The sequence below is a fragment of the Nonomuraea sp. NPDC049480 genome (assembly GCF_044465905.1).
GTDB lineage: Bacteria > Actinomycetota > Actinomycetes > Streptosporangiales > Streptosporangiaceae > Nonomuraea.
In genome coordinates this window covers 106437-151776 of the sequence record NZ_JBITMD010000028.1, presented here as the reverse complement: position 1 = coordinate 151776, position 45340 = coordinate 106437, and the positions used below count along the sequence as shown (strand labels likewise).

The 45340-nt window shown below is 70.2% G+C and carries 39 protein-coding genes and 2 tRNA genes; 15 read left to right on the top strand and 26 right to left on the bottom strand.

Annotation, left to right across the window (positions count from 1 at the left end):
- Nucleotides 1–411: 411 nt before the first annotated feature.
- Nucleotides 412–813 carry a hypothetical protein gene (locus ACIBX3_RS49785; protein ID WP_397127743.1) on the top strand — a complete coding sequence of 134 codons (402 nt, stop codon included), beginning with the start codon at nucleotides 412–414 and terminating at the stop codon, nucleotides 811–813.
- Nucleotides 814–1421: 608 nt separating this feature from the next.
- On the opposite strand, the gene ACIBX3_RS49780 is transcribed toward ACIBX3_RS49785, so the two are convergent.
- The 7 genes from ACIBX3_RS49780 to ACIBX3_RS49750 all read right to left on the bottom strand — a co-directional run bounded on the left by ACIBX3_RS49780 (nucleotide 1422) and on the right by ACIBX3_RS49750 (nucleotide 8284).
- Complete coding sequence (locus ACIBX3_RS49780) at nucleotides 1422–1889, bottom strand: group II truncated hemoglobin (protein ID WP_397127742.1); 468 nt, start codon at nucleotides 1887–1889, stop codon at nucleotides 1422–1424.
- A gap of 427 nt (nucleotides 1890–2316) precedes the next feature.
- Nucleotides 2317–2393 (bottom strand) — tRNA-Met (locus ACIBX3_RS49775).
- A 110-nt stretch (nucleotides 2394–2503) separates the two neighbouring features.
- Nucleotides 2504–2580, bottom strand: a tRNA-Met gene (locus ACIBX3_RS49770).
- 54 nt (nucleotides 2581–2634) lie between these two features.
- Nucleotides 2635–5568: a UPF0182 family protein gene (locus tag ACIBX3_RS49765; protein WP_397127741.1), complete on the bottom strand. Its 2934-nt coding sequence runs from the start codon at nucleotides 5566–5568 to the stop codon at nucleotides 2635–2637.
- A gap of 144 nt (nucleotides 5569–5712) precedes the next feature.
- Nucleotides 5713–6759: a PDZ domain-containing protein gene (locus ACIBX3_RS49760; protein WP_397127740.1), complete on the bottom strand. Its 1047-nt coding sequence runs from the start codon at nucleotides 6757–6759 to the stop codon at nucleotides 5713–5715.
- A 10-nt stretch (nucleotides 6760–6769) separates the two neighbouring features.
- Complete coding sequence (locus ACIBX3_RS49755) at nucleotides 6770–7195, bottom strand: molybdenum cofactor biosynthesis protein MoaE (RefSeq protein ID WP_397127739.1); 426 nt, start codon at nucleotides 7193–7195, stop codon at nucleotides 6770–6772.
- Between the two features lie 15 nt (nucleotides 7196–7210).
- Entirely contained in the window at nucleotides 7211–8284 is a 1074-nt protein-coding gene (locus tag ACIBX3_RS49750) for an NAD-dependent epimerase/dehydratase family protein (RefSeq protein ID WP_397127751.1), read from the bottom strand.
- A 130-nt stretch (nucleotides 8285–8414) separates the two neighbouring features.
- Here ACIBX3_RS49750 and ACIBX3_RS49745 point away from each other — a divergent pair, with 130 nt between their 5' ends.
- Genes ACIBX3_RS49745 through ACIBX3_RS49735 form a run of 3 tightly spaced genes read left to right on the top strand, consistent with a single transcriptional unit; the run spans nucleotide 8415 to nucleotide 11200 of the window.
- Nucleotides 8415–9617 (top strand): zinc-dependent metalloprotease, encoded by a 1203-nt coding sequence (locus tag ACIBX3_RS49745; RefSeq protein ID WP_397127750.1) that lies wholly within the window; start codon nucleotides 8415–8417, stop codon nucleotides 9615–9617.
- A complete protein-coding gene (locus tag ACIBX3_RS49740; protein ID WP_397127738.1) occupies nucleotides 9614–10174 on the top strand; it encodes an NUDIX hydrolase in 561 nt (186 codons plus the stop codon). The genes ACIBX3_RS49745 and ACIBX3_RS49740 overlap by 4 nt, the downstream gene beginning before the upstream one ends.
- 30 nt (nucleotides 10175–10204) lie before the next feature.
- Nucleotides 10205–11200, top strand: coding sequence for an endonuclease/exonuclease/phosphatase family protein (locus ACIBX3_RS49735; protein WP_397127737.1), 996 nt, complete (start codon nucleotides 10205–10207; stop codon nucleotides 11198–11200).
- Here the strand turns inward: ACIBX3_RS49735 and ACIBX3_RS49730 are convergent.
- The 4 genes from ACIBX3_RS49730 to ACIBX3_RS49715 form a co-directional block, all read right to left on the bottom strand.
- Nucleotides 11187–11771: a hypothetical protein gene (locus ACIBX3_RS49730; protein ID WP_397127736.1), complete on the bottom strand. Its 585-nt coding sequence runs from the start codon at nucleotides 11769–11771 to the stop codon at nucleotides 11187–11189. The two genes, ACIBX3_RS49735 and ACIBX3_RS49730, sit on opposite strands and share 14 nt — an antisense overlap.
- Nucleotides 11768–12283 (bottom strand): M48 family metallopeptidase, encoded by a 516-nt coding sequence (locus tag ACIBX3_RS49725; RefSeq protein ID WP_397127734.1) that lies wholly within the window; start codon nucleotides 12281–12283, stop codon nucleotides 11768–11770. The genes ACIBX3_RS49730 and ACIBX3_RS49725 overlap by 4 nt, the downstream gene beginning before the upstream one ends.
- A 67-nt stretch (nucleotides 12284–12350) precedes the next feature.
- Nucleotides 12351–13133: an enoyl-CoA hydratase/isomerase family protein gene (locus ACIBX3_RS49720; protein ID WP_397127733.1), complete on the bottom strand. Its 783-nt coding sequence runs from the start codon at nucleotides 13131–13133 to the stop codon at nucleotides 12351–12353.
- 387 nt (nucleotides 13134–13520) lie between these two features.
- Nucleotides 13521–14249: a phytanoyl-CoA dioxygenase family protein gene (locus tag ACIBX3_RS49715; protein WP_397127732.1), complete on the bottom strand. Its 729-nt coding sequence runs from the start codon at nucleotides 14247–14249 to the stop codon at nucleotides 13521–13523.
- A gap of 226 nt (nucleotides 14250–14475) precedes the next feature.
- Between ACIBX3_RS49715 and ACIBX3_RS49710 the strand changes: the two genes are divergently transcribed.
- On the top strand, nucleotides 14476–16206 hold the full coding sequence (locus ACIBX3_RS49710; RefSeq protein WP_397127731.1) for a ThiF family adenylyltransferase: 1731 nt from the start codon (nucleotides 14476–14478) through the stop codon (nucleotides 16204–16206).
- 63 nt (nucleotides 16207–16269) lie between these two features.
- Nucleotides 16270–17604 (top strand): ABC1 kinase family protein, encoded by a 1335-nt coding sequence (locus ACIBX3_RS49705; protein ID WP_397127730.1) that lies wholly within the window; start codon nucleotides 16270–16272, stop codon nucleotides 17602–17604.
- A 376-nt stretch (nucleotides 17605–17980) separates the two neighbouring features.
- Here ACIBX3_RS49705 and ACIBX3_RS49700 read toward each other — a convergent pair whose 3' ends face one another.
- Nucleotides 17981–18610, bottom strand: coding sequence for a TetR/AcrR family transcriptional regulator (locus ACIBX3_RS49700; protein WP_397127729.1), 630 nt, complete (start codon nucleotides 18608–18610; stop codon nucleotides 17981–17983).
- 68 nt (nucleotides 18611–18678) lie between these two features.
- Between ACIBX3_RS49700 and ACIBX3_RS49695 the strand changes: the two genes are divergently transcribed.
- A complete protein-coding gene (locus ACIBX3_RS49695; protein ID WP_397127728.1) occupies nucleotides 18679–19275 on the top strand; it encodes a hypothetical protein in 597 nt (198 codons plus the stop codon).
- Nucleotides 19276–19360: 85 nt separating this feature from the next.
- Here the strand turns inward: ACIBX3_RS49695 and ACIBX3_RS49690 are convergent, their stop codons facing one another.
- The 5 genes from ACIBX3_RS49690 to ACIBX3_RS49670 all read right to left on the bottom strand — a co-directional run bounded on the left by ACIBX3_RS49690 (nucleotide 19361) and on the right by ACIBX3_RS49670 (nucleotide 23394).
- Entirely contained in the window at nucleotides 19361–19525 is a 165-nt protein-coding gene (locus tag ACIBX3_RS49690) for a hypothetical protein (protein ID WP_397127727.1), read from the bottom strand.
- A 68-nt stretch (nucleotides 19526–19593) separates the two neighbouring features.
- Nucleotides 19594–19863, bottom strand: coding sequence for a WhiB family transcriptional regulator (locus ACIBX3_RS49685; RefSeq protein WP_043630546.1), 270 nt, complete (start codon nucleotides 19861–19863; stop codon nucleotides 19594–19596).
- Nucleotides 19864–19987: 124 nt separating this feature from the next.
- Entirely contained in the window at nucleotides 19988–20251 is a 264-nt protein-coding gene (locus tag ACIBX3_RS49680) for a hypothetical protein (protein ID WP_397127726.1), read from the bottom strand.
- Between the two features lie 126 nt (nucleotides 20252–20377).
- Entirely contained in the window at nucleotides 20378–21247 is an 870-nt protein-coding gene (tesB, locus tag ACIBX3_RS49675; RefSeq protein ID WP_397127725.1) for an acyl-CoA thioesterase II, read from the bottom strand.
- A 113-nt stretch (nucleotides 21248–21360) separates the two neighbouring features.
- Nucleotides 21361–23394 (bottom strand): ATP-dependent DNA helicase UvrD2, encoded by a 2034-nt coding sequence (locus ACIBX3_RS49670; protein ID WP_397127724.1) that lies wholly within the window; start codon nucleotides 23392–23394, stop codon nucleotides 21361–21363.
- 154 nt (nucleotides 23395–23548) lie between these two features.
- Between ACIBX3_RS49670 and ACIBX3_RS49665 the strand changes: the two genes are divergently transcribed.
- Both ACIBX3_RS49665 and ACIBX3_RS49660 read left to right on the top strand, forming a co-directional pair.
- Nucleotides 23549–24454, top strand: a complete 906-nt coding sequence (locus ACIBX3_RS49665) for an alpha/beta hydrolase (RefSeq protein WP_397127723.1) — start codon at nucleotides 23549–23551, stop codon at nucleotides 24452–24454.
- A gap of 82 nt (nucleotides 24455–24536) precedes the next feature.
- Nucleotides 24537–24788, top strand: a complete 252-nt coding sequence (locus tag ACIBX3_RS49660) for a mycoredoxin (protein ID WP_397127722.1) — start codon at nucleotides 24537–24539, stop codon at nucleotides 24786–24788.
- Between the two features lie 102 nt (nucleotides 24789–24890).
- Here the strand turns inward: ACIBX3_RS49660 and ACIBX3_RS49655 are convergent, their stop codons facing one another.
- Nucleotides 24891–25190 carry a hypothetical protein gene (locus ACIBX3_RS49655; RefSeq protein WP_397127721.1) on the bottom strand — a complete coding sequence of 100 codons (300 nt, stop codon included), beginning with the start codon at nucleotides 25188–25190 and terminating at the stop codon, nucleotides 24891–24893.
- Between the two features lie 63 nt (nucleotides 25191–25253).
- Entirely contained in the window at nucleotides 25254–26228 is a 975-nt protein-coding gene (gene nudC / locus ACIBX3_RS49650; protein ID WP_397127720.1) for an NAD(+) diphosphatase, read from the bottom strand.
- A gap of 144 nt (nucleotides 26229–26372) precedes the next feature.
- Between nudC and ACIBX3_RS49645 the strand changes: the two genes are divergently transcribed.
- From ACIBX3_RS49645 to ACIBX3_RS49630, 4 genes are read left to right on the top strand one after another with little or no spacing between them, the layout of a single operon-like run.
- Nucleotides 26373–27509: an acetyl-CoA carboxylase biotin carboxylase subunit family protein gene (locus ACIBX3_RS49645; RefSeq protein ID WP_397127718.1), complete on the top strand. Its 1137-nt coding sequence runs from the start codon at nucleotides 26373–26375 to the stop codon at nucleotides 27507–27509.
- A complete protein-coding gene (locus ACIBX3_RS49640) occupies nucleotides 27506–28975 on the top strand; it encodes an IucA/IucC family protein (protein ID WP_397127717.1) in 1470 nt (489 codons plus the stop codon). Before ACIBX3_RS49645 ends, ACIBX3_RS49640 begins: the two co-directional genes overlap by 4 nt.
- Nucleotides 28976–30508: an IucA/IucC family protein gene (locus ACIBX3_RS49635; RefSeq protein ID WP_397127716.1), complete on the top strand. Its 1533-nt coding sequence runs from the start codon at nucleotides 28976–28978 to the stop codon at nucleotides 30506–30508.
- Nucleotides 30505–31575: a type III PLP-dependent enzyme gene (locus ACIBX3_RS49630; protein WP_397127715.1), complete on the top strand. Its 1071-nt coding sequence runs from the start codon at nucleotides 30505–30507 to the stop codon at nucleotides 31573–31575. Before ACIBX3_RS49635 ends, ACIBX3_RS49630 begins: the two co-directional genes overlap by 4 nt.
- On the opposite strand, the gene ACIBX3_RS49625 is transcribed toward ACIBX3_RS49630, so the two are convergent.
- Together ACIBX3_RS49625 and ACIBX3_RS49620 are read right to left on the bottom strand one after the other, a co-directional pair.
- Entirely contained in the window at nucleotides 31535–34813 is a 3279-nt protein-coding gene (locus tag ACIBX3_RS49625) for an ATP-dependent helicase (RefSeq protein ID WP_397127714.1), read from the bottom strand. The genes ACIBX3_RS49630 and ACIBX3_RS49625 overlap by 41 nt on opposite strands.
- The gene (locus ACIBX3_RS49620) at nucleotides 34807–37977 is read right to left on the bottom strand and encodes an ATP-dependent helicase (RefSeq protein ID WP_397127713.1); all 3171 of its coding nucleotides are present in this window, start codon (nucleotides 37975–37977) and stop codon (nucleotides 34807–34809) included. Before ACIBX3_RS49620 ends, ACIBX3_RS49625 begins: the two co-directional genes overlap by 7 nt.
- 164 nt (nucleotides 37978–38141) lie before the next feature.
- Between ACIBX3_RS49620 and ACIBX3_RS49615 the strand changes: the two genes are divergently transcribed.
- Together ACIBX3_RS49615 and ACIBX3_RS49610 are read left to right on the top strand one after the other, a co-directional pair.
- Nucleotides 38142–38804, top strand: coding sequence for a class I SAM-dependent methyltransferase (locus ACIBX3_RS49615; RefSeq protein ID WP_397127712.1), 663 nt, complete (start codon nucleotides 38142–38144; stop codon nucleotides 38802–38804).
- Nucleotides 38805–38841: 37 nt separating this feature from the next.
- Nucleotides 38842–39456 carry an NUDIX hydrolase gene (locus tag ACIBX3_RS49610; RefSeq protein ID WP_397127711.1) on the top strand — a complete coding sequence of 205 codons (615 nt, stop codon included), beginning with the start codon at nucleotides 38842–38844 and terminating at the stop codon, nucleotides 39454–39456.
- Between the two features lie 129 nt (nucleotides 39457–39585).
- Here the strand turns inward: ACIBX3_RS49610 and ACIBX3_RS49605 are convergent, their stop codons facing one another.
- From ACIBX3_RS49605 to ACIBX3_RS49585, 5 genes are all read right to left on the bottom strand, one after another.
- On the bottom strand, nucleotides 39586–42333 hold the full coding sequence (locus tag ACIBX3_RS49605; protein ID WP_397127710.1) for a CDP-glycerol glycerophosphotransferase family protein: 2748 nt from the start codon (nucleotides 42331–42333) through the stop codon (nucleotides 39586–39588).
- Nucleotides 42334–42541: 208 nt separating this feature from the next.
- The gene (locus ACIBX3_RS49600) at nucleotides 42542–42877 is read right to left on the bottom strand and encodes an MGMT family protein (RefSeq protein WP_397127709.1); all 336 of its coding nucleotides are present in this window, start codon (nucleotides 42875–42877) and stop codon (nucleotides 42542–42544) included.
- A complete protein-coding gene (locus tag ACIBX3_RS49595) occupies nucleotides 42865–43224 on the bottom strand; it encodes a hypothetical protein (RefSeq protein WP_397127708.1) in 360 nt (119 codons plus the stop codon). The genes ACIBX3_RS49600 and ACIBX3_RS49595 overlap by 13 nt, the downstream gene beginning before the upstream one ends.
- 22 nt (nucleotides 43225–43246) lie before the next feature.
- Nucleotides 43247–44401 carry a S8 family peptidase gene (locus ACIBX3_RS49590; protein WP_397127707.1) on the bottom strand — a complete coding sequence of 385 codons (1155 nt, stop codon included), beginning with the start codon at nucleotides 44399–44401 and terminating at the stop codon, nucleotides 43247–43249.
- On the bottom strand, nucleotides 44395–45198 hold the full coding sequence (locus ACIBX3_RS49585; protein WP_397127706.1) for a hypothetical protein: 804 nt from the start codon (nucleotides 45196–45198) through the stop codon (nucleotides 44395–44397). Before ACIBX3_RS49585 ends, ACIBX3_RS49590 begins: the two co-directional genes overlap by 7 nt.
- Nucleotides 45199–45340: the final 142 nt, after the last annotated feature.

The window sequence follows — 45340 nt, the reverse complement described above, 5'->3', positions numbered from 1 at the left end:
TGTGTCTTAATTCTCGCCGCCGTTCGAGTTTCTGTCAAATTGACCGGACTCGCTCGATCTGCGGGAATCAATCCACGCCCCGTTTCCGGGACAACCCCTCTAACTTACCAGCCCATCCGAGTAGATGCGAAATCATCCCGGATGACCCAGAAGGAAGTGAGGTTTGCCGGGCACCTCCGGAGGTTCCGCGAACCTCCTCGACCGCCCTGCGCGAAGCAACTCTAGCAGTCCCCGGCACCCACTTCGCGCATCTCAGGTAATCATGTGGTCCTTCCCTCCCCACCAGACCCTCAAACCTCCCCAACGTCTCTCCCTGGCGGCGCCCCGGGTCAAGCCGACGGCAAGTCATCCGCAATCGCCTCCAGGTACGAAGGTACTCACGAGCAGACTGCGCTCTCGGAGGTATCCGCCATGACCCGCTCGGAGTTCGACGACATCCGCGCCTTCCTCGCCGACGAGGCGACCCACGCCGGAGACCTGCTGAGAATCGCCAGGACGCTGATCGACGATCTCGAGCACGCCCGCATGCGCGAGGCCGTCCTGCGTACCCACTATCTGCGCCTGCTCACGGCCGCGCGGGCGACGATGGCGGCAGAGGCCGTGAACGCGCCCGACCCCTTGGGGTTCATCAGGCACGAGCTGGCCGAGCGGGGCCAGCTGCCCGAGGACGGCGAGGCCGTGCAGCGCATCCTGTCCGACGCTCGTACGGCGGCCGCGCTGCTCGCCTCCGTGGAGGACGCCGCGCAGCAGCCGCGTCCGCGGGGCATGCGACTGCGCCGTTGCGTCGGCACGCACAGGACCCTGCCCAGATAGGTCGTGCCAGGCCTCGTTGCTCCCCGGTGACCGAGTGACGACTGTCGACATAGCCGCTCTTTCACCCTCGACTGGAAGACTTCGCATATGTGGCAGCGGAGGCTCAACTGGGCGGCAATTCTCCTAGTCGGGACATTCGGCCTGACATGGGTCGGCATCGTGATTTGCGCGGACGACACCTCAGGCCCCTGGATGCGGGCCGCGCAGGTCCTCTTCGGGCTCCTGCTGCTTGGCTGGGCCATCCAGAAGGCGGTTGTGATGATCATGGAGGATCAGGGCTCGAAGCGGTAACCCATGCCAGGCTCGGTGAGCAGATGGACCGGGTGGCCGGGGTTGCGCAGGAGATCTCCAGGAAGTGCCATTCCGTGGGCGTCAGTCGTCCCCTTCTGAGATCGTCCTGTCGGCCAGGTCGATCACGTGCTCGCCCAGCCGTATCGTGGCGGGCTCCTCCCCGTGCCGGCCGGTGCGCCGGGTCACCGCGCGAATGCGGGGCGAACGGCTCGTCGATGCGGCGAACGCCCGCCCCTCTGGGACAGAGGTCTTCCTCGGGTGCCGCGCCCGGGTGGACGCGCAGCCCGCCTCGGGTGCTTTCTCCCATTCCTCCAGGGCTACGGCTGGTACGGCGGCGCGACCCCCCAGCCCCAGTGCGGCACCGGCGCTTCCGGCGGAGGCTCCGCCCCCGGTTGGGAGTTGTGCTTGGCCAGCCGGGTGCCCCATTCGACGTAGCCCGCGAACGCGGCCCTGAACTCGGGGTCGTCCGGCAGCCCCACCTCATCGGCCGCGTCCATGAGCAGGTTCACCCACCTGCGGCGTTGCGGCTCGATGATCGCCTTGCCGAGGTGGTGGCGGAGCATGTTGGGGTAGCCGCCGCGCTCTTTCGTGTAGCGGTCGGGGCCGCCGAACACCTCGCCGAGCCACATCGCCACATATTTCTTGTGGTCCGGGTCCATGTGCGCGAACAGCGGCCCGATCAACTCGTCCTTGACGACACTGCGGTAGAAGGCCTCGGTCAGCCGCTCGAACGCCGCGGCGCCGCCTGCCCACTCGTAGAGCGTCGGCACTGCCTCATCTGTCACGTAATCATGTAATCATCCAGGCGACTCGCGGGGCAAGGACTCTCCGGTGTCCCGGGGTGCGAAGCCATACGGGGTCGCCAGTCCTTCCCGACATCTGCCGCCATTGGTGGCTTGTGCGGGCCCTCTCCCGCTCATCGAGATCGAGACGATGGCCGCGCGGCGCGACGACCGGCCTCCGAGCCCAGGAGTTCCGCACATCAGGCAACGCGTGGAGTCGATAGGGCCGGACTCGTAGGTGGGGCGCCGTGCGGCCATGCGGGGCAGGTATTCCCGGCTGGATCGCCCTGGCCTCCACCAGCTCGGCCACCGCGTGGTCCAGGCACTCCGGGTCGCGATGCAGGCGCTTCGGGATGTGGGCGCTGATCGGGAAGTGTAGAGCCGCCGGAAACGACGAAGTCCCCGGCCAATTGGCCGGGGACTTCGTCTTTGGTAGCGGGGACAGGATTTGAACCTGCGACCTCTGGGTTATGAGCCCAGCGAGCTACCGAACTGCTCCACCCCGCGTCGGTGTGTTGTTTACAACTATACAGGCCTGAAGTGAGTGCTTCGGCCAGTCAGCCGATCCGGCTGGTTTGCCGGAACGAGCAGAGGCCCGGTTTCCCGGGCCTCTGAACTGGTAGCGGGGGCAGGATTTGAACCTGCGACCTCTGGGTTATGAGCCCAGCGAGCTACCGAACTGCTCCACCCCGCGTCGCCTTGCGCCTTAAGACTAGACGGCGACACGGGGTGGACGCAAACTGAAGGGCTAAGACGTGCCTCCAGTGGGCGATGGCGACGCCGGCGGAGAGGCCGGCGGAGAGGCCGTGGGCGACGGCGAGGCCGTCGGGCTGGCCGTGGGTGCCGGCTGCGGCTGCTGCGCGTTGGCGCCCTCGAGCGCCTTCAGCGCGTCCTCCAGCCGCTTCTGCGCCTCCCCGTACGCGTCCCAGTCCGGCGGGCTGGCCTGCAGCGCCTTCTGGGCGTCCTCATAGGCCTTCTTGGCGTTGGCGATCGCCGAGTTGAGCGCCGTGTTGGCCTGGTTGGGCGTGTTCTGTTGGTTCTGTTGGTTCTGCTGGTTTTCCTGCTGTTGTTGTTCGGTGCCGAAGACCTTCTGCAGGGCCTCGTCCAGCGTGCGTCCCACGCCGATCGTGCTGCCGTACGACGCCAGCACCCGCTGCAGGATCGGGTACGGCTCCTGTCCGCCGCCCGCGGCCACCTGGATGTACACCGGCTCGATGTAAACCAGGCCGCCCGCGTACGGGAGCGTCAGGAGGTTGCCGTAACGGACCGACGAGGCTCCGACGCCGAGGAGGTTGAGCTCACCCGCGAAACGGCTCTGGAAGGAGTTTTGCGCCTGTCCTGGGCCGGGGATGGGCGTGCTCGACGGCATCCGGAGTATGCGGATCCGGCCGTAGCCGGACCCGGACGACGAGTCGACCGCCATGAACGCCGCCAGGTTGGGGCCCTGGCGCGGCACGAACGTGGTCGTCAGCGAGAACGTCGGCGTGCCGCCCGGCATCGTGGTGGTCAGGTAGTAGGGCGGCTGCTTGATGTTCTGCGCGCCCTGGGTGGGGTCGTTGGGGACATTCCAGAAGTCCTGGCCGCTGTAGAAGGCGGCCGGGTCGGTGATGTGGTAGCGCGACAGGGTGTAGCGCTGAATCTTGAACAGGTCCTCGGGGTAGCGCACGTGGCCGCGCAGGTCGGCGCTCATCTCCGAGGCCGGGCGGATGAGGCCGGGGAAGGCCGAGCTCCAGGTCTTCAGCACCGGGTCGTTGGTGTCCCAGCCGAAGAGCTTGACCGTGCCGTCGTAGGCGTCGACGGTGGCCTTGACCGAGTTGCGGATGTAGTTGATCTTGTCGCTCGGCTGCTGGGCGATCACGCGGCGGTCGGTGGACGTGTCGCGCGTCATGTCGTCGAGGCTCTCGCTCTGCGAGTACGGGTAGTCGTTGGACGTCGTGTAGCCGTCGACGATCCAGACGATGCGACCGTCCACGATCGCCGGGTAGGGGTTGCCGTCGAGCGTGAGGAACGGGGCGACCTTCTGGACCCGGTCACGCGGGTTGCGCTCGTACAGGATCTTGGAATTGGTGTTGACGTCGCCCGAGAGGACGATGTTCGCCTCGGTGTACTTGGCGGCGTACAGGAGCCGGTTGAAGAACGAGCCGAGGCCGACGCCGCCGCCGGTGTAGGTGGTGTTCTTCTGGCCCGTGCCGCCCGTCTGCGGGAAGTCGAGCTCCTGCGGGTTGTTCGGGTTGCCGCCGGCGATGACGTAGTCGGCGGACGCGTCGTCCTCGCCGTAGTAGATCCGCGGTTCCTTGAGGTTGGTGCTGGTCACCAGCGGGCCGACGACCGGCATGTCCTTGGCGTCGTAGTCGGGCAGTCCGCTGGAGTCGACCTTGTTGCCCGGCGCGGCGACGAAGCCGTAGCCGTGGGTGTAGACCAGGTGCCGGTTGATCCAGTTGTTCTGCTCCGGGGGCGGGCCGGTCAGCTCGCGGACGCCGACGACGTGGTCGATCAGCTTGCCCGCGCTGTCGGGGTAGCGGTCGACGTCGAGCGGCTCGGCGAAGTTGTAGAAGCCGCGGATGCGCTGCGTCTGCTCGTACGTCGAGGACACCAGCGCCGGATCGAGCAGGCGCACGCCGGAGACCGATGTGTCGCCGCCGGGCTGGACCTTGGTCGGGTCGGCCTGGGCGTTGTAGGTCTCGACCTCGGTCTTGTCGACGTTGTACGCCTGCCGTGTGGCCTCGATGTTGCGCTGGATGTAGGGCGCCTCTTTGCCCTGCTGGTTGGGCTTGACCTGGAACTGCTCGACCAGCGCCGGGTAGACGCCGCCGATCAGGATGGCCGAGAGCACCAGCAGGCCGAAGGACACCCCGGGCAGCATGCCGCCCGGCCTGACCACGCCGGCGAAGAACAGCACGGCGCAGATCAGCGCGATGATCGCGAGGATGGTCTTGGCCGGCAGGACCGCGTTGACGTCGGTGTAGGACGCGCCGTGCACGAAGCCGCGATCGGAGAAGACCAGGCCGTAGCGGTCGACCCAGTAGGCGACGGCCTTGAGCAGCACGAAGACGCCGAGCAGCACCGACAGGTGCACCCGCGCCGCCCGCGAGGCGTGAACCCCGGGCGACTGCAGGCGGAACCCGCCGTACAGGTAGTGCGTGATCGCCGCCAGGATGATCGAGATGATCACGGCGGTGAACAGGAAGTTCAGGACCATCCGGATGAACGGGTAGTCGAACATGTAGAACGAGATGTCAAACTGGTGCAACCTGTCCTGCTTGCCGAACGTCGCACCGTTGATGAACTGCAGCCACGTCTGCCACTGCCCCGAGAACGAGGAACCGGAGAACAGCGCGAGCAGGCCCATGCCGACAATGAAGATCAGCTTGCGGTGGGGGTCGAGCGCCATACGGTAGCGGTCGGCGCCGCTCGCGCCGCCGAACATCGCGGGCCCGAACATCGGCCGGGTCCGGAAGGCGAGCAGCATGTTGCCGCCGGCGATGGCGACCATCAGCAGCGCGCCGACGAAGAACAGCGCGATCTGGGTCAGCACCACTCCGGTGAACACCGATGTGTAGTCGACGGCATCGAACCACAAATAATCGGTATAAATGCCGGAAAACAGGAAGAACAACGCCACGATCGCCACGAGAGCGATCGCCACAGGTAGAAGCAGTCGCGGTCGGCGGGGCAAGCGCATCGCCCTGCCGGCTCCTGGGGTCCGGAAGCTCAAGGCCAACCCCTCTGTCGTCATGAAGAAGTCGTAATGAAGAAGCGGTCCGTGTCTGGCAACCTACACCGCTAGCCGTGCCATACGGCTAACGCATGGCGATGGCCGAAAGTTTCATCCGGCCTCGCACGCGGGCACATTTCCCTTTCCCGTACGTAGCGCGTCGAGCGCCACCACCGCGTCGTGCAGGGTGTCGGCCCGGACCAGCCGCAACCCGTCGGGCACCGCCTTCATGGCCTCGGCGCAGTTGTCGACCGGGGTGAGGAAGACGGTCGCGCCGGAGCCCTTGGCGCCCACCATCTTCTGCTGGATGCCGCCGATCGGGCCGACCTCGCCCGTCGGCTGGATGGTGCCGGTGCCGGCGATCTTCTTGCCGCCGGTGAGCTCGCCCGGCGTGAGCTTGTCGAGTATGCCGAGCGAGAACATCAGCCCGGCGCTGGGCCCGCCGACGTCGCCCACGTTGATGTCGACGTCGAACGGGAACTTGTACTTCGCCTGCATGAGCACACCCACCTGGGGCTGCCCCGTGGGCCCGGCCACCGTCCGCAGGGTGACGTCGAGCTTCTCCTTGCCCCTGGTGACGTTGAAGACCACGTCGTCGCCGGGCTTGTGCGCCTTCACCGTGTCACCGACGACGTCGACGTCCTTGGCCGCCTTGCCGTCAACGGAGTTGATCTCGTCGCCCTTCTGGAGCTTGCCGTCGGCCGGCTTGCCCTTCTCCGCGGACACGACGCTCACGACCATGCTGTAGGGGATCTTGAGCTCGTTGAGCGCGGCGGCGGTGGCGGAGTCCTGGGAGTTGGTCATCTCTACCGTGTTCTCCTCCTCGACCTCCTTGGGGTCGCGGTCGGGAGCGAAGATGGTCTCCTGGGGGACCACCGCCACGGTCGGGTCTATCCAGCCGCGCAACGCCGTCAGCAGGTCGATCTGGGCGGCCGGGCCGCCCTGGTAGGCCACCGTCACCAGGCTCAGCGCGCCACTGGTCGGATAGGTCTCCCGGCCCTTGATCGAGATCACGGGCTTCTTGTCGACCTCGCCGATGGTGTTCTCCGTCGGCCCGGGGCTGAGCACGACATACGGGACCGGCCGGAACGCTCCCACCACCCCGAGCGCGAGCACCAGGAATCCCGCCAGGAGCAGGGTGAGGGCGCGTCGTGACATGATGATGAGCTTATTCGCAGGCGCCGACCCACTCGGTCTCGCCGTCGGCGAACACCTGGTGCTTCCAGATCGGGACCTGCGCCTTCAGGTCGTCGATCAGTCTTCGGGAGGCCTTGAACGCCTCGTCCCTGTGCGGCGCGGCCACCGCGACGATGACGGCCGTGTCGCCCAGCTCCAGGTCGCCCACCCGGTGCACGGCGGCCAGCGCCGTGACGGGGAAGTCGGCGGCGACCTTTTCCGCCACCGCGCGCAGCTCGGCCTCCGCCGTGGGGTGCGCGGAGTAGGAGAGCCTGGTCACGGGCTTGCCGTGGTCCTGCTCCCGCACGGTGCCCACGAAGATCGTGGTGCCGCCGGCGGCGTGGTCGCCCACGGCGGACAGCACCTCGTCCGCGGAGAGCGGAGTGTCGCGAATGCCGAGCAAACGGATGACGTCCACGGAAAAAGACTACCTTTACCCGCGCCGCTTCTTGCGTACCTGGCGGACGATCGCGGCGGTGCCGATGACGGCGACGGTGGCGCCGGCCGCGGTGAGCGTGGCCTCCTTGACCGGGAGCCGCCTGCCGACCACGGTAGTCCTGTTCTCCCGCAGCTCGAGCAGCTGCTCGAGCGCCGCCTCGTTGGTCCACGTGGGCTTCCAGCCCGCCTCGCGCAGCCCCGCGCAGTCCACGACCCACGGGTAGACGACGTAGTGAAGGTCGGTCGCGGGCGCCGGCGTGATGCCGAGGCGGTGAAGCCGCTGCGCCGTGCCGAACGTCAGCCCCGCGGGCAGCTCGAACCTGCGGATGCCGGACAGCTCCTCGACCTGCTCCTGCCCCAGCCAGCCGTCGCAGCCGACCGCCACCACGCCGGTGACCACGCCGCGCGCGGCCAGCTCCAGCGCCGAGACCAGGTCGTCGACGTGGCAGAACTGCCAGTGCGGGCTGCAGCCCTTGACGGTCAGGAGCCTGGGCGACTCGAAGTGACGGGTGATCACCGTGTCGATGCCCGGTCCGACGACCGCGGCCGGGCGCAGCACGGTCACCTCCAGCCCGGGGTGGCTGCGCAACGACCGGCGCGCCAGGGACTCGATCTCCAGGTAGTCGCCCACGACGCCGGTGTCGGGCTCGGCCGCCACCGGGGAGTCTTCAGGCAGGGGCACCTCGTTGTCGGGCGCGGCGCCGTACACCATCGCGCTCGTGACCAGCACCACCCGCCGCACGCGCGCCGCCGCGCAGGCCGTCAGCACCGTCTGGGCGGCTCTCCGGTTGTACGCCCGCCGCTCCACGGGATGGGAGTCGAGCGCGTAGTCGCCGGCCAGATGGACCAGGACGTCGATGTCGGAGATCCGGTTCGCCAAGAGCGGATCTCGTACGTCGATCACTCTCCACGTGGCTTCCTGAACGTCGCCGCGCTGCTCGTCGATGGCCACCACCCTGCGGAAATCCGCGGTGGATACGAGCCTCGCGAGCAGCTCGCGGCCTAGGCCGGAGGCCGCGCCCGTGACGGCGACGACGGGTTGGCGCGGGCGTTTCGAGGTAGGCACCAGGTCCTCACTTTGCACTGATCCGCCGTAGGACGACTAACGTGGCGGATGTGGACTCCTCCATCCTGCACGAGGTAGAGCGGTGACTGACCTGCCAGGTCGCGAAAACGACCCTAACGAGAACCCGTTCGCCATGTTCGGCAACCCTGAGCAGATGGCTCAGGCGATGCGCCAGTTCGCCGACATGCTGTCGGCACCGCAGGGTTCGGGCCCTGTCAACTGGGACATGGCGAAGAACATCGCCCGGCATGCCGTGGTCGCCGAGGGCGACCCGAGCGTCATGGAAGGCGAGCGCCGCCAGATCGTGGAGGCGCTGAGCCTGGCCGACCTGTGGCTGAACGAGGCGACCGCGCTGCCGAGCGGCGTGGCCGGCCCGCAGGCCTGGAGCCGGTCCGAGTGGATCGAGAACACCATCCCGGTCTGGCGCAAACTCTGCGAGCCGATCGCCGAGCGCATGGTCGAGACCATGGGCGGCGCGCTGGGCGGCTCCGGACTGCCGCCCGAGGCCCAGCAGATGGCCGGACCGCTCATGGGCATGCTCAAACAGATGGGCGGCATGATGGTCGGCCAGCAGATCGGGCAGGCGATCGCCTCGCTCGCCCGTGAGGTGGTCGGCACCACCGACATCGGCCTGCCGCTGTCCGACACAGCCGCGCTGCTGCCCGGCGGCATCGCGTCCTTCAGCGAGGGCCTGGAGACCCCGGCCGAGGAGATCAGGATCTACCTGGCGCTGCGCGAGGCCGCGCACCACCGGCTGTTCCAGCACGTGCCGTGGCTGCGCTCGCACCTGCTCGGCGCGGTCGAGGAATACGCCAAGGGCATCACGCTCGACACCTCGGCGCTCGAAGAGCAGATCCGCGGGCTCGACATCAACAATCCCCAGGCGATCCAGGAGGCACTGAGCGGGGGCAACCTGCTCAAACCCGAGGAGACCGAGCGGCAGAAAGCCGCGCTGGCCCGCCTGGAGACGATGCTCGCCCTGGTCGAGGGCTGGGTCGACAGCGTGGTGAACCGGACCGCCGAGGGCAAGCTGCCCTCGGCCGTCGCCCTGGCCGAGACCGTACGCCGGCGCCGGGCCACCGGCGGTCCCGCCGAGCTGACGTTCGGGACGCTGGTGGGGCTGGAGCTGCGGCCCCGGCGGCTGCGCGAGGCGGCGGCGCTGTGGCGGGCGCTGGAGAGCGGGCGCGGGATCGACGGGCGCGACGCGTTGTGGGGTCACCCCGATCTCATGCCGACGGCCGACGATCTGGACGACCCTGAAGCGTTCGTCCGCGGCGAGGCGGCCTGGGACATCTCCGAGCTGGAGCGCAAGCCGGACGAGGGCGACGAGAGTTGAGCCTGCACCGCGACGCGGTGGCGGTGCTGGCCGCCTGGGCCGCGCCCACGCCCGAGGAGGAGGCGCTGCGCACGGAGTTCCTCGGCCACCTGCGGGCGCACGACGACGCGATGTTGCGCGAGTGCGTTCCCGGGCACCTGACGGCGACGACGGCGGTGCTGTCGCACGACGGCCTTCGAGTGCTGCTCACGCTGCACCCGAAGGCCGGGATGTGGCTGCCGATGGGCGGGCACTGCGAGGTCTCCGACGCCTCGCTGGCGGACGCGGCCCTGCGGGAGGCGTGGGAGGAGTCCGGCATCTCCGGGCTTGAGCTGCTGCCCGGCCCGCTGGCGCTCGACAAGCACGTCGTGTGGTGCCATCCGCCGACCAGCTGGCATCTCGACGTCGAGTACGCCGCCGTGGCCCCTCCCGGCGCCGAGGCGGTGATCAGCGAGGAGTCGCTGGACCTGCGCTGGTTCCCCGTCGACGAGATCCCCGACCTTTCCGACGACGCGACGCGGCGATTGGCCAAACGCGGCCAGGCCGCCCTCAGCTCCGGCTCACGCCCGGTTGGCTAGAGTCCTTCGCATCGTTCCAAGGGGGGATAGGTGAATGCTCCGGCTGAGTCGCCCGTCGGCGGCACGATCGTGACGCCCGTTCGCAACCGCCGGAGGTTGGCCGGGCCGGCACTGACGTGGTTGGCCGTGACCCCGTTCGCGGCGTGGGCCGTCGCCCGGATGGCGGGGCTGGAGCGGGGGTCGCTGCCCACGCAGATCATGACCGCGACCCCGTACGCGGCGGCGGGCTCGCTGGTTCCCCTCCTGATCGCCGCGATCGGCCGCAGGCGCGCCGCCACGGCCGTCGCGCTGCTCACCACGACCGCGCTCGGCTTCAGCGTGCTGCCCCGAGCACTGGGCACGGGAGAGGCGACGGCCGGCCGGTCGTTGAAAGTCATGACGATCAACATGCTCTTCGGCAGGGCCGACGCCGAGACGATCATGAGGCTGGTCCGGGAGTTCGACCCGGACGTGCTGAGCACTCAGGAGCTGACGCCCGGGGCGGTGTCGGACCTGGACGCGGCCGGGCTCAAGGAGCTCATGCCGCACCGCGTACTGGAGGCCGAGTGGAGCGCCGGCGGGAGCGGCCTCTATTCCAAGCACTCCATGCGGGAGCTGCCGGACGTTGCCCCGCCGACCGGGCACCAGATGCCGGTCGCGCTGGTGTCGCTGCCGGGCGGCGACCCGATCGAGTTCGTCGACGTGCACCCCTTCCCGCCGCTGGGCCCGAACGTCGTCCAGTGGAACGAAGCGCTGGCCGCACTGCCGTCGGCATCCCCCGACCGGGTGCGGATCCTGGCGGGCGACTTCAACGCCTCCCTCGACCACGCCGCCCTGCGCCGGCTGCTGGACCGGGGCTACAAGGACGCAGCCGACCAGGTGGGGGCCGGGCTGATCCCGACGTGGCCGGCGAACAAGCGGGTGCCGCCGATCATCACCATCGACCACGTGCTGGTGGACCGGCGGGTGGGCGTGCGCGAGGTCAGCGTGCGCGACGTGCCGGGCACCGACCACCGAGCCGTGCTGGCCGAGCTCACCGTTCCCTGATCAACGCCCTGGTGTTGTCCCAGCCCTCGAGACCGGGGTCCAGGCGCTGGACGTCCTCCGGCGTGCGGAGGCGGTGCCAACCGGGGGTGGTGGCGACCTTCCTCGGGCCTGGAGCCTGCGCCCGTAGCGTGGCCACGATGCCGGCGTCGTTCAGGTCCGGGTCGGCCCAGGCGGGCGCGGGGAGGGCGCAGGCCATGGCAACGGCGCCGCCGCCCTCCGCCGGGCAGATGGTGATCTCGGCCCTGCCGAGCTCCCTGAACAGCTTTCCCACGAGCAAGGGCGGCAGATCGGGCGCGTCGCCGCTGATCACAGCGACCTGGTCGGCTTTGAGCCGGCCGAGCACGGTCTTCAGCGGCTCGTCGTCCGCTATCGTGATCACCTCGGTGCCGGGCCAGACGATGTCCTCAAGGCCGGGGACGCTGGTGATCAGCACCGGGGTGACGAGCTCCAGCCCCGCGACCATCTCGTAGGTGTCCTCCGCCACCGCCTCGAGGAACTCCCCGCCGTCGACGCCCGGCGGCGCGGCCTGCGCCATGTGCTGACGTACGAGAACCGCGGCGATGCGCGTCAACACTCCTCCGGTGCCGTGTGGGCCGCGGCGGAGTAGCCCTCCAAGAACCCGCGTGCCCGCTCCGACTTCGGATATTGTTCTACCAGCGCCCAGAACCTGGTGCCATGGCTGGGCACCAGCAGGTGCACGAGCTCGTGGATGATCACGTAGTTGATGACCCATTCGGGCAGGCCCTTGAGCCGCGTGGAGATCCGGATCGTGCCGTTTTCCGGAGTGCAGGAGCCCCAGCGGTGCTGCTGGTTGTCCACCCATCGCACGCTCACGGGCTCGGCCTTGCCGCCGAGGTATTTCGCCGACAGCTCCTTGGCCCGCTCGAGCAGGGCCTCGTCGGTGGGCCGTCGGCGGTTTTCCTTGGCGGCCAGCCGATCCAGCATGCGGCTTACCCATTCATCCGCGTCTTCGCCGCTCAGCCAGGCGGGCAGGAGCACGATGGTCTTGTCGCCGTCGCGGTAGGCGGAAACCGTACGCCGGCGACGAGAACTGCGACGGACCTCGACTGTCTCGGGGGGCACATATGCACGTTAGCCGAGACTGACGAAATTCCACAGAGGGTGGACGTTGTTTCTGCTGGTCAGATGATTAAGAGCCGGTGAATTTGGGCAGGCGCCTTTCCCGATGCGCGGCCAGGCCCTCCAGCAGGTCGGACGAGGCCATGGTCACCGGCTGTGCCAAGGATTCCCAGCGCAGCGCGGCTTCCAGGTCTTGATGGTCTTGGTTCAGGGCCACTTTGGTGAGTCTTGTGGCAATGGGCGCGTTCTGTGCGATCTTCCCCGCGATCGCGCGCACTTCCGAGAGGAGATCATTGTTTGGGAAAGCTTGATTTACCAGACCTTTATCCGCTGCCTCCGCGCCCGAGAGGGTACGGCCCGTCAGGAGCATCTCGCGCGCCAGGCCGGCGCCTGCTCTCCTGGGGAGCAGGTACGTGGCCGCCATGCCCGGATGCAGGCCCAGCGACGTGAACGGGGCCAGCAGTCGCGCGTCGTCGGCGGCGTAGACCAGGTCGCAGGCCAGCGCCACGCACAGTCCCGCACCCACAGCCGGGCCGTTGACGGCGGCGATCGTGGGGATCTCGAGCTCGGTGATCATCAGCCAGGTGCGGTAGAAGGCGAGCATCCGGTCGCGCAGTCGCGGCACGGCCTCCGTGCCGCGCTCGCCGATCCACGACAGATCACCGCCCGACGAGAATGCCGTGCCCGCTCCCGTGACGACGAGGCAGCGGGCGTCCCGGTCGGCGGCCAGGTCGGACATGGTCTCGCGCCAGCGGGCGGTCATGGCATCGGTCATGGCGTTGCGGCGGTCGGGGACGTTGAGCGTGATGAACACGACTCCGTCGCCTTCGCGATCAACCAAGAGCTCGTTCATGCGGGCAGCGTACTCGGCGGTTTCGGGCCTCGAGGGCCTCGGGCCTGGTGACCGGGTATGCCGGTTTCCGGCCTCGACATGCGCACCCGGAGAGGCGTAACCGCCGGCGGCAACGGCCGGCCGCAGGCGTGTAGACGGACGACCACGGGCTCCTGGCCGCTGACCTGCTCAGGCGACACCTCAACTACCGGGGCCGCTCCTGGTTACGGGTCAACGGGCTGATGATGACCACACTCCGGCAGTCCCTTGACTGTGACGTTGATGGATAGATGGCGTGAGTTAAACCTCGACCTCCGCGCGTGCCCGCCGCGCCTGGCGCCCGGTGGTATTTGGCGTCTTGCTGGTAGGGCCGCTCAATGGGTGCGGCGGGTTCGGTATCCGCGGTCGTCAGCCCGCCAGTGCCAATCCCAGCAGATTGCCTGCCTCCGGCGAAACCGGCTGCCTCAGCAGCACCGGCCCCTGCGCCATGAACCGCGGCCGCGCCCCTCGGTGCTCGTCGGCGGCGTGCACGGTGAACGGGTGCACCAGGAACACATCGCCCGGCTCGCCCGTGGCGTGCGCCACCGGGAAGTCTCGCGTGGCCTCGTCGACCACCGGCCCGGCCTTCATCGGGTCCAGCACCTGCCCCGCGAGCGCCGCCCCCGCCGCCCGGTGAGAACCCACCCGGATCCGCGTCGGCGCGTCATCCGGGCCCACCCGCGACAGCAACGTCAGCACCAGCATCATCTCCGGCCGCCCGCTGACCGCGTACGTCCCGTCGGGCAGGGCCACATTCGCATCGATGTGCCACCCACGATCGTCGACCGCCGCCTTGCCGGGAAACCGTACCGGGATCATGCCCAGCGCGCCCCGCGGTGCCCAGCCGTCCGCCCCGCACACCTCATCCAGTGCCCGCGCCAGCCGAGCGCTGCGCGCCATCTCGCCCAGCGGCCCCTGACCGCTCAGGTCCGACGCCCACATCACCGGCTCGTCCCAGCCGGACGGATCGCCGGGAGAGCGGCCGCCCAGCTGCTCCCACGCCTGCGCCAGCGCCGCCTCGGCCAGCTCCGGCGCCACCGTCGCGGCCACCTTCACGAACCCGTCGCGGACGAAAGTCTCGCCGTCGATCTCTGCCATGACAACCACGTTAATCACAGGCGCAACCGATTAACGGATGGCGGTGTCGGCACGCGCTCTCCTGGGAGCGGAGGCCTCTCGGGTGTCGAGTCTCGCACCCCTTGACGCGCACCGATACCAAGCTCCTTTGGCAGCGGTCTCTACGGTCGAGGGCTCGGAGGCCGGTTATCCACAGGCCGGGCGGAACGCACTCGGGATCTTGCTCTCGCGTGCGAACCTTCCCGCCATGAGGCCACGTGTGAAGCCCGCCCTCCGGCGCATCCTCCGCGACGAGCAGACCCTCCAATACGGCGTCCATCCCCTGCGCGCCGTCATGCTGTCGGGCCTGGCCAGATCCGTCCGGCAGTGGATCGAGGGCCTCGACGGCACCCGCGACCTGGAGCGCGTCCTGGACGCCGCGAAAGCCGCAGGTCTCGATGAGATCCGCGCCCGTTCCCTGCTCGACCAGCTCGCCGCGCAGGGCGCCCTCCACGACGCCGCCACCAGCCCGGCGCCCCTCCGCGACCTCACCCTGGCCGAGCGGGACCGCCTGAGACCGGATCTCGACGCCCTCGACCTGTCGTCCACGGCTCCGGAGGGCGGGATCGGGCTGCTGGCGAGACGGCGGGCGGCCCGGGTCCGGGTCTATGGGGCTGGACGCGTGGGGGCGCAGATCGTCGTCCTGCTGGCGGCGGCCGGGGTGGGACACATCCGGGTGATCGACTCCAAAACCACACGTGCCTGCGACATCACGCCCGGTGGGCTGACGTGGTCGGAGGTGGGGTTGACGCGGGAGGAGGCCGCGGTGGCGGTGGCCCGCCGACTGACGTCCGGTGGCCGCGCCGGCAGCGATACCGCGGACGCCGAGGGCATCGACGCCGCCGCCGCTCCGGAGACAGTTGTCTCGCCCACCAGAGTGCCGTCGACCTCCGCTCGCGTTCCGCTGCCCGCGCCCGACACGTCACGCTCGCAACCCTCCCCGCGCCGCGACACGACGGGGAGAGGCGGCCGGCAGCCGGCGGCCCGGACGTCGCAGCGGACTACCGCCTCGGCCAGGCCGATCCGTGACGCCGAGGTTCAGGTGGCCGGCAGGCGGAGGAGCGCAGGAGCAGGCCCGGTTGCCGACCAGGGACATCCCGAGACACGGCAAGCCGCCGGCCCACGGCACCCTCAGACAGGACAGACCATCGACCCACGGAACCCTCAGTCAGAACGCACCACCGACCCGAGGCAGCCGCAGGCACGGCAGACCACCACCGGCGACGCGCGCCTCGGGACAGGACAGGCGACTGACCGGGGGCGCATGGACACGCGACAAGCGACCGACCAGCGCCACCCCGGCACACGGCAAGCAACCGACCGGGGGCGCCGGCCCGACGCTCAGGTGAGCGTCAATGGGGAGGACACCGGCGCTCGGCCGGCCAGGAGGAGGAGCCGGCGCATCGATGGGCAAGCGCTGGTCAAGCCGGCGATCGAGGTCGTGGCTGGAGGGACGTACCTCGGGGACAGGTCGGATCGTCCTGATCTCGTCATCCTCGCGCCGGTCGGTCCCCTGGACGGGGTGCTGGTCAATGAGCTGGTCTGCCTGGATATCCCCCACCTGCTGGCATCCGCCTTCGAAGGCCACGGTACGGTGGGCCCACTTGTCCTGCCGGGTGAAACGGCGTGCCTGCATTGTCTCGACCTGACCCGCCGCGACCACGACCCGGCCTGGCCGATCGTCACCGCCAGGCTGGGCGGCTATCCGCCGGGCGAGATCGCCTGTGACACGACCCTTGCGACGCTGGTCGCGGCGGAGACGACCGGGCATGCGCTCGCTCATCTCGACGGTACGGAGCCCGCTGTGACCAACAGCACAATGGAGGTAACCCCTGATTGGCGCTGGAAACGACGCTCATGGGACGTACATCCGCAATGTCGTTGTATGCGAAACAATCAATATTCGCTAAGAATGGTCATGTCGCCTCACCGCGACTGACGTGCTCAGGGGACGACCACGAAGGGGGGAAGCGGCATCTCTGCCGAGGTTCCGCGCATCAGTGTGAGCGATCTTCCGCGCCGTGCTGTCACGCGTTCTGCCAAACTGGCGACGCTTCCCCTCGGATTCGCCGGTCGAGCCGCCTTAGGCCTGGGCAAGCGCCTCGGGGGCAAGTCCGCCGAGATCGTGGCGCAGGAAGTCCAGCAGCGTACCGCCGAGCAGATCTTCAAGGTGCTCGGCGAGCTCAAGGGCGGCGCGATGAAACTCGGGCAGGCGTTGTCGATCTTCGAGGCGGCGCTCCCCCAGGAGATCGTCGGCCCGTATCGTGCCACGCTCACCAAGCTGCAAGACGCCGCTCCCCCGCTCCCGGTGTCCACCGTTCACAAAGTGCTCACGGAGCAACTGGGCGACGACTGGCGGGACAACTTTCTCTCGTTCGGCGATCAGCCGACCGCGGCCGCGTCGATCGGCCAGGTGCACAAGGCCGTGTGGCACGACGGCAGGGAGGTGGCCGTCAAGATCCAGTATCCGGGGGCGGGCAAGGCCCTGATCGGCGACTTCACCCAGCTGGCCCGCCTGGGCAAGCTGTTCGGCGTGATGCTGCCCGGCCTGGACATGAAGGCCGTGCTGTCGGAGTTGCGTGAGCGGATCGCGGAGGAGCTCGACTATCTTCGCGAGGCCCAGGCCCAGCACGCCTTCGCGCTGGAGTTCAACGGCGATCCCGACTTCCACGTTCCCGACGTGATCGCGGCCAACGAGATGGTCCTGGTCACCGAGTGGATGGACGGCACCCCGCTGTCGCGCATCATCACCGAGGGCACCAAGGAAGAACGCGACCGAGCAGGCCTGGTCTTCGTACGTTTCCTGTTCTGCTCGCCGGCGCGGGTGGGGATGCTCCACGCCGACCCGCATCCGGGCAATTTCCGCATGCTGCCCAACGGCAAACTCGGCGTGCTCGACTTCGGCGCGGTCAACCGCCTGCCCGATGGCTATCCGAAGGTTTTCGGGCAGCTCATGCGCATCTTCAACCAGGGCGACATGGAAACCGTCGTGGACGGACTGCGTCAGGAGGGCTTCATCCGGCCCGGCATCGAGATCGATCCCGATGCGCTGCGCGGCTTCCTCGCGCCGTACGTGGAGCCGACGGCGGTGGAGGAGTTCACGTTCAGCCGTGAGTGGCTCCAGGCCCAGGCCGCCAGCGTCACGGACCTCCGCCCCGGCAACGTGGTCCGTCAGCTCAACCTGCCGGCGTCGTATGTCCTCATTCACCGGGTTCACGCGGCGGGCGTGGGCGTGCTCTGCCAGCTCGGCACCACGGCCCGCTTCCGCGACGAGGTGATCCGCTGGGTTCCGGGCTTCGCCGACGACCCTGACGACGAGGCTCTCTCGATTCATTAGTGACTCTTGGTGATCGCATAGTATCGTTCTGGCATCAGCACGCCCCGTGCCCAGGCGACGCGGGGCGCCCTCCTCGGTCCCATAGCCGTGCACGCTGGACCGATAGCGTCCGGAGGGACGTGCCAAGCGGGCCGGGGGCTTTGTCCACCGGCACCAGGGCACGAAGACGATCGGTGCATGCCCGGCATTTCGCCGTGCACTGTTCCTGGGGATTCCTCAGGATCGCCAAGCCGATCAGAGACGCTGTGGCCATCGGATAGCGCACGGCACATCGCGCGCTCCGGTCGTCGGGTGCGCGGACCGTGTACGGCCGTCCCGTACGCGGTCGCGTGCCGATCGGGTGCCGGTCGTCGCGTGCGGACAGGGCCGGCCGGCGTCAGGTGAGGCCGGCGAGCAGGGCCTTGACGCCGTCGGCGAGTACGCGTTCGCCTTCCTCGCGAGTATTGAGGAACCAACCGGGGAGCGGGCTGCGGAATGAGCAGGTGAGCTCGATGCTGACGATGCCATGGATCGTGGTCCACACCAGGTACGCCGCCCGTACGGGGTCCATCGAGCGGATGAGGCCGGCTTCGGTGGCGGCGGAGGTGGCCTCGGTCAGCAGGGTGAAGGTCAGGCCGAGGGCGTCGTGCCGCTGCTCGGGCGAGGGGTCGAAGTCGGGGAGCGGGCGCTCGAACATCAGGGCGTAGAGCGCGGGATCGGACAGCGCGAACTCCCGGTAGCCGTACGCCACCGCCATGATCCGCGCCTGTGGATCCGCGTGGCCGTTCAGCGACCTGGTCATCGACTCGTGGAGGATTCTGAAGCCATTCCGGTAGATCTCCTCCAGGAGACCGGCGCGGCCGCCGAAGCAGGTGTAGATGCCCATCGTGGACGTTCCGGCGGCATCCGCCACGCGGCGCAGGGTCAGGTGAAGCGCTCCCTGTTCGCGGAGGACCCGCATGGCCGCGTCGAGCAGGTCCTGGCGCAGTGCGCCGAGTTCTTTCGGGGTGCTTACGTCTCTCGGCACCCTCTCACCATATCTGGCGATAACGAGCATCATAACAAGCGTTATCACCGAGAGAAGGGCTGATCGACATGCGGGTTTATCGGGTCACCGCGGTGGCGGGGTTCATCTGTGCCGCGCTGCTCGTGGTCAATTCCGCCAGGCGTGCCGGGTTCCTGCCAGAGAACGCTTTCACGCATGCCATCGCGCCGTTCGCGGCGCTCACGGGCCTGCTCGCGATCACCGGCATCTACCTGCTCATGCGCGGTACGGCGGGCGGGCTCGGGCTCGCGGGCTACGTGCTCAACTCGGCCGGGCTGGCCGGGGCGTTCGCGATCGAGTACATCCTGCACTTCGTCTTCCCGTACCTGGGTGGCGGCACGGTGAGCGCTCTCCTGAGCGGGGGCACCGGGCGGGCGTTCATGGTCACATCGGTCGTACTGGTGGCAGGGGTGCTGATGTTCGGCGCGGCGGCGATCCGGAGCGGGGCGATGCCGGTCGTGGCCGTGGTCTTGTACGGGGTGGGGATGATTCCCGGGTCACTGCGGAGCCTGTTGCCGCTGCCGGTCTATCTGGGCGGGCTGGTGGTGGCGGCGGTCGGGGTCGCGTGGATGGCGTCGCGGCTCTGGTCTGCCGAGGAGGAGCCCTTCGCCGCCCCTGCCCCCGCGGAATCAACTTCCCGGGCATGAGAAAGAGCCGGGCGCTGGTTGCGCCCGGCTCTTCATCTACCTGGTCTCACAGGGAGATCCTGCGCCGGCGGCAGGATCTCCCTCATCAGTGCTGCTGGCTCAGAGCCTTGCGGAGGCGGTCGTTCGCCTTCCTGACCTGGCGCCGTGCCCGCTGCACGCGGCTCACGCGCAAGGCCAGGCGCTCCTCCGCCGCCTCCCTGTGGAGCGTTTGTATTCGGTCGTTGACCAGTTCATGGATGAGATCGGACATTGTGCTGCTCCTCGTCGAGTGAGTTCTCATCGGTTTTTCGCTTTCTTGCTAGAAGTGCGTGCGGTGGTTCAGGCAGCGACCGGGTGCTTGCGGGGACGCCCGCGCGGACGCTTGCGGGGAACGACAGTCCCCCTGAGGATCAGTTCGCCGCCCCAGACGCCCCACGGCTCCTCGCGCTCGAGCGCGCGGTCCAGGCAGGCCTTCTGGATCGGGCAGCCGCCGCAGAGCGCCTTCGCGAACTCCACGTCCTCCGGCGACTCGGCGAACCACAGGTCAGGGTCGGTACGACAGGGGATCTTGGCTTCGTCGATCAGGTCCATGATCGTCTTCGCCCCCATCTGCTTCTCCTTTTGATCGATCTTTTGATCTGGGTCGGGCACCTCGTAGGTGGTCGGGATCACGGACAAACAAAAAGGCCGCGGATCCTGTGTGCGGATCCGCGGCCTGGAGGCTGTTCGCCGGTCAGGTTATGACCGGTGTATCCCTCCAGGGTTGCGGACCGCACAGTCCACCCTTGGTGAGCTGGTTGGCCGGCAGTTCGATACGCGCGATGTAGACAGGAGCGCCTTGCTTCACGGCACCGAAGTGCGCACGCGCGCGGAAGGCGGCGGCCTGGCTACGGACAGACTTCTCCTGCCGCAGTCTGGCCGGCCCATCGACGAGCCTCACCGAGTCACGGCATGCGGAAGCGAGCCACTGCGTGGCCGACATCTTGATGCTGATCACCGGGGCTCACCTCCACTCTCTAGATCGTCGGAACAGGAGTGTCCGACTCGCATGACCATGACCCTAAACCGGAAACCCGGGGGCGGGCAACATATTTTCTACCTGCGACTTTGTGAATTCATACGACTACTTCAGCGGACGGATCATGGCCTCTTGAACGACCGAGACCACGAGGTCACCCGACGCGGTGAACATCTCACCGCGTGCGAGCCCCCGAGCGCCCGCCGACCACGGGGACTCCTGAGCGTAGAGCAGCCAGTCGTCGGCACGGAAGGGGCGATGGAACCACATGGCGTGGTCCAGCGAGGCCCCCATCATGTTGGAGACGCCCCAGGCCATGCCGTGCGCCAGCAGTATCGTGTCGACCAGCGTGAAGTCGGAGGCGTACGCGGCGAGCACCACGTGCAGGAGCGGGTCGTCGGGCAGATCGGCGTCGTAGCGGAACCACACGTTGGTCTTCGCGCTGCGCAGCTCGGGCTTCTCGTACGCCTCCCACGTCAGCGGCGAGGCGTGCCGCGAGTCCACCGGCCGGGGCCGCGACAACCATTCGCGGAATTCGGGATGATCGCCGACCAGCTCCAACATCCGCTCCTGGAACGTGGGCAGCGTCTCGGCATCCGGCACCACGGGCATCACGGACGCCTGGTGCTCCACGCCCTCCTCGGCGATGTGGAACGACGCCGACATCGTGAAGATCGCCTTGCCGTGCTGGACCGCGACGACCCTGCGGGTGCTGAACGAGCGCCCGTCGCGGACGCGCTCCACGTTGTAGACGATCGGGATCGACGGGTCGCCGGGGCGGATGAAGTACGCATGGAGCGAGTGGACGTTGCGGTCCTTGGTGACCGTACGGCCGGCCGCGACGAGAGCCTGCGCCGCCACCTGGCCGCCGAAGACGCGTTGGATGCGCTCCTCGGGGCTCCTCCCCCGGAAGATGTCCAGCTCGATCTGCTCCAGGTCGAGCAGATCCAGCAGTTCCTTGAGCGCCTCGTTCACGTCTCCATCTCCCTTGTGCTTGCCGATTCTTGGACAAGTCTGACGTGCCGCTCATTTCACCCCAAATGCGGCCCTGGCCTGTCCGATGATTCCGGGTCGCGGTTTCGCCGCTGTTACGATCCGCGGCAGAGGGAAAGGACGGCCTCGCCGTACCGGTCGATCTTGACGCGGCCGATGCCCGCGATCGACAGCAGCTCCCGCTCCGTCGTCGGCGCCCGCTCCGCGATCGCCTGGAGCGTCACGTCCGTGAAGACGACGTAGGGCGGGATCTTGGACTCCTTGGCCGTGGCCGTGCGCCATGCCTTCAGCCGCTCCAGCAGCGCCTCGTCGTAGTCGGCCGGGCACGTGGCGCACCGGCCCAGCTTCTGCTCGGCCGCCGCGACCAGCGTCTTCGCGCACACCCGGCAGCTGACCGGCGCGGCCACCGTACGGCGCTCGCGAACCGCCGCCACGCGCGGCGCACTGGAGATGCGGCCGGTGAGGCCGTCGAGGAAGCGGGACGGCCGGCGGCTCTTGCGCCCGCCGGGGGCGCGGGCCAGCGCCCAGGACAGCGTCAGGTGCTCGCGGGCCCGGGTGACGCCGACGTAGAGGAGGCGGCGCTCCTCCTCGATCTGCTCGGGGGTCTCCGCGTAGATGATCGGGAGCATGCCGTCGGTGAGGCCGACGAGGAACACGGCGTCCCATTCCAGGCCCTTGGCGGCGTGCAGCGAGGCCAGGGTGACGCCCTCCACGGGCGGGGCGTGCTGCTCGGAGGCCCGGCGTTCCAGCTCGGCGACGTACGCGGGCAGGTCGCCGCCCTCCGCGGCCATGTCCTCGGCCAGGTCGGCCAGGGCCTTCAGCGACTCCCACCGCTCCCTGGCCTTGCCGCCGCCGGGCGGGGCCGGGGTCAGGCCGACGCCCGCGAGAATGTGGTGCACCTCCGAGGCGAGCGGCTCGCCGGCGGCCGAGCGGGCGGCTCCGCGCAGCAGGACGACCGCCTGGCGGACCTCGGGGCGTTCGAAGAAGCGCTCGGCGCCGCGCAGGACGTACGGGATCCCGGCCTTGGCCAGGGCCTCCTCGTACGCCGCCGACTGGGAGTTGACCCGGAAGAGAACCGCGATCTCGCGCGCGGGCACGTCCTTGTCGAGCAGCTTCCTGATGGCCCTGGCGACTCCGGCGGCCTCGGCGGGCTCGTCGTCGTAGTCGGAGAACACCGGCTTGGGGCCGTCCGGGCGCTGGGCCACCAGCTCCATGCGGTGCGGCGACCGGCTCTTGGCGATCACCAGGTTGGCGAGGTCGACCACCTGCGGGGTCGAGCGGTAGTCGCGGATCAGCCTGATCACGGCGGCCTGCGGGTGCTCGACCGCGAACCCGGTCAGGTAGCGCGGGCTGGCCCCGGTGAAGGAGTAGATCGTCTGGTTGGGGTCACCGACCACGCAGATGTCGTCGCGGCCGCCGAGCCAGGTGTCGAGCAGGAGCTTCTGCAGCGGGTTGACGTCTTGGTACTCGTCGACCACGAAATAGCGGTATTGCTGGCGGATCTGCGCCGCGACCTCCTGGTGCTCGGTCATCACGGCCGCGGTCAGCTCGAGGATGGTCTCGAAGTCGACGAGGTGGCGCTCACGCCTGAGCTGCTCGTACGCCTCGTAGAGCCGGGCGATCTCCTCCGCCGGCGAGGGCGGCGTCCGGTGGTGCTTGGCCGCGGCGGCGACGTAGTCCTCCGGGCCGATCTGGGTGACCTTGGCCCACTCGATCTCCGAGGCGATGTCCCGCAACTCCGACCGGTCCGGGCTCTTCCGGAGCCGGCGGCACGCCTCGGCGAGCACCGGGAGCTTCGACTCGATGACCGACGGCGCCTCGCCGCCGATCACCCGCGGCCAGAAGTAGGTGAGCTGCCGCAGCGCGGCCGCGTGGAAGGTGCGGGCCTGCACGGCGGGCGCGCCGAGCGCGCGCAGCCGCTGGCGCAGCTCGCCCGCCGCGCGGGTGGTGAACGTCACAGCCAGCACGCTCTGGGCGTCGACCACCCCGCTGCGCACCGCGTATGCGATCCTGTGGGTGATCGCCCTGGTCTTGCCCGTGCCGGCGCCGGCGAGCACGCACACCGGCCCGCGCACGGCCTCGGCGACCTCGCGTTGCTCCGGGTCGAGGCCGATCAGGACGTCTTCCACATTTGTCACCTGTTCATCTTCTCAGTACTGGCGGCCAAGGACCTTATTCTGGCAACATGCGGGCCGTCGTATGTTCCTAGTTCAACAAGATGCAAAGTGCTGGTCTCTTCCCCCACAATGGGGCCGACCATTGAGCATGGGGGAAAGGAAGGCCGTGCGAACTGCGGTTCACGTGAGCGCGCTCGCGCTTGCCGCCGTTGTGCTCACACCCGTCGCCGCGACCGCGACGACGAAGGACCCCACGCCCGCCCCCACCGTGAGCAACCCGGTGGGCTCCGACGGGCTCGGCGGCCCGAGCGCCGAGACGGTCGCGTACGGCAGCCACCGGCGCCAGCAGATGGACGTCTGGTGGACCCCCGACGGCATGCAGCGGCCCGGCGTCTTCCTGATCCACGGCGGCTGGTGGTCGAGTGGCGACAAGAAGTACATGAAGGAGATCACGCGTAGCTACGCCGAACTCGGCTACACGGTCTTCAACCTCAACTACCGCCTGTCCGGCGACGCGCCCTGGCCGGCGCAGCGCACCGACGCGCTGGCGGCGATCGCGGCAGCGCGCAAGCACGCCGAGCGGTGGGCGTTCGACCCGAACAACTACGTGGTGGTCGGCTTCTCCGCGGGCGGCCACATCGCGGCGGCCGTCGGCACGTACGGCGACGGCATCCGCGGGCTCAAGGGCGTGGTGGGGCTGTCGCCGATCGTCTCGCCGCTGCGGGCCTACTCCGACGGCGCCAACACCACCGACCGCAGCAGGGCCAAGCTCCGCGACGCCGCGATCAAGCTGGCGGGCGGCTGCGAGCCCAAGGGCAAGTGCTCGCGGGTGTGGGCCAGCATGGAGGTGGCCTGGCACGCCAGCGCCCACGACGCGCCTATGCTGACCATCCACTCGGAGAACGAGTTCGTACCGCCGGTGCAGAGCCAGCTCCTCAAGCAGATGCTCGGACAGGTCGGCGTGCCGGTGACGGTGTTCATCCAGCCGGGGGCCAATCACAGCGCGCCGCTCTACCGCGAGCCGGGCGTGGCCGAGCGCGTGCAGGCCTGGATCACCGAGCGTATCGGTTAGGCAAAGTCGCAAGGGATTAACCGGGCACTACGGGTTGTTGCACGGAGCGCCTCAATTCCTTATCCGGGAGGGATCACCCAACATGGCGCTCACGGTCTACAGCACCACCTGGTGCGGCCCCTGCAAGCGGCTCAAGGCCCAGCTGACCCGCGAGGGCATCAGCTTCCGCGAGGTCGACATCGAGCGGGACCCGTCGGCGGCCGAGTTCGTGATGAGCGTCAACAACGGTAACCAGACGGTGCCGACCGTGGTGATCGAGACGCCGAAGGGCCGCGTCGTGCGGACCAACCCGTCTGCTCGCGAGGTCAAGCTGCTGCTGGAGAGCGCGGCCTGACTTTCCCGGGTACGACACGAGCCCCCGGCCGGGATGGCCGAGGGCTCATGGGACTAGCATGGCCGCGAGGACCTGGGTGCTATGGACACTCAGGTCCTCAGCTCAGTGGGCGTGGTTGTCCATCTTCTCTTCGAGACGGGCGATGTCAGCCTTGAGCTCGGAGCGGACGCCTGAGATTTCGTTCTTGAGCTCGTAGTGACCCCGCGCCATCTCGGCTTTGAGCTCGGTCACAGCTCCGGAGACCATCCCGCTCACCGCATCGATGATCTTCTTCGTCTGAAGCTGGATCTTGTCGTCGATCCTGACCTCGATGGCCGCGAACTGGATGGCGAGCTTCTGGCGCTCGATCTCCACCTTCTCCTGTTCGAGCTCGATGAGCTCTCGTATGTGTGTTTCATTCATGGGCATGACTTTGCACTCCCCCTAACGTCTCGTGTTCATGGAATCACACAAAGCGAAATTCCACTACCAGTCGCCTGACAGCTCCCCGCCGTACCAGGTCTCGATGAGGCGGCGGGCGATCGAAACCGGGGGCGGCAGGCGTAGCTCGCCGGACTGCAGCGCCGCCGTCAGCTCTTCCCGGGAGAACCAGTGCGCCTCGGCGATCTCCTCCGCGTCCGGAGTGAGCGCGGTCGAGGTCGCCTCGGCGAAGAAGCCGAGCATGAGGCTGCGCGGGAACGGCCACGGCTGGCTGCCCAGGTAGCGAGGGCTGACGACGCTGATGCCGACCTCCTCCGCGACCTCGCGGACGACGGCGTGCTCCAGCGACTCGCCCGGCTCCACGAACCCCGCCAGGATCGACATCCGGCCCTTAGGCCACTGGGGGCCGCGGGCGAGCAGGCAGCGGTCTTCCGGGTCGCGGATGAGCATGATCACGGCTGGATCGACGCGGGGAAAGTGCTGGCTGGCGTCCCGCGGGCAGACGCGGATGTGGCCGCCCGCCTGGACGTCGGTGCGGGTCCCGCAGCGCGGGCAGTATTCGTGGGTCGCGTGCCAGGCCTCCAGCGCCACGGCGTAGACCAGCAGGCCCGCGTCGCGGTCGCCGAGCAGGCCGCCGACCTGGCGCAGCCCTGCCGCTACCGGCCGGCCCTCGGGGGCGTCGCCCAGCTTCATCGCGAACGACACGCGGCCGTTGACCTCACCCTTCGGCACGCCGGGCAGCGGCGCGGCCACCGCGAAATAGGCGACGCCGTCCTCGACCCCCAGCAGGTAACGCGGGCCCGGCGGCGCGTCCGTGGAGGCGTACAGCACCGCCCGCACCTCATCGCCGACCCGCTGCACGAGCGTGTGACCGTCGTCGATCACCAGCACCCTGGTCGCGGGGTCGGACCACGCCTGCTCCAGCCACCGCTCGTCGGCACGCAGCGACGAAGATCTGTCGATCGTGCCGCGCGCGAGAAGCAGGGGTCCGATGAGTTGCTCTTCCGCGGTCGACTCCACTGGCCGCCCCCTCCCAAATCCCATGTCATCCTATGACCTCGTGGTTAGCCCCCGATTGGCGAATCAGGCCCCGGGGTGATCTCTCTGGGGCTAAGATCGGTGAGTTAGGTTAGCCTTACCTGATCCTCCGGGGGTGCCTTCGCGTTGCGGCTCTACCTGACCGCGCTCAAGCCGACCGACTCCGTGACGGACGGCTTCCTGCCCGCGGCCCGCGCGCTCGGCTGCGAGGTGACGATCCTGACGGATCGGCCGGAGCGGCATCCGTACGCGGTGGCGTGTGACGTACGCGACCCACGCGCCCTGATCGACGCGATCGAGCAACTCGGCCGGCCGGACGCGATCTTCTCCAACTCCGACCACCTGCAGGCGGAGACGGCGCTGGCCGCGGCCTACTTCGGGCTGCCGGGCAAGGACTGGCGGGCTTGTGTGGCCGCCAAGAACAAGTTCCTGATGCGTCGCAAGCTCCTTGAAGCCGGGATCGAGCAGGTCGGGTCGGTACGGCTCTCCCCCGGCGACCCGATTCCGGACGGCCTGCCCTACCCGGTCGTGCTGAAACCTCGGGAGGGTGTGGCCAGCGAGGACGTCATGCTGGTCGAGCGCGACCTGGCCCGGGCCGTGGCCGAGGTCAGGAAGAGGCGGCCGGGCGAGGCGCTGGTCGTGGAGGAGTACCTCGAAGGGCCGCTGCGCACGCTGGAGACGCTGGGCGACGGGCACGAGGTACGGGTGCTCGGCGGGTTCGAGACGACCTTGGGGGCGCTGCCGTACTTCGTCGAGGAGCGGCTCGACTGGGCGCCGCCGCAGGAGGACGGCCACGTGCTGGGGGCGCTGCGGGCTCTCGGCGTGGGATTCGGAGCCTGTCACACCGAGTACGTGGTCACCGCCGCCGGCCCTCGGGTCGTCGAGGTGAACTACCGGGTGATCGGCGACCACTGCGACTTCCTGATGGGAGACGTGCTCGGGGCGCCGGTGTTCGAGTGGATCCTGCGGGTGCATCTGGGTGAGCGGCTGCCCGCCATGCCGGCCGTGACGGGGCACGGGTGCGCGGTCAGCGTCGTCGCCGATCGGGCGGGGACCGTCAAGGCAGGGCCGGAGAGCGAGCACGTGGTACGCGGTGACGTGCGGCTGTGGCATCGCCCGCTGCGGGAGGTGGGCGACGTCGTTTCGCTCACCCGTACGAACCGGGACTACCTCGGCGTCATCCGGGCCGTCGGGCCCGATCGGGCGCGGGTGGACGCGGCCGTGGCGGAGTACCGGGCCGCGCGCCCGTGGGTGATCGAATGAGCGATCGGGAGGCTTATCTGGCCGCCCGGGTGCTGAACGCGCTGCTGCGGGAGGACTACGGCGGCCTGGCCGCGCGCGTCACCAGGACCAAGGACGGCGTGGGGATGCCGCTGGCGGACGGGCGGTGGGTGCGGCTGGCGCCCGGGCTGCTGTTCCAGGACTTCGTGGTCGCGGAGGGCGAGCGGCTGGGGCTGGAGCAGGTGCTGGAGACGCTCGTCGAGGTGGCGGACCCGGCGGACTCGCAAGGGGTCGCGGCGTTCTTCGAGGAGTGCCTGGCGGCGCTGTCCGCCCTGGAGTTGCACGACGCGCATGCCGCCGACGTTCTCCGGCGAGGGCCGTCGTACGAGGCGCTGGCGGCTTTCGTGGATCATCCGGTCTATCCGACGTCGCGGGCGCGGTTGGGGTTGTCCGAGGGCGACTTGCTGGCGTACGCGCCGGAGTTCGCGCCCTCGTTCGAGTTGCGGTGGGCGGTGGTGCCGCGTCGTGCGGTCGTGACGGGCTCGGCCGCGGGGCCGTGGCCGGACGCAGGGCCTGATGAGGTGGTGTTCCCGGTGCATCCGCTGGCCGTGGACGAGGTGCGGAAGATCGACGGGGTGCGGGTGCTGGACGAGGCACGCATGACCGTGCGGCCCACCCTTTCCATGCGGACCGTCGAGATCGACGCGCGCACGCACCTCAAGCTGCCCCTGCCGACCAGCACCCTGGGAGTGCGGAACCGGCGGTCGATCAAGCCGGGGACCCTGGCCGACGGGGCGAGGGCCGAGGTGCTGCTGCGGCAGCTGGCCGATCCCGACGTGCTGCTGGCCGACGAGCAGACCTATGCGCACGCCGGGCACGAGTACCTGGCGTGGATGGTCCGCCGGCTGCCCGAGGGGAAGATCGTGCCGGTGGCCGCGCTCACCGCGCCCGGCGTGCTCGCCGAGGCCGGGGACGTCATCCCCGCATACCTGCGGCTGCTGCTGCGGTGGAACGTGCGGCTGTTCGTCCGGTACGGCGTCGCGCTGGAGGCCCACCAGCAGAACCTCGCCCTGGTCTTCCAGGGTGACCGCATGAAGCTGCTGGTCAAGGACAACGACGGGCTGCTGGCGTCCCCGGCGAGGCTGCGGGCGGCCGGGATCGAGGCGCCGGCGTTCGCCGACGAGCGGATGCTGAACGACGACCCGCACGCGCTCGCCGACGTGTTCGTGACCATCACCCTGCACCTGGCCGCGGCGGCCGTGGCGTTCGGCGCGCTGCCGCCCGCCCGGGCCTCGGCCCTGCTGCGCGACACGCTCGCCGAGGCGATCGACGAGTACGGCGACGACCCCATGGCCCGGCTCCTGCGCGCCAGGACGCTCGACGCGGCCCGGCTGACCGGCAAGTCCATGGTCACGGCCGGGACGCTCGTGGCCAAGGAACGCTCCGGCGCGCGCGACATCAACAAGTACTACGGCACCAGCGGGCCGAACTACCTGAGGAGAGCTTGAATGCACGGTTTGGCCCTCGACGCGCCCTCCGCCCTGGCAGAGGAGGCGACGCTGGCGGCCCTGCTGCGCTGTTGCGTGCGGGAGGTGGCCGGGCCGCGCGGCCTGGTGTGGCCGGCTCCGCCGTACCTGCTGTTGCGGGTGGCGGGAACGCTGCTGCGGGCCCGTACGCACGGCGGCGCGGCGCTGCGCTTCGACGGCCTGCCCGAGCGCCTGGAGGACGGGTCCTGGCGGCCGCTGACGGTGGACGAGCTGGTCGGGCTCGTCGAGGCGGAGCAGCAGGGGCACAACGGCGAGTTCGCCGGGCAGGTCGCGGCCAGCAGGGACGCCGTGGCGGCGATCCTGCGGGCCAGGACCGACGCGGAGCCGCCCGCCGATCCGTGGCTGGCCTCGGAGCAGGCGCTCGTGTACGGGCACCCGTTCCACCCGAGCCCGAAGGCGCGGGGCGGGGACGGCTGGCTGCGGTACGCGCCCGAGGCGCACGCCGAGTTCCCCGTCCGGCTGCTGGGCGTGCGCGAGGACGTGCTGGCCGAGGAGGGCGACGTGGCGGCGCTGGAGGGCATGGGCCGGGCGCCGGACGGGTACCGGCTGCTGCCGGCGCATCCGTGGCAGCTCGAGCTCCTGCGGCCGGCGTTCGGGGCCGAGCTGATCGACCTCGGGCCCGGGCCGGTGGTCATGCCCACTTCGTCGGTGCGGACCGTGTACGCCCCGGAGGCAGGGGTCTGCCTGAAGTTCTCCCTGGACGTGCGGATCACGAACTGCGTGCGTAAGAACGCCTGGTACGAGCTGGCCGGGGCCGTGGAGCTCACCTCACGCCTTGAGCCGATATTCGAGGACATAGCGGCCAAGCACCCGGCCACCCGCTGGCTCCCCGAGCCCGGCTACCGCTCGGCCGCCCTCGGCAGCCGGCTCCACGAGGGCCTGGGCGTGATCGTGCGGAAGAGCCCGTGGGCCGCCTGCGAGCCCGGCGTGACGCCGGTCCTGGCCGGCGCCCTCGCCCTGGACGCGCCGGTGCGGGATCCGCTGGAGTGGTGGTCGGCGTACGTGTCGGCGGTGGCGCTGCCGGTGCTGGAGCTGTACTTCGCGCACGGCGTGGTCCTGGAGCCCCATCTGCAGAACGTCCTGGTCGGCTTGGACGCGTCCGGGATGCCCGCGCAGGCCGTCTTCCGGGATCTGGAGGGCACCAAGCTCGTCGCGGGACGCCATGACCTCGGCGGGCTGCATCCCGAGGTCGCGCGGGCGCTGACGTACGACGCCGAGCGGGGCTGGGCCCGCGTCGTCTACTGCCTGCTCGTTAACCACCTCACCGAGATCGCCGCCACGGTGGCCGGGCCGGACGACGCGCTGCTGCGTGAGCTGTGGGCGGTCACCCGCGGCCTGCTCGCCAAGCTCGCCGCCGACCTCGGCTGGCCGCTGCCCCTGTCGGACCTGCTGGCCGGGGCGCCGCTGCCGGCCAAGGCGAACCTGGGCGTGCGCTGGGCCAGAGCCGCCGACCGCGCGGCCGGCTACGTCCCGATCGCGAACCCGCTCGCATGATCCCCCCACACGTCATGGACGCCGCCCTGAGCCTGCCGGAGGCCCCGGCCTACCTCTACGACCTCCCCGGGCTGGAGGCGCACGTGGCGGCCGTACGGAAGGCGCTGCCCGGCGTCGAGCTTTATTACGCGGTCAAGGCCAACCCCGACGCCGAGTTGCTGCGCGTGCTGGCCGGGCACGTGGACGGGTTCGAGGTGTCGTCGGCGGGCGAGCACGCGCACGTCACAGGCCTGTTCCCGGGCGTGCCCGTGGCACTCGGCGGTCCCGGCAAGACCGACGCCGAGCTGCGGCTGCCGCACCACCGCATCCACGTCGAGTCCCCGAACGAGCTGCGCCGCCTCCTCGCCACCGGCCTGGAGGCCGACGTGCTGCTCCGGGTCAACCCCGATCTGCCGGTCGAGGGCGCGGCGCTGACGATGAGCGGGCCGTTCGGGATGGACGAGGCGGACGTGGCGGAGTGCCTGCCGCTGTTCGGCGATCGGGTACGCCTCCGCGGCGTGCACACCCACCTCGCCAGCGGCCTCGATGCGCCTCAACTGCTGGAGCTGGCGGGGACGCTGCTGGACAACCGCTACGAGGAGGTCAACCTGGGCGGCGGCATGGCGGTGTCCTACGCGGCTCCGGGCGACCGGTTCGACTGGGTCGCGTACGGGGCCGGGCTGGCGGGGCTCGGGCGGGGGCGCAGGCTGCGGATCGAGCCGGGCCGGGCGCTGACCGCGTACTGCGGCCACTACGTGACCAGGGTCGTGGACGTGAAGCGGGTGCGCGGCGAGGCGTACGCGATCCTGCTGGGCGGCACCCACCACCTGCGCACCCCGGTGACCAAGGGCCACGATCAGCCCTTCACGGTCCTGACGACCGGGACGGGACCGGGCGTGGAGGAGGAGCCGGTGACGTTCGTCGGTCAGTTGTGCACACCGAAGGACGTTTTCGCACGAAAAATCATGACTTCTGTGCGCGTCGGGGACACCGTGGTCTTCGAGATGGCCGGGGCCTACGCCTGGAACATCTCACACCACGACTTCCTCATGCACCCGAAGCCGGCGTTCCACTATCTACGATCTTGACGCTCTCGATGAGCGCGACCAGGCCGTCGGCGTCGAGCAGGTTGACCGGCCGCACGGTACGGTTCGCGCGGACGTAGTGGAAGGCCGCGGCCACCTTCTCCAGGGGCACGCCGGCCAGGTGTGACCAGGCCAGCCGGTACGCCGCCAGCTGCACCGACGCCGCCTTGGCCGCCTTGCCCTTGGGCGGCTGCCCGGTCTTCCAGTCCACGACCTCGTAGCCGCCGTCGGGCCGCTCGAACACGGCGTCCATCCGCCCGCGCACCAGCCGATCGCCGATCATGGTCTCGAACGGCACCTCCATGTCCACAGGGCGTCTGTCCGCCCACTCGCTCCGCTCGAAGTGCTCCTGCAGCTCGGCCAGCCGCACGTCGGCCTCTTCCAGCTCGTCGTACAGCTCGACGTCGTCGATCAGCCGCTGCTGGTCCCACCGCGTCTCCAGCCACTTGTGGAACGACGTGCCCCGTCGGGCCAGCGGCGCCGGCTTGACCGGAACGGGACGGCGGATCCTGCGGGCCAGCTCGCGCGGGTCGGTGGCCAGCGTGACCAGCGACGACACGGTCAGCTTGGCCGGCAGCTCGACGATCGTGGCGGGCTGCCTGCGATGCAGCTCGCGCTCGCGCAGCAGCAGCTCCGTGTCACGCTCCCAGGCCCGCAGCCGCTCCTCCTCGTACGCCCGCAGCGGCTCGTCCTCCTCGGCCTCGGCCAGCGTGCCGGCCAGGGCGTCCTCGACCAGGCGGGCGCCGTCCAGCACGGACTCGTAGCGCAGGCCCTCGGGGGTGACCGGCCAGACGGCCGCGGCGGGCTCGGCGAGCAGCGGGTTCGCGGCGCCCTCCGCCAGGTCGCCGGCCCAGAACGAGACGCGGTCGGCGGTGTCGCGGATCTCCAGCAGGAAGTCCGACGGCTCCAGCGGCTTGGTCGCGGTGCCCCAGCGGTAGCCGGAGGCGATCAGGTGGTAGTGCGCGCGGGTCACGGCCACGTACGCCAGCCTGCGCTCCTCCACCAGGTCCCGCTCGCGGCACAGCTCGTCGAAGACGGCCAGCTCCTCCTTGCTGAGCCCGCTCAGCCGGGGCAGGTCGGCGGCGTCGCCGCGCAGCGGGTAGGGCAGCTTGCGCGGGTTCTCCGACCACCGGCTGTTCATCACCGGCGTGGCGGGGAAGATGCTGCCCGTCGCGATCGTCCCCTTCGAGCTGACCAGCTGCGACAACCCGGGCACGACCACGATGGGCCACTCCAGGCCTTTGGAGGCGTGCACGGTCATCAGCTTGACGCTGTTGCTGTCGCCGACCCGCCCGGCCTCGAGGCCGAACTCCTCACTCTCGGCCGCCTGCAGGTACGCCAGGAACGCCCCCAGCGTCGGGTCCTCGGCGTCGCCCGCGAACCTGGACGCCGCGTCGAGGAACGCGTCGAGGTCGGCCCGCGCCGCGAACGCGCTCGCCGTGCCGCTGCGCGCGGCCACCTCGACGTCCAGGCCCAGCTTGCGCTCCACCTCGCTGATCAGGTCGGGGAGCGGCTGCGCGGTGTGCGCCCTGAGCTGGCGCAGCTCCTGGGCCAGCGCCAGCAGCCGGCTGCGGGCCAGCGGCGAGAACGCCTCCAGCCACTCGTCCCGGTCCGGCAGCTCGTCCAGCGCGTCCACCAGGCTTCCGCGCTCCTCGGCCAGGTCGGCCACCACCTGGTCGAGCGGGTCCTCCACGCGCCCGCTCTCGCTCAGCTCGCGGGCCAGCTCCCTGGCGCACTCGCCGAGCACCCGCAGGTCGGCGGGGCCGATCCGCCAGCGCGGCCCGGCCAGGATCCTGGCCAGCGCGTCGCCGGCCGTGGCGTCGTACAGGACGCGGAGGGTGGCGACGATGTCGTTCACCTCGGGCACGGTCAGCAGGCCGCCGAGACCGACCACCTCGACCGGGATGTCGCGGTCCTCCAGCGCCCGGCGCAGCGCCGGGAACTGCGAGCGCTTCCTGGCCAGGATCGCGACGTCCTGTGGCTGGATGGCGAGGGTCTTCTTGCGCTCCTTCTCGCCCCAGGGCAGGCCGTCGGGGGCGACCTCCTGGCCGAGGATCTTGGCGATGCCGTCGGCGATCCACTTGGCCTCGTCCTCGGCGGTCTCGTGGAAGGCGCAGGTGACGCGGCCCCGGTCGACCCGGTTGGGGCCGGGGACGAGGACGGGGACCTCGCGGGCCTCCATGCGGAGCGGGAGCTGGATGCGGGCGGCGACGTCGAGGACGCGGTCGCCGTTGCGGAAGCTGACGCTGAGCTGGCGGACGGGGGCGGGGTCGCCAGCACTTGTCCGGAAATCTCGGGAAAAACGGCGAAGGTTGCCTGCGGACGCGCCGCGCCAGCCGTAGATCGACTGGCAGGGGTCGCCGACGGCCGTGACCGCGTGGCCGCCGGCGTACAGGGAGCGGAGCAGCACCAGCTGGGCGTGGCTGGTGTCTTGGTACTCGTCGAGGAGGACCACCGCGTAACGCTCGCGCTCGATCTCCCCGACTTCCTTGTGGTTGGCGGCGATCCTGGCGGCCAGCGCCATCTGGTCGCCGTAGTCGATCACCTCGCGGCCGCGTTTGAGCCGCTCGTACGCCTCCACCAGCGGCAGCAGCTGCTCCCTCGCGGCCTGCACGGTGAGCGGCTTGCGCTGCGCGAGCGTCGTGCGGCCGGCCAGCAGCGCGTGCCGGTCGCGCAGCCACTCCCCCATCCGGCGCACGTCGGCCGGGCCGCGCAGGTGCTCCGACAGCTCGCCGGCCAGCTCCAGCACGGCGGCCGTGACCGACGGCGGGCCGAGCTCGATCTTGTCCATCGGCCCGTCGTACATCGCCACCACACGCGAGGCGAGCTGCCACGACACCGCCGGGGTGACCAGGCGCATCGTGGGCTCCAGGCCCTCGCGCAGCGCGTGGTCGGTGACCAGGCGAGCGGCGTAGGCGTGGTAGGTGGAGACCGTCGGCTCGTTGTCGAGCGCGCCCGGCTCGACCAGGCCCGCCTCGGCCAGGCCGGTGAGCCGCTCCCTGACCCTGGTGGCCAGCTCGGCGGCGGCCTTGCGGGTGAAGGTGAGGCCCAGGACGTTCTCCGGTTTGACCAGGCCGTTGGCGACCAGCCAGACCACACGCCCGGCCATGGTCTCGCTCTTGCCCGAGCCGGCGCCGGCCATGACGACCATCGGCTCCAGCGGCGCCTCGATGACCGTGGCCTGCTCGTCCGTGGGGGGAAGGATGCCGAGCTTGCCGGCGAGTTCGACGGGGGTCAGCACACCTGGCCCCCGTTGTCGTTGACCGGGCAGCTCGCCCTGGCCGCGCACGTGCGGCAGCCGTCGTTGGCCTTGGCCTGGAAGAACGGCCCCGACATGCCGGTCGCCACCGTGTCGACCAGGTCGCCGGCCCAGCCGGGGTTCTCGTCGTCCGCCAGCGCGCCCTGCCGCTGCTCCATCGCGTCGTTCTTGCCCCCCGCCTTGCCGAGCTGCACCAGCGCGGCCCCGCCCGGCTCGGTCATGCCGTGCCGGGCGAACGCGCCCAGCAGCGCGGCCAGCTGGTAGACGCCGAGCTGCGGGTGGCGGTCGAGGTCGCCGGCCTTCGGCTTCGAGCCGCCGGTCTTGAGGTCGATGATCACGGCGCGGTTCTCGGCGTCGCGCTCCACCCGGTCCACGCGGCCCTTGATCTGCACGCCCTCGGAGACCGTCGCGGTGAACGACTCCTCCAGCGCCACCAGCTCGCGCGGGTTGTCCTTGTGCCAGCGCAGGAACTTGCCGATCATCTGCTCGGCGACCTGGCGCTGCTTGCGGTTGTACCAGGCGCCGCCGAAGTCGAGCTCGTCCCAGATCCGGTCGAGGCGCTCGCCCAGGAGGTCCTCGCTCGGCAGGTCGGTGGCCGCCAGCACGGCCAGGGCGTGGATGACGTTGCCCAGGCCCTGCGCGGTGCTCGTGCCGGCCGCGCCGACGGCCGTCTCCAGCAACCAGCGCAGGCCGCACTTGGTGAAGCTCTCGACCGCCGACGGCGAGATGCTGACGACGCCGTCGGGCCAGCTCAAGGGGCGGTCGTCGGAGATCGGCGTGAGGGCGTACCAGTCGTTGGGGTGGGCGCCCTGGACGCCGGCGGCGGCGAGGCGGGCGAGCTGTTGCGCGGCTTTTTGCCTGACTTTTCGTGACTTAGTGGGGTCGGTCACTGCGCTGCGGAGGTCCGCCACCAGCGCGGACATGTTCAGCCAGCGGGCGCGGTCGTCCATCGTGGCCGGCTCCACCGCGCCCGGCATCAGCTCCGACAGGAACCTGGACGGGCGCTCGTCGGTGTCCTCGCCGCCCACCGCCGTCACCACGAGCCTGCGCCTGGCCCTGGTGGCGGCCACGTAGAACAGCCGGCGCTCCTCGGCCAGCAGCTTGGAGACCAGCGAGGCGGCGTTCGGCTCGCCGCCCTCGACCACCTCGACGAGGTCCTCGACGCCGAGCATCGACCCGCGCAGCCGCAGGTCCGGCCAGACGGCCTCCTGAACGCCCGCCACCACCACGACGTCCCATTCCAGGCCCTTGGAGCGGTGCGCGGTCAGCACGCGTACGGCGTCGCCGTCGGGAGCCCGGTCGGCCAGCGTGTCGCCGGGGATCTCCTGTGCGGCCAGGTCGTCGATGAACACCTCCGGGCCCGCCTTCGGCATCCGGTCCACGAACTTGGCCGCCTGGTCGAACAGCGCCACCACCGCGTCCAGATCGCGGTCGGCCTGCGCGCCTCTCGGGCCGCCCTGCAGGCTCATCTCGGTCCAGCGCTGCGCCAGGCCGCTGGCGTTCCACACGGCCCACAGGAGGTCCTCAGCCGTGCCCTCGGCCTCCCCGGCCACCGTCTCCCTGGCCACCGCGAGCAGCTTGGCGACGCGCTCAGCGGGCAGGGCCACGTGGGGCTCGACGCGGGTGAGCTCGCGGACATCCTGGACGGCCGCGATCAGCAGCTCCCCGGACGATCGGGCCTCGCCGCTCTCCGACGCCTCGTTCTCGGCGATCTTGAGTGCGCGGCGGAGGCGGCGTACGCCGATCATGTCGGTGCCGCCCAGCGGGCCCGTCAGCAGCTCCTCCGCCACCCCCTCGTCGAGCAGGGCCGGGTCGAGCGCGACCTTCAGCATGGTGAGCAGCGGGCGCACGCCCGGCTCCTGGGCGATCGGCACCTCGTCACCGGCGATCATCGTCGGCACCCCGGCGTTGGTCAGCGCCCGGCGCAGCAGCGGCACCTGCCGCCTGGCGGAGCGCACCAGCACCGCCATCCGGCGCCACGGGACGCCGTCGATCAGGTGCGCGCGGCGCAGCGTGTCGGCCACGATCGCGGCCTCCTGGCTGGTGCTGTCGGCCAGCAGCACGCGTACGTCGCCCTCCGGCGTGTCCGGGAGCGGGACCAGGTCGCGGTGGTCGTGCCGGTGGTCGAAACCGGGGGCGACGGGGAGCTTGGCGGCGACCCGGCGCGAGGCCTCCAGCAGGCCGCTCCCGCTCCTGCGGCACACGCGCAGCGCCAGCACCGGCGCGTCGCGGCCGTCGCGGGTCTGGAAGCGCTGGGGGAACTGCATGATCCCCTGGACGTCCGCGCCTCTGAACCCGTAGATCGACTGGTCGGGGTCGCCCACCGCGACCAGGTCCCGGCCGTCGCCCGCGAGCTGGGCCAGCATCAGCTCCTGCGCCGGGTCGGTGTCCTGGTACTCGTCCACGAACACGGCGTCGTGCGCCGCGCGTTCCCGCTCCAGCACCTCCGGCCTGGTCAGCAGCGCGGAGGCGGCCCTGATCAGCTCCGCGTAGTCGTAGGTCTCCTCCGGGTCCAGGTCGAACCGGTCCTGATAGCGCTCGGCGAACCGGCCGGCCGCCGTCCAGTCGCTCCTGCCGTGCCGCCGGCCCAGCTCGACCAGCCGCTCGCCGTCGAGGCCGCGCTCGTTGGCCCTGGACAGGAAGTCACGCAGCTCCTCGGCGAAGCCGCGGGTCTTGAGCGGCTCGCGCAGCGACACCGGCCAGTCGAGCCCGCCGTTCTCCAGCTCGCCGTGGAGCAGCCGGCGAATCTCCAGCAGCTGCTCAGGGCCTGTGAGCAGGCGCGGCGGGGCCTTGCCCTCGAGGATGGACTCGCGGCGCAGGAGGGCGTACGCGTAGGAGTGGAAGGTCAGGGCGAGCGGGGTGCGGGTGGTGCGGCGCAGGCGGCCGGTGACGCGCTGGCGCAGCTCCTCCGCGGCCTTGCGGCTGAAGGTGAGGATGAGCACACGCTCGGGGTCCAGGCCGCGCCGCTCGATCCGGTCCACCACACTCTCCACGATCGTGGTGGTCTTGCCTGTCCCCGGGCCGGCGAGGACGAGAAGGGGTCCGCTCTGATGTTCGACCACGGCACGCTGGTGCTCGTCGAGCACAGGGGGCACAACAGGGGTGCTGTTGCCGCGTCGTACCAGCCGCCAGGTCTGACCACTCACAGCACTAGATTCCACCAGACCACAGGGGTAGATCGTGCCGAGTTGCCCGGCCCGCCCACCGTACCGGGGCAAATCTCGTGTTTTCCGGCGACACGCCGCGCGGCCACTTCGGGACAAGGCGCGATATATCTTGACTTCACATAGACGCGATATATCGTGTTTTCATGACCAAGACAGGCAAGGGATACAAGGGCATCGGCATGGAAGGCCCGATCGCGCGCTGGTACGCCGCCGGCAACGGCAAGTCCATGGACCGCTGGAACGAGCAGGCCGCCGCGGTCCGGGAGCGCGCCGCGAAAGGGAGCGAGATCTTGGAGGTGGCCCCCGGGCCCGGCCACCTCTCGATCGCCCTGGCCAGGACCGGCGACTACACGGTCACGGGGCTCGACGTCAGCGAGACGTTCGTCCAGATCGCCCGCGCCAAGGCCGCCGAGGCGGGGGTCGCGGTGGACTTCCGGCTCGGGAACGCCTCGTCGGTGCCGTTCGAGGACGAGAGCTTCGACTTCATCGTCTGCTGCGCCGCCTTCAAGAACTTCTCCGACCCGCTCGGCGCCCTCCGGGAGATGCACCGGGTCCTGCGCCCCGGCGGCGGCGCGCTCATCGTCGACCTGCGGCGGGACGTGACCAAGGAGGCCGTGGAGGAGGACGTCGCGCGGATGGGGATCGGCGGGCTGTCCAAGGTGTTCACCAAGTTCGCGCTGCGGTCGTTCCTGCCGCGCCGGGCCTACACGAAGAGCGACTTCGAGGGGTTCATCGCGCAGACGTCCTTCCGCACGTACGACATCCGCCTGTCGCCGCTCGCCCTGAACGTCGACCTGCGGAAGTGAGATGCACACGCAGCGTACGCCCTTGTAACTTAGGGTCATGCGCTGGCAGGTCCACTCCGAGAAGACGCTGTACGCGGATGCCTGGCTGGACGTCCGGGTGGCGGACGTGGAGCTGCCCGACGGGCGGCATCTCGACCATCGGCTCGTACGCACCGCGCCCGGCGCGGCGGCCGTCGTCACCGACGAGCGGGAGCGGGTGCTGCTGATCTGGCGACATCGCTTCATCACCGACAGCTGGGGCTGGGAGATCCCGATGGGGGCGGTGGAGGAAGGCGAGATGCCGCAGGCGGCCGCGGCGCGGGAGGTGGAGGAGGAGACCGGCTGGCGTCCCGGGCCCCTGCGCCCGCTGCTCACCGTCCAGCCGTCCAGCGGCATCTCGGACAGCCTGCACTACGTGTATCGCGGGGAGTCGGCCACGTACGTCGGGCCGCCCTCCGATGCCTGGGAGGCGGAGCGGGTCGCGTGGCTGCCGCTGTCCGGCATCCGCAAGCTGATCGACAACGGCGAGATCGTCTGCGGAACCGCTTTGTCGGCCCTGCTCTACGTGCTGCTCGACCGCCTGCCGTCGATGGGCACGGCAGCGGACCGCACCATGCCCTTCGACCCCACCCGCCCGATCCTTCTGCGCGACATCCCAGGCCTGGATCTCTGACCACCGAGCCGGTCAAGAAGACGCTCCGTCACGGCGAGCGCCCCGTGAGCCTTCACGACCGGCCATGACAGACGGCAACCCACGACGGCGCGTGCGGTGACCTTGGGCGACCGTAAATATGGGCCTTTCTCAAGAGAAAAGGTGATCCACAACCCTCGCAGTAGCCTTCCCGTCGTCGCGGGGAGCGAACGTGGCGCGGAAGGCGTCGTAACGGTCGGCGTGGGCGGATGCGACCGAGTCGATCGAGCGGAGGGCGTCGATCACGTCGGCCGAGGTCGACAACACCGGACCCGGCGCGTGCTCGGCCAGATCGAGGTAAAGGCCCCTCTTCGACGAATACTTCGCCAGGTCGTAGCCGTAGATCACGATCGGGCGGCCCGTGCAGGCGAAGTCGAACATGACCGACGAGTAGTCCGTCACCAGGACGTCGGCCACCAGGAGCAGGTCGGCTATGTCGGGATAAGTGGTGACGTCGCGGGCGATGTCAGGAACGGCCGGGATGGCCTGCATGGGATGGGCGCGGACCAGGATCTCGTGGTCGGCGCCCAGCGCCTCCCGCGCCTTGGCCAGGTCCAGCTTCACCATGGCGTTCTTGCGGTCGTAGTCCCGGTACGTCGGCGCGTACAGGACCACCCGCTTGCCCTCCACCAGCCCGAGCCGCTCGCGTACCGCGGCCGCCAGATCGTCGCGGTCCGGCGAGTTGAGCACGTCGTTGCGGGGCAGCCCGCTCTCCAGGATCTCGCCCTTGTAGCCGAGCGCCTTGCGCAGCACCGGCGTCGCCCAGGGCGACTGCGACAGCAGCAGGTCCCAGCCGCGCACCTCGGCCGCCTGGCGGTGCCAGATCGGCGGCTTGGGGTCGCGGTTCATGTGGGGCTGGTCGTTGCCGATGTGCTTGGCCGGGGTGCCGTTCCAGGTCTGCACCACCACCTGGTCCTCGCGGGCGCGGAACCAGGTCGGCAGGAAGGCGTTGGTGATGATGTAGCGGGACCTGGCCAGGGCGGCGTGGTGCTCGCGGCTGCCGGCGCGTACGACGGTCGCGCCGGCCGGCGGCACGAACGCGCCGTCCTTGACGATCCAGATGTGCTCGCGGTCGTCTCCCCGCCGCAGCCGCTCCTCGTAGATGGCGCGGACGCTGTCGGCGTAGAGCCGCCCGTCGTTGACGACGTAGACGGTGGCGTCCGTGAGCGGCTCCGTGCGCTGGGCCGGATAGAAGACGCGGCGCAGGACGTGGGTGCCCGCGACGCCACGCTCGTCCGCCGGACGGGCCTCCTCGACCGTCACGACCGGCACGTCGAAACGCGTGGAGATCATCCGGTATGTCCGGCCTTCGAGCGTCCGCGGCTCCTCGTCCAGCCCCGGCAGGGCGGCGTGGTCCATACGCAGCGGGACGATCTCGCCGGACGGATGACGGAGCGACATGTTCCAGGTGCCCGACGCCAGCGGCACCGGCTCGCCGAAACGGTCCATGGACGCGGGCTCCACCCGTACGGAGAAGTCCTCTCCGGAGCGCTCCATCGGAAGCAGGTACGACAGGCCGGAGCGGTGCCGCAGCGTGAGGGAGCGCGGGCCGGGGGCGTCCGGGTAGTGGCCGCGCAGCAGGAGCGAGGAGCCCTCCCAGACCGCCGAGGTGATCACCGGGCGGACGCGGTGCGCGGAGACCACGACGCGGTCACGTCGGTCGCCGAGCACGGTGATCTCGCGGTCGCCCACGACCGTGCGGGTCTCCACGAGGTCGGCCAGCATGACGGAGGCCGCCGGGTCGCCCTTGGGCTCGACCCAGAGCCGCCGCCCGTCCTTCTCGTGCAGCAGCGAGGGCACGGTCAGCCCGACCACGACCTCGGTGCCGTCGCCCGAAGGCGTGAAGTCGGCGGCGATGCGGTGGCCGCCCAGCCTGGCGTGCCCCTTGGTGACCGTGCGGCCGGGCAGGAAGATCTTGAGCTCGAGGCGCTCGCCGTCGAGGGACACGCCGGTCAGCTCGGCCCGGTTGGGCTGGAGCACGACCTGCAGCGCGCGGTCGGACGTCCAGACCGGCCTGACCCACCGGCCGGGCTTGAGCTTGAGGCCGGCCGGGCGCTCGGGACGGCCGAGTGAGGAGCCGCGCAGCAGGCCGGTGGCCCGCGCGCCACGGCTCCAGAACACGATCTCGGCCCGCCACGTCGTGGTGTCGGGCACCGACGGGCGGTGCCGCATCCGGCGGCGCACGGCGGAGACGACGCCGCGGACGGCGCCGCGCCAGCGCAGCGGCCACGGGCTGAGCTCCGCGGTGAAGCCGGACCAGTCGTAGTTGCAGCCGGGCTCGTGCGCCCCGTGCGTGGCCTCGGGCTCGTAGACCCGGCGCGTGCGCATGCGGATGGGCGGCAGCCAGCGCGGCCCGCGCAGCACCACGGTCGCCCAGTTGAACCTGCGGCTGCGGACCGACAGGCCGGCGAGGTAGGCGAAGCCGGTGACACGCAGCTTGCCGTCGACCCAGTTGATGTCGTCGATGTGGGTCACCGGCACCATGTCGGCGCGCCGCAGGCGGTAGAGGTCGGGCGACAGCTCGTCGCGGAAGGGCAGGTCGGCGTACCAGCGCAGGCCCTTGCGGATGCGCTTGGACGGCTCGGCCGCCGCGGTCACGACCTTGGCCAGCGTCTCGCCCTCGACGAGCTCCTCGTCGGGACGGTTTTCGATCAGGTGGCAGAGCACCCGCCGGGCGACCGGGAGGTCGCGTTTGACGTCCGCGTCCACGCCCGCGAGATACGGGCGGACGAGCGCGAGCATCTCGCGCCGCCGCGCCGGGCCGCGCTTGACCGCGAGCTCGATCCGGCCCCCGAGGGGACCGCTGAGCACCTCGGTGTCGAACGCCGCGTCGCGTCCGCCGGAACCGACCGCTCGCATGACCGCTTCGAGAGGCTCTCCACGATCACAGAGATCCTGGACAGCCTTGAGGCGGTCGGCGAGCGAATCGCCGCCCTGGCTCTGGGCTGTGACGCCGGTGGCCATAGGGGTGGCACCGCCTTTCGGGCCGCCATGAGTGTTTTGCCCATGGTAATGGGAGTCACATGGCGCAGAGTCGCCGGTTCGGCGAAAGCGCAGGTCACATGACTTACTGAAAATCCGCTGAACGTCCCTCATGTTCCGCCGGGCGCCCGTCCCAGCGGGCCAGGCGCATGTCCACGCGCTCCCCGCGCAGCGGAGTGCCCTCCTCGCGCCAATGCGCCAGGCACCGTCGCAGGTGGTCAGGGGCGGCGCCGCTGCCGTCCGCGTGGACCACGCGCCACCAGGGCACGCCGCCGCCCCACGTGGACATCACCTTGCCGACCTGGCGCGGGCCGCCCTCGCCGAGATATTCGGCGATGTCCCCGTACGCCATGACCTTGCCGGGCGGGATGCGTTCGACGAGGTCGAGCACCCGCTCGGCGAAAGGGTTCAGGGGGTCCATGCCGCAGGGCCCGCGTCGATGATCTCGTCGAACTTGCCGATCTCGACCACGCCACCGCCCGCCTCGACCTCGATGACGCCGTCGCGTAGCGCGTACACCTCGCCGTCCTCGCCCACGAGCCGGGCGCCGAGCGCGACGGACAGCCTCAGCAGCTGGGCGACCTGCCAGTCGGAGCCGGGCTCGCCCACCAGCCGACCGTCCCAGCGCGCCACCGGGTGCGCGCCGCCGCGGTGGCCGGTCACGATCTCGTCAGGTCCGCGCAGCTCGAAACCGGCCGGCGCGATGGCCCTCGCCAACTCCGCGAAGGCGAGTGGCGACTCCCGCACCACCCGCAGCTCGTATCCCATGACGGGGGACCATAGCGGATCTTTACTGCCGACGCTGGTTGAGCACGACGATCGCACCGCAGAACGTGATGAGCGCCACGAGCACCCCGCCTCCGTACAACCACATGCGCAACGGATCGGGTCCGGGAGGCGACGGCACCGGGGAGTCCTCGCCCTGGCCGAAGTGGGCCTTGTCCGGTCCGGGCGCGGCACGCTGCACGCCGGTCAGGCGCTTGGCGGCGTTGAGCGCGGCCGCGGCGTCGACCACGCCGAAGCCGGTCTGGTCGTCGTACCCGATGGCGGGCCGGCCGCGGGCGCTCGACGCCAGCGCCTGGGCGACCTGCTCGGGCGGCAGGTTCGGGTAGCGGGACTTGATGAGCGCGGCCACGCCGGACACGAGGGCGGCGGCCGAGCTGGTGCCCTCCGACAGCTCGTAACCGCTCTTGAGCTTGACCACGGGCACGCCCACGCCGGGCGCGCCCACCAGCACCGACAGGTTGTCGCTGCTGAACGTGGCCCTCCTGCCCTGCTTGTCGGTGGCCGCCACCCCGATGACCCCGGGATAGCCGGCCGGGAAGCTCCAGTAGGAGGTGCCGTTCTCCTTGGCGTAGTCGCTCAGGCCGTCGTTGCCGACGGCGGCGACCAGCACGACACCCTTGTCCAGCGCGTACGACACCGCCTCCCGCTCGGACTTGACCGGCCCGTACGAGCCGATGGACATGCTGATGACCTTGGCGCCGTGGTTGGTCGCGTACCGCAGGGCGCGGGCCAGCGGGCTCTCCGAGGCCGTCTCCCCTTCCTCGACGGGCGGGATGCCGATCGAGGGATCGTCGTCCGTGACCATGGGCAGCGACAGGATGCGCGACTCCGGCGCGACGCCGATCAGCCCGTCGTCCGCGCCCGACCCGGCGATCAGAGCGGCCATGGCGGTGCCGTGCTTGCCGGGCGGCAGTTCGCGGGCGATGGCGCTCGAGGTCATGTCCGGGCCGGCGTTCACACGGCCCTTCAGCTCCTTGACCCCGGTGTCCACGCCGCTGTCGATGACGGCGACGGTGACGCCCGCGCCCTTGCTGACGGTCCACGCCTGCTCGACGTTGAGCGCGTCGAGCACCCACTGCTGCTGCTCCCTGACCGGGTCCGCGTCGACTCCGGTGAAGACGAGCAGCGCGGCCGCGAGCGCGCGTACGGCGGTCAGCACACGTTCCCCTGGGTGCAGGGCGGCACCTTGGGCGGGTCCGCGAGGAAGTAGGCGATCTGGTTGCCGATCGACTTGGCCGCCGGCCAGAGCTCGGGGTGCAGGATCTCCTCGGGCGGGATCGCGGCCCTGGTCCGGCCGTCGGCGTAACCCGCCGTCGAGAACACGATGTACGGCCCCGCGCCCACCCAGCCCGTACGCTGCCGCTGGTCGGGCCCGAAGCGCTCGCTCACCGTGCCGGGGAAGGCCACGGGCAGCACGCCCACGCGGTCGTCCTGGGTGAGCTCCTCGGTGGCCGACACCCTGGACGCCTCGTCCTTGAGCACGGCGACGCCGACCGTGAAGACGAACGACGCCGTCTGGTCGATATACGTGGCCCGCAGCATGGTGACGCAGCCGTGGCTCTCCAGCACGCCGGCCACGGAGGCGTCCACGCCCTTGCCGCACTCGGTCTCGGGGGCGATGCCGACGCGCCTGGCGTACTGCTGGGCGCGGTCGAGCCCGAGGTATTTCACCTCTTCGGGGAAGACCCCCGTCGCCGGCCACGCCTGCCAGCGCCTGGCGATCTCCTCCTGCTTGTACTTGTTCTGCTCGGCCGGGGTGAGGGGCCGCGATCGGGTCTCGTTGAGCAGCCCGATCGTGCCGAGCAGCACCACGACGGCCGACACGGCGACGATGACGCCGAGCAGCCCCACGAAGATGCGCCGGTAGCGGATGCCCTGCTGGAGCGCCTCCAGCTCGGCGCGCTCCTTGGCGGCGGACGAGCGCCTGCGGGAGTCCACCGCCGGCCAGCTGCGCACGCGTGACCGGCGGCCGGTTGTGGCGCCGAGGGGGTTTCTCCCTCCCGGCGTGGCGTCTCCTCCGGCGCGCGGCAGCCCTGAGGTTGACCTACGTGCCCTCACCACCGCCTCGTTCCCTGTTCATGGCCTCACGTCCGTGAGG

Coding starts and splice junctions, on each gene's coding strand:
- ACIBX3_RS49785 (WP_397127743.1), top strand. CDS start 412: ATGACCCGCTCGGAGTTCGACGACATCCGCGCCTTCCTCGCCGACGAG.
- ACIBX3_RS49765 (WP_397127741.1), bottom strand. CDS start 5,568: ATGCGCTTGCCCCGCCGACCGCGACTGCTTCTACCTGTGGCGATCGCT.
- ACIBX3_RS49760 (WP_397127740.1), bottom strand. CDS start 6,759: ATGTCACGACGCGCCCTCACCCTGCTCCTGGCGGGATTCCTGGTGCTC.
- ACIBX3_RS49745 (WP_397127750.1), top strand. CDS start 8,415: ATGTTCGGCAACCCTGAGCAGATGGCTCAGGCGATGCGCCAGTTCGCC.
- ACIBX3_RS49720 (WP_397127733.1), bottom strand. CDS start 13,133: ATGAACGAGCTCTTGGTTGATCGCGAAGGCGACGGAGTCGTGTTCATC.
- ACIBX3_RS49715 (WP_397127732.1), bottom strand. CDS start 14,249: ATGGCAGAGATCGACGGCGAGACTTTCGTCCGCGACGGGTTCGTGAAG.
- ACIBX3_RS49710 (WP_397127731.1), top strand. CDS start 14,476: ATGAGGCCACGTGTGAAGCCCGCCCTCCGGCGCATCCTCCGCGACGAG.
- ACIBX3_RS49695 (WP_397127728.1), top strand. CDS start 18,679: ATGCGGGTTTATCGGGTCACCGCGGTGGCGGGGTTCATCTGTGCCGCG.
- ACIBX3_RS49690 (WP_397127727.1), bottom strand. CDS start 19,525: ATGTCCGATCTCATCCATGAACTGGTCAACGACCGAATACAAACGCTC.
- ACIBX3_RS49685 (WP_043630546.1), bottom strand. CDS start 19,863: ATGGGGGCGAAGACGATCATGGACCTGATCGACGAAGCCAAGATCCCC.
- ACIBX3_RS49660 (WP_397127722.1), top strand. CDS start 24,537: ATGGCGCTCACGGTCTACAGCACCACCTGGTGCGGCCCCTGCAAGCGG.
- ACIBX3_RS49655 (WP_397127721.1), bottom strand. CDS start 25,190: ATGAATGAAACACACATACGAGAGCTCATCGAGCTCGAACAGGAGAAG.
- ACIBX3_RS49640 (WP_397127717.1), top strand. CDS start 27,506: ATGAGCGATCGGGAGGCTTATCTGGCCGCCCGGGTGCTGAACGCGCTG.
- ACIBX3_RS49635 (WP_397127716.1), top strand. CDS start 28,976: ATGCACGGTTTGGCCCTCGACGCGCCCTCCGCCCTGGCAGAGGAGGCG.
- ACIBX3_RS49630 (WP_397127715.1), top strand. CDS start 30,505: ATGATCCCCCCACACGTCATGGACGCCGCCCTGAGCCTGCCGGAGGCC.
- ACIBX3_RS49615 (WP_397127712.1), top strand. CDS start 38,142: ATGACCAAGACAGGCAAGGGATACAAGGGCATCGGCATGGAAGGCCCG.
- ACIBX3_RS49610 (WP_397127711.1), top strand. CDS start 38,842: ATGCGCTGGCAGGTCCACTCCGAGAAGACGCTGTACGCGGATGCCTGG.
- ACIBX3_RS49605 (WP_397127710.1), bottom strand. CDS start 42,333: ATGCGAGCGGTCGGTTCCGGCGGACGCGACGCGGCGTTCGACACCGAG.
- ACIBX3_RS49600 (WP_397127709.1), bottom strand. CDS start 42,877: ATGGACCCCCTGAACCCTTTCGCCGAGCGGGTGCTCGACCTCGTCGAA.
- ACIBX3_RS49595 (WP_397127708.1), bottom strand. CDS start 43,224: ATGGGATACGAGCTGCGGGTGGTGCGGGAGTCGCCACTCGCCTTCGCG.